The following is a 57,671-nucleotide window of genomic DNA, read 5'->3' on the forward strand; positions in this document are numbered from 1 at the left end:
TTGTTGATGGATTGAAAGAAGCAAGTGCATTGGGTCAATCACAGTTGCGTTTTACTGGTGAAGATTATGGTTCACCAAGCACTGTTGATGATCTATATGAAGAATCGTACCAAGATGAAGCTATATCAGCATTAGAGGATCGTGCAGAAGACGCACTCGGAGGATACGGAAGTAATGTTACGGACAGCATTAAAGCCAATATACCAAGTGTAGATGATGTCGACTTTGGTTTCTAATGGCAAGATGGCAAAAAGGTAACTATACACCTAAAAATCCTGATAAGTACATCGGAGATCCCTCTAAAATCGTGTACAGATCAAGTTGGGAACGATCCTTTTGTGAGTTCTTGGACAACAATATAAACGTTTTAGAATGGGCTTCTGAGGAAGTTGCAATACCTTATTTAAAGCCAACTGATAATCGAGTGCACAAATATTACCCTGATTTTTATATTAAGTATCGAAACAAAGATGGTGATATTGTTCAAGAAATAGTTGAGATCAAGCCAAAGAATCAAACATACCATACTGTACGGCAATCTCGTGCAAGAAATCCTAAAACCCGATTGGTAGAGAATCTTACAGCCGCAATAAATAAGGCGAAATGGTTGGCTGCATCACAGTGGTGTCAACAGCGTGGTATTGTATTCAGAATTTTGACAGAACAGGATTTGTTTAAATGAGATTAGATGAAATTTTCAATAGATCATTTGCAACATGGGAATGGGGAGAATCTTCACTATTTGATGCAGTGGCTCGATTTGAAATTGATTCAGATAAAATTGAAGTTGGATTTAATATAAGTTATGGAGATGAGGTTGCTGCTTATGGATTTCAAGTACCAGCCTCTACACGATTTGCTGAATTTGCATTTAGTCGCAACAAGAAACAGAAATTAACTGGTACTGGAAATGCAATTCCAATATTATCAACTGTAGCACAAATTTGTAAAGAGTTTGTTCAAGAGCACAATCTACAAGGAATTGTATTTTTAGCTTCTATAAACGAGCCAAGTCGAGTTAAATTATATAATAGAATATGTAAAAAATTAGATCCACACTTTCAACAAGAATTAGATGGTCATCATGTTTTTTATTTAGCACTCGTATAAGATTAGTGAGAATATAATGGCAAATACAACAAAAACAATAATTCAACATCAAGTAACACATCCAGTGGTGTCAACAGCGTGGTATTACATTTAGGATTTTAACAGAACAGGATTTATTCAAGTGAAATTATTTGAAATATTTGATAAACCTGAAGTAATAGATATTGACCATCGTCCTATGTCTGGTGGTGAACAAATTTTTATTACAATGTCTAATCATGATATAATTATGGTCGGATTTCATGCTCTAGATTATCAACGAATGGAAAATGCTTTCGATATTGAATTAGATCCAAATGCTAATATTGTAGAAGTAAATTTTTCTCGAAATGGTGAAACAAGACTATCTGGTGAAGGAAATGCTTTCTCAATTTTTGGAGTTATATTAGACCAAATCCAAAAATATATAAGACAACATAATGTAACACATTTATTCTTTACTTCTGATTTTAAGGAAGTTTCACGAGTAAAATTATATAGACGAATGTTGGCTCGGTTAGATCCAAATTTTCTTGAACAACATATTTCTCGAGAAATTTACTTTTTGGCGAGTATACAATGAGATAACTATGGCAAAAACAACAAAAACAACAACGCATCAACAAGTAACACATCCAGTTGAAGATGTCTTCGATATTGAACCAGGAACTACTCTTGTAGAACTAGAACAACGTTCAACAGAACTTGTTCCACACGAAACTTACGATGAAAAAGATCGTGAACTAGAAGACCAGTTTCAAGAAGTTTATGATGCAGCTTTTGATGCATTTGAATCACAGAGTCAAGAAGCAGAATTAGTTGAAGGTAAGTATAAAGCCCGTAATATGGAAGTAGCTGCCAATTTACTTAATACTGCTTTAAATGCTGCAAAAGAAAAAGCAACAATGAAACAACACAAAGATAAGCTCCAAAGAATGTCTCCAAAAGATATGCCTGGTGGGGCTAGAACAGTTAACAATAATATCATTGTTGACCGTAATGATTTATTAAAACAAATTCTATCTCAAGATCCTGACGAAAAAGATATTACTCCGAAAGAATGAAACTAATTGAACTTTTCGAAGCAGTGCAACCTCGTGTTAGTCGTGGTGATAAAGCACAACAGAATGTAGATGCCTATCTTCAAGATTATTTCGGAGATAGGTATAAATCTCGTGCTATTGCTGAAAAGTTTAAGAAACATGGTGACATTGTTGCAACCTTAGATGGTGAAGAAATTCAGATTGAAGTAAAAAGACGGAAAAATGTTACATCACCAATTAAAATGTATGAAAAGATGATAGGTCGAGATCAACCAGATCAAACGTTAGATGCAGTTGCTAGAAGTTATGGTTATGTTGACTTCACCGATATGGTTGAAGGACTAAGACAAGAGAATCCCAGAATAGGATTTCCTGGCGATAAAGGTACACCCAAGTCAGGTAGCATTTATGTTTCGATTACAGAACGACCTGTACTATCTAAAATTCGACAATATATTTTAAAATCTTTACGAGAAGGTGGAGATCATTATTTTGCTATCTATAATGCAGATGATAAGTCTACTTCTATCTTTCATACTGGTCTAGGATCTAATCCAATGGGTGCACCGAGACTTCCCAACATTCGACAAATAGTATTAGACACATATGGTGGTGGATATAAAAATAAAATGAGAGCTGGTTTGAAAATTACCTTTAATAGGTAACCCTCTAATTTATAATACTAAATATCCATTATGGCAAGTCGAAAGAATAATCCAGGGATCAAGGGAGCCGGTGAACAAACGGAATTTACTCCCGAACAAGTGCTTGAGCTTAAAAAGTGTGCTCAAGATCCTGTGCATTTCATTAAAACATATGCCCGTATTCAACACCCCATGCGAGGTTCTGTACCATTTGCTCTGTACCCCTATCAAGAAAGAATGGTAGAGAACTTCAAAAATAATCGTTTCAATGTTGTTCTAAGTGCTAGACAAACTGGTAAATCAACCGTCTCGGCAATTTATCTTTTATGGCATGCAATTTTTAATTTTGATCAAACGATTCTAATTGCTTCAAACAAAAACTCAAATGCTATGGAAATGATCCATAGAATACGTTATGCTTATGAAAATTTGCCTAATTGGTTAAAGCCTGGTGTTTTAGATGATGGATGGAACAAACATAATGTAGGCTTTGATAATGGATCACGTATTGTATCAACAGCAACGTCTGAAGATGCTGGTCGTGGTATGTCTATTTCATTACTATTTTTAGATGAATTTGCGTTTGTTAAACCTGGTATCCAAGAAGAATTTTGGACTTCTATTTCACCTACCTTATCTACTGGTGGTGGATGCATTATGTCTTCTACACCAAATGGAGATATTAATCTATTTGCACAAATATGGAGAAGTGCTGAAGTTGGTCTTGATGTTGGTGTTGGTGAAGGACATAAGTTTCCATTCTACCCAACACGAGTTCGTTGGGATGAGCCACCTGGACGTGACGAAGCATTTAAACAAGCACAGATTGCAACTCTTGGTAAATTGAAGTGGGACCAGGAATATGAATGTGAATTTTTATCTTCAGATGCATTGTTAATTGATTCTACGTTAACAGGAATGTTAGATACAAATCGTAAACCATTCTTACACTCACAAAATGATTTTCAATTTTTTGGCGAATTTAAAGAGAAAGAAATTTACTTAGTCGGTGTCGACCCCTCAACAGGCACAGGAATGGACTTTAGTGTTATTGAAGTATTTCACTTTCCATCAATGTTTCAAGTTGCTGAGTTCAGATCAAATACACTTTCATCACCTGAAGTCTATGCAAAGATGAAATGGATTATTCGACAAATGGAATTAAAAGGTTGCACAGTTTACTTTTCTGTTGAAAATAATGGTGTTGGTGAAGGTATTATTGCTTTGTATCAAAATGATGAAAATCCTTCTAACTCTGCAGAAATGGTTTCTGAAGAAGGGAAGAAACGTTTTGGGATGACAACAACTAAGAAGAAAAAGATGAGAGCAGCTTTGGATTTTCGTTTGTTAATTGAAAGAGGTGGAATACAATTAAACTCAGTTGTTCTTCTTAAAGAAATTAAAACCTTTGCACGTAAAAGAGATAGTTACGAAGCTCAGGTTGGAAGTACTGATGACTGTATAATGGCTTCATTAATATGTGTAAGATTGTTGGGTGAAATTGCTTCTTATGAACAGGAAGCATTTGACAAATTATATACTGTAGATGAAGATGAATATACAAATGAGGAATTCTTTGATGAGAATGATGAACCACTTCCAATGTTGATGGGTGATGTATTCGACCCAAATGATAATACCCCCGACTTTAGTGCATTTTCTTCATTACCTCCTCCAAACTCTCCTTTCAAATAAGTTGTAAATCCTTCAATTATCGTTGATAATATTTTTTCAAATTGGAGAATATTATGAATGTACGTAATGAATTTATTGCGTGGTATTTCAATGAGTTTAAAGAAACATGTAATTCCCGTGTTTATGGAAATGTATTGTTCTTGACACCAAAAGATAAAACCATGTTACAAACTGTGGAAGATTCCACATGGCATCGTGAAGCAAACGTATCCGTACATACGGATATGGTGGTGAGCCAATATATTTCTCGTGCAAAAGAGGAATGGAATCGTAATGATATTATTGGTGCATTAGTTTGTGCATTTCACGATGTAGGTAAACCTTATGCTGAAGAAGTTCTGCAACGTGCAGATGGTACGGAATATCGTCGATATGCTGCGCATGAATTAGTTAGTGCTCGGTTATTTGAACACTACATGATGTCAAATCCTTCACTGATGAAAAGATTTAATTTACAACCAACAGATTTATATGCTATTGGTTGGTTGATTGAAAATCATCTTCCTTATGGTTTAAAGAAAACTCATAAAAGAGAAGGATTGTATCGAACAACTGAATTTGTAGCTGACTTTCACATCTTTCGACGTATTCTTTATTCGGATTGTTGGGGTCGTATCTCTGATGATCATGAAACAAAGAAGGCGAATACTAATGCTTGGCTAACAGAATTGTGGCAAGAAGCATATAATAATATGTGGATTAAGCCTCGAGCAGAAGTTGATGGACCAGAGTTAGTAATGCTAATTGGTCCTTCGAACTGTGGTAAATCTACATGGTTAAAGAATAACTCATTGTTAGATGATCACCACTATTATTCTTGGGATGCTTTGCGTTTGGATTGGTATTCTTCCGATTACACAGAAGCGTTTAAGTTGTCTACGGCTGATAAAGAGTTTGGTGCAAAGACTCAAAAGGTCTTTATGAATATGATTCACACCAAAGAATCTATTGTTGTTGATAACACGAATCTATCAGCAAAGAGACGAGCTTTTTTCATTAATACTGCTCGTCAACATGGATATAAGGTTCGAGCTGAGTTATTTCCAATTTCACTATCTGAAATTGTGGGACGTGCATTAATGCGTACAGATCAGATCGTTCCCGAATTTGCTGTTAGAAGACAGTACTTGGCACTGAGTTTACCTGGCTTAGGTGAGGTAGATGATGTAAATGTTCACCCTTACTTTAATGAGGTTTAATATGAAACTTTCACGTGTAGAAAAAGTCTTTTTAGAGGCTGATACTGAAACGGAAATTGGCATGTTATTTGCACTCGTTGTAGCGTTTGGTATGCCCATCGCTATTGCAATCGCAATTCATGGTCCAATTTAATCAATAGGATAAATACTCTCCATGGACGGAGTATACCTAACAATCCCATTTCACTGGTTATTACAACCACTTGACGAAGATTCTGCTTTGCGAGATTTAGAGCAAAGTGCAATTCGTAACGTCCCAACTAAAAAACGTCAGTTTTCAACGGATGAAGTTCAAATTACTGGTATGAAGATTAGTCCATTTCAAGGGGCAGGAACAATGTTATTTCGTGGAACTGCTCGAAATGCAGGAAGAACTTACTCTCCTTTAATTCTTTTTAACGATGTAGTGTATGGTGAAGCTTCACCTTCAAATGTAACTTTTAAAGCAACTGATGGGAAAGATTACAATATTCAACCAATTGATCCTAATAAAAATACATGTCAAGTACGCTGCAACTGTTTAGACTTTTATTATCGTTTTGCTACTTGGAACTTTGATGATGGAAGTTTATATGGGAAGAAGCCTCAACCATACGTTAAAACAACAGAACGTCCTCCTGTAAATCCAGCCCAAGCCCCAGGATTATGCAAACATTTAATGAAGATGGGTGATCACTTACACCAATTAAAATTGCTTAGTGCTTAATTAGACCAGCTTTTGCAGGTTTTGTTGATGAAGATTGATTTTTGAATTGATCAAGAACACTACGCAACTTTTCTTCTTTTTCACGATCAATTTTTGAAGTAACTGAAACGTCATCAACTTCTTCTTTGACCATTGCAGGCTTTTCAGTTTTGACAATCTTCTCAGCTATCTTCTTCACATCTTCAGGCTTAGAATCCTTCTTCTTCATCTTTTGCATTGCTTCTTCTGCTAATTGACGAACAGATTTTTCCTGTGGACGTGTAGTTTTGCGATGTTCCTGAACTGGTCGTTGGACTGGTGGCGTAACCTCGGTACGAATTTCAGGCTTATTGTGCATAGTAACAAATGGATCTTTTGTAAAGTTTGCTGTACCAGTCATAGGGATGAAATGGTATCCTTCAGCAACAACTTCAATACGGTAAGGATAAGCTGTTCTTTCGATGTGTGTCAAGGGTGGAACTTTAACAGTAAACTTATTTTCACTTCCTTCTCGAACGCAATTAAAGCTATATCCAACATCATTGCATTGAATAATAAGTTGAACTCGTAGACCATCCAAGCTATCTAACCCCTGGATATCTAGAGTAAAATCAAAAATATCTTCTTTAATTGCTGAAAGTGAAATGACATCCATAACCTAATCCTAAACGTTCATTATGTATTTATGTTAATCTCGTTTCCGAAATCGTAGAATTTTTACAGAAGCCTTCGTAGCAATTCGTTTTAAATTGCGGACTTGCATGCTAATTCCAGATTTAACACGATTAACAAAATTTAATACCTTAATGATAATTTTTAACTTATCCTCTCGAACCGAATACTCTTTCTCTATTTCTTTTTCACCAAACTTCAAAGTAATCTTAACAACTTTCTTTTTAACAGGAACTTGATATGGTGTGTAGAAAGGTTCTTGTTTTGGTTGTAAATTAACTTGATCAACAGGTTTATAAAAATCTTGCACCTGTCCTGGCTGCAACGGTATAGATCCACCCGTACCAATTACTGGAACAGAAATATTAACTGGACCTAATGTAAACGTTGTTGCAGTAATGATCATTGCATCTGCAGGAAGGTCTACACCTAACCCGTTTGTAATTAGACCATTAAGTGGATCAGCCATCTAATATCCTTATAGAGGCACACGTTCAACGACTTCAGTAACGCTTGGTGTTCCAGTAGAATCACGCAATGAGAATACTTTCAGAGGTGTAGTACCATCATTATCGTAAATTGTTAATGTTTTTGCTGTTTTATCAATCTTCGTACGATTTTCGTCGTACTTCAAGAGTGTTTGAATTAAAATGATTGCTGATGTTACATCAATGCGTAATTGTTGTGTATCTGTATGCATATCATTAATATAACGACCCATTGAGCCTAAATCGAGATAATCAGTACCTACTGAAGTCCAAGTCTCATAAGCATTATCTTCTTGATAGGATTCATTTGCAGCAGTTTGGTATCTTTCAAATGCAGAAAGAGATGCCCCACCATCTGAGAGAAAAACATAATCTTTGGTGTAATCATAGGAAGCATAGTCATAACGGTACCAACCTCCGCCGATTTCTGTCATAGGAAGTCCATTCACAACAACAGTTGAAAGTGCTGGATTAACTGGGTCTAATTCTCGTATCGTCATTAAAGGTGATAGTCCAGTTTCAGGCACACCATTTTTTGTGAAAAAAGTTGTGATTTTCTTTGTTGCCATTAGTTAACTCCGCTAATCTAGTTTCTTTTATTTATACCTTCGCAACATCACCTGTGTCATAAATAAGTGATAAATAGCATAATTGGGTGGTGCATATGGAAAATTTCGATCTAATCAATGACTTGCAAAAACGTAGTCAGCAATCTGAACCAGAAAATTCTTCAAACATTGAATATCAAGATTACACTGTTAAAGTGCTTGGTGAAAATGTCTTAGTGTCAGTTCCAGTCCGTGAAAGTGAAAACTTTGAGCAAGTAATAGCCGAAACTCCTTTGATAACAAAAGTTAAACTAAAGACCATATTGCGTGAACACCGTGGATTTATTCAAGTAAATAAAAATAAACATAAGGGCAAGTAATCAATGTCAGTAATATTAACACGTGGAAAAGGTGGCAGTCCACTAACTGAATTGCATGCAACGGTTGGTCCAAGTGCCACTGTAAATGTAGATACAGTTCCGATTGGGATGTATCGTTCCTCAAAGTGGCTAATTACGGTTACTGATGAAACTCTCGATCTTGCAACTTCATACGAAGTTCTTGCAATGCACACACAATTGACTAATCCAACTCATAACAAATATGGAATAATTGGAGACATTGTTCTTCACAGTTTGGATGTTGTATTAATTGGTACGGATTTAATACTACAAGTTACTAATCCTCAGGCACACAATATACTAGTTGATGCCGTGAGAATCCCCACCTCTTCATAAATAAGATGTACGTACACAAGGAAAATTTAACTGTAGTTAAGGAGATATACAAATGGCTTTAGATCTAACACGTGTAGCACTTGGTTTGGACATTCAATCAGTCGACTTTTCGTCCAATGCCAATATTCTGCAAGGTGTAGGTGCACCTGGTGGAGATTCGGCTGAACAGGATGCGGCTCCAATAGGTTCCATTTACATGCGAACAGATGCAGAAACGGATAATCTGCAAGTCTATTGGAAATACCGAACTACTCAAAACAATTCAACTGACTGGCGTCAAGGTACTTCGAAACAGTATGTTGATGCATTAGTCCAAGGTTTGTCATGGCGTGAACCTGCATTAGTTTTAGACTCAACTGCTTATGCTGATATTACAGCTGCTGAAACAGCTGCTAATGTTGGTGATACGGTTGATGGTATAACTATTGCAGCTGGTGATCGACTATTATTCACTAATTTAACAACTGGTAATGATAATGTCTACATTGTTAGTGGTTCAACTGGGGCTTGGACATTTACAGAAGATGTTAACCTAGCTACTGATGGTGATGCCTTGATGATTGAACAAGGTACAGCACAGGAAGAACAGTGGGTATTTGATGGTACAAATTGGGTTAAGATTTCAGGATCTAATAACAACTTAGAATTAAGTTACATTCGTGATTTTATTGGTAAGACTGCTGCTGGGGCTGAAACACCTACATATTCTTCTACTGATATAATTACACCAAGCACAAGTTTAGAATCTGCAATTGGTCAGTTAGATGCTGCAATTGGTCCACTAACATTTACCGAACAGAATTTCGTTACAAATGGTAATGATGTTACTCTGAACTTAGATGCAATTGATATTCAATTAGGTAACAATACATTTACAAGTAGTTTTATTGTTGGTTCAGCTAACGATATTACACAAAACTTGGATAATTTAGATGTAGCAATTGGTAACAGAACTTATACAAATGATTTCTTTGTTACTGATGGTCAAACAATTACAGCTTCTATTGATGCATTAGATACACAATTTGGTGCCAATACGTTTACACAACAAAATGTTGTTACAAACGGTGATGATGTCACAACATCAATTGATAACCTAGATGTAGCAATTCGTGATATTGTTGGTCAATCAGAGGTTATTAAGACTACTAATGTTACAACACAAACAGCTGTTGATACACATCCAATTGCAAGTGTTGATGTTGCTAAGTGGATTGTATCTTGTGAAAACACTGGTGATTCAACTAATCGTTATAGTGCTGAAATTCATGCAATGCATGATGGTACAACAAATACTGACTTTAACAGATTCTCCGTACTACAATTAGGTGGAGCAATTCCTGGTCTAACATTTGATGTTGATGTGTCAGCTGGTAATATGCGTTTGTTGGTAACTTCTACAGCTGCAGTTGATGTTGTTGTAAAACGTTTAGCAGCATACTCAATTAACTAATAATAAAAATTAGAGAGACAATATGGCAGATATTAATAAGGCAACCCGTATAGACGGTGGGGTCAGTTTAGACGACAGTGTTGGTATTTTCCAAGGCTCTACTGATCCCTCGCTTGGTGAAGCTGCTCCAGTTGGTTCTCTCTACTTAAGAACAAATGGTCAAGTCTGGCAAAAAGCTGGTGTTGGTGATACTTCATGGACACAGTTAGCGGCTGGTGCTGGTGTTGTTAACATTTCTGATCTTGGAGATGTTTCTGTTACGTCTCCAGTTGATGGTCAATTATTAGTCTACAATAATGGTGCTGGTGAATGGCAAAATGTTGAAAATTATTATGCATCAAATGCAATAGTTACAAAAGAGCCAACTGGTATTCCTGATCGTGCTGAAACAACATTAACAATTAATGAAGGTACACGAACTGTTACCTTAACTCCTACAGGTGCAAGTTTTGATTGGTATATTTGGGGAACTAGATATACTAGTTCGATAGCCATATCTGGTACGTTTCCTAATACTCAAGGAATGCATTTCTTCTACTTAGATAGTGCAGGAGTTATGCAAATCCAAACAGGTGGTTTCTTACCTGCTTTATTATCTGATTATGCATATATTGCAAATGTGTATTGGGATGTTACAAATCAAGTTGCTGTAGTATTTGGTGAAGAACGCCATGGTATTACCATGGACTATGCAACACATAGTTATTTACATACAACTGTAGGTACACAATTTGCATCAGGTTTAGCCTTAGCAGATATGACAGTTGGTGGTACTGGTAATAGTGCTATTGATGCTCAATTTACCGTTAGCAATGGTCAAATTCGTGATGAAGATATTACAATTGATATCGTTCACGACGCTGGTGGTGCTAACCCTGCTACAACAAATTTTGAACAAATTTTAGCTCTACCTGCACAGTTGCCAGTGTTTTGGAGAACGGGGGCTAGTGGTGATTGGGTCAAACGAGATGCTGATACATATCCATTAATTTATAGTGGTGATGCTTCTGGTTTTGTTGATGGTACGAATGGATTACCTGCTTGGAATGAATGGACAGGTGTCACTTGGCAGTTAACAGCTATTCCAAATAATCATTACTTCTTAATGCACATCATTGCAACAAATGATGTTCGTCATCCTATAGTTGCTATTGTTGGTACAGTTGATTATCAGAATAAGCCACGAGGTCAAGAATCTGCGTCAACAGAATTAACAGGAATGAGTGGTTTACCATTCCAAGAATTTACACCAATTGCATCCGTATTATATGATGCAAAAACTGGTTATACAAATGTACCTAAAGCAGCTGTCCAAGCTGATGCAGATGGTAACAACTATGTTGATTGGAGAGATGTTGGTACAATTAGTTCAGTGTTTGCTGGTGGTGGTTTAACAGATCATGGTAACTTAGGTGGACTAACAGATGATGATCACACTCAATACGCACTAGCAGGAAGTGGATCAACTCGCACATTTGACCTTGATGATTTATTAAATGTTACTATTACAACACCAGCTGATACAGAAGTATTAACATACAGTGCTGGTACTTGGATTAATTCGACGATCCCACTACAAAATCTGTGGGAAACATTCAGTGCAGATACTGGTAGCACAGCTGCAAATATCGCAACCGATACATTAACAGTTAGTGGTGGTACGGGAATATCAACTAGTATTACTGGTGATGTATTAACAATTACAAACACAAGTCCAAATGTAGATCAAAACCTATTTGCTAATATTGCAGTTTCTGGTCAGAATACGGTTGTTGCTGATACAACAACTGATACTTTAACATTTATTGCTGGTACAAATATTACTATTACTACAGATGATGTTAATGATACGATTACTATTAATGCAACTACCGGTGGTTCACAAAACTTATTTGAAACAATTGCAGTTACTGATACAGATTCAGGATATACGTGGGCTGCAACGGGTAGTGCAATTGCAGATACTACTACAGATACCCTAACATTTGTTAGTGGTACAGGTATTGATATTGACGTTGATGCAACATTAGATGCAATTAGAATTACAGCAACTGGTGGAGCTGGGTCGCAAAACTTGTTTGAAACATTTGCAGTTACTGATACAGATTCAGGATATACTTGGGCTGCAACGGGTAGTGCAATTGCAGATACTACTACAGATACATTAACTTGGGTTAGTGGTGTTGGTATTGATATTGACGTTGATGCAACATTAGATGCGATTCGTGTTACAAATACAAGTCCAAATGTTGATCAGAATTTGTGGGAAACAATTGCAGCTGATACAGGTAGCACAGCTGCAAATACTACTACAGATACGTTAACAGTTACTGGTGGTAATTTAATTAGCACAAGTATCACAGGCGATACATTAACAATTGCATCAGCACCAAGCATTTTTATGCAGCACAATGGAGCTATAACACAAACGTTTAATACTACTCCAACAACATTATTGTTTGATACGAGTATTCGTGCTGATGCAGATTATTCTTATACATCAGGGGTGGTAACAATTAATACTACAGCTGATTATAAGATACAGTTTGAAGTTGCATATAATACAACTACTAATCCTGTAACCACTTGTCAAACAGCAATATATAGAAATGGTACAGCAATTACAGGTGCTTTAACATATAGTTATCACTCTTCATCAGCCGATGGATCTATAACTGCAGTTGGTACGTATATTATTAATTTAACTGCTACAGATACAATTGAAATTGTTGGTGTAAGAACAGCAGGTAATGGTTCACTAAATACCTTAGCAGAAAGTAGCCGATTAATAATTGAGAGAGTGTAAGGAATAGATAATGTCAGTCATTTATACAAGAACATATTCATCAGCGTGTCCAGGCGATCTTATTGATAATATCAATAATGATGTTGGAATTGTACCAACTCTTGAACAAATGGTTAATGTAGGTGGTGGTAATATTGATTTCTACTTTTCTGTTGCTTTATCTGGTGGCGAAGTTATAACTTTTGATAATATTTTATCAACATATACATGCCCAGTTATTACCTCAACTTCGACAGAGAGTGTTGTCGTTGATGATAGTGTTGCATCTGATCCTGCTGTACTATGGTCTTCAGATAAAGTTCAGACCGAAATTGGAAATATTGAACGTTGGTTTTCTGTTGTTGGGGACACAGGCAGTACCAGTGCAAATACAAATACTGATACTTTAACAATAGTTGGTGTGAATAATATTTCAACATCCATTACTGGTGATACAGTACTGATAGATGGAGCACATACTCACTCTTTAACTCAGTTATCTGATGTTACTGAAACTGGCCCTGTTGCGGATAATGAACTATTGGCATTTAATAATGGTACAAGTACTTGGATAAATCAAACAGCGGCAGAAGCAGGACTTGCAACAGTTACTGATTTAACAACACATACAGGCGATGCAACTATCCATTTTACTGAAAGTAGCATTGATCATCTAAATATTCAAAATATTGGTACGAACTCACATGCCCAGATTGATACCCATATTGCAGATGGCACAATTCATTTTACAAAATCTAGTATAAATCTTAATGATCTTGGTGATATAGTTATTACAACTCCAGCCGATGATGAAATTTTAGCCTACGACACAAGTAGTGGTAATTTTATTAATCAAACATTAGCAGAAGCTAATATAAACACAAATACCATTTCAGCAGCTTTTGTTCCAGGATATTCAACTTACACAACAATTCAAAATCACTTAGATTTTTTTCATTCTGCAGGTTCTGCAACGGGTGGTGATATTAGTGATAATGGAGATCAAACAATTACAGTTACAGCTGGCAATGGTTTTATCCGTACAGCAGATTCTGATTTAGCAGAAATCCAAGCTGTTGATTGGAGTTCTACTGTTCTCGGCAGTTTCACTAATAATGTGATTTATCATATAACTGTAACCTTAGTTGGTGGTGTTCCGACTGTTCAATCAAATACTGTTCGACCAGATGATAATACACACATTTATCTTGGTACAGTTTTACGTGAAAATACAGTTATCCATTATCATAATCCTGCACGCGCCGTAGTTGCCAATCATGCATTGCATATGATCCAACGTATGTCCGATACTAATCCATTCTCACGTGTTTCCGGTGGTATTGTTTCAGAAGCTGGAACAAGAAATTTAATGATTACTTCAGGTGTTTTTTGGGATGGATTAACAAAATTTACTACAAAAGCTTGGGACACTACAGGTACGGACACATTTGATTATTACTATCAGGATGGTGCAAGTGGATTTATAGAAACAGAAAGTTCACAGTTAGATAATACACAATATGATGATGGTAGTGGTACTTTAGCGAATGTCCCTGCATTAAATTATTTTAATAACTGGATTTATATAGAATCTGACGATCATATTTCGGTTGTTAGAGGACGTGCCACATTTGCGACCTTAGCAAATGCACAAGCGGAACAGCCATATAGTGATTTACCTCCACAATTGAATTTTCATGCTCGTTTAATAGCAAAAGTTATTATGCGTCAAGGAACGTCAAGTTTTATTGAAGTTGATAGTGCTTTTGTTACTGCCTTTACTGCAACTGGTGTCAGTGATCACTATAATTTGGCTCATATCGGTACAAACACACACACTCAAATCGATTCACATATAGCTGATACTTCTATTCATTTTAGTAATATTGATGGTTTAAGTGATGTTAATATAACAACACCATCTGATGGTCAGATCTTAGTCTATAATACTGGTACATGGGCAAATCAAACAATTAGTTTAGGGGATGAACTAGTTAAGGTTTCATCCAATGATACTACAGCTGGATATTTGAATGGAAAACTGGTAGCAGGTGCAGGTATTAATTTAGTCGAAAATAATGATGGTTCTAATGAAACATTAACGATTTCTTCATCAGCTGCTGATCCAATTGTGTTTACTACATTTAATGCTGATACAGGTACTACAACAGCTAATATTCCAAGTGATACATTAACTATTAATGGTGCAACAGAAGGTATTTCTACAAGTATTACTGGTGATACATTAACTATTAGTCCCTCAAATGATTTAGCCGCTATTGAAGGATTGGTGGGCACCGGATTAGCAGTTAGAACTGCAGCTGATACATGGACAAATCGAACTATTACTGGTACGATAGATCAAATTACTGTTACTGATGGTGATGGTGTTGCTGGTAATCCAATATTAGCTTTAGCAAGTAATCCAGTATTGCCTGGCACCGAAGGGGTAACACTTAATGCAGGTACAACAGCACAACGCGCTGTTTCACCAACGGTAGGTGAAACTCGATTTAACACAGATGTGGGTCGTTTGGAAACATGGGATGGCACTCAATGGTTAGTATATGGTTCTGACTCAGGTTCCAGTGTAGCACAGCTTAAGTCTTCACAATTGGCTCAATTATCGGGAACAACAGTTATTCCCTATGATGATACTCCTCCGTTAATCACAGAAGGAACACAATTCTTTTCCGATACTATGACAGTAGGTTCCCCAACGGCTCGAGTAGTTTTGTGGTTCTCCTCCACCTGTACAGTATCTAGTGCAAACCGTATTATGACTATCTCTTTATGGAGAGACACAACATTAATTGGTGTGTTTGCTTTAGGTGCACCAAGTTCAAACTCACCGGTTATTGCAACAAGTATTATTACTGATACTCCAGGCGCGGCTGGAACATATACATACTCGGCACGAGTAGGCGTATCAGCGTCTGCAACTTGGTATATGGGTGGTTGGACATCAAATGCTGGATATAGTGGTGCAGCAGTTACACAGAATCAATATGTATTATTGAGGTTAGAATAATGGCTAAAAATTATATCGATATTTTAGGTGAGTATTTTCCTGGAGTAGAAGCTTACTGTTCAGGTGATCCTACAGTGTATGCAAACGTAGTCTGGGTATCAACACCGATAGCTCAGGTAGACTTAGATGCTGCAGTTTTGGCTGATTGTAAAACAGATCGTATTCTATTGTTTGCTACATATGCTCAAGATGAAATTGTAGATGGTTTCTTATCATCTGCATTAGGTTATCCACATATGTACGATTCTGAACCAGAAGATCAATTAAATCTAATTGGTGCAGCAACAACACAAGCTGATATGGATTATTCTTGTCGTGCATCTTCAGCAGGATACCAGATTATTGATGTTGGTGGGGCTGTAGTTGGAACAGACGCAACAGGATTTGTTAATGATCCAACAGTATATAATGTTGAAGTTGTAATTGATGGTGTTAGTGAATATTTTAGTATTGCAGGGCAAGATGCACAAGACTATGATACACTTATTGCAGCAATAAATGCAGACTTTTTAAATAAAGCTACTATATCAATCGTTTCAGGTAATCTAAAACTTGTTAGTGATTCTTACGGGGCAACATCAACAATTAGTATTATTGATGCTAATTGTTTTAATTCCCTAAGTACGTATGTTGCTTTAAATACCGCTGTGGATGGTATTGACCCTTCAACGGTTTTAAAAGAATATAAACTACATACACATACACAATTACTGCAAGTATTGAATGATGGGAAAGACGTTAAGCTAGATATCTTACAAAAGTTTAATGTTAAAAAAGCACAAATACTATCAGCTGTAGATGAAGCAGCTGTTCTTGCAATCACTTGGTAATATGTTATTAGTCGAAGAATTAACAACTTCATATGATTCAAAACTTGTGAAGAAAATAATATATAGTCAGGTTATGGAACATTATTTAAGTTCTCATGAATCTGTTGCATTAACTGATATGCTTACAAGTTTAAAAACTGACATTGTTGCATTAAAAAATCACAAACGCAATGAAAAAATTAAAGAAGTTAAAGAACGAAAATATAAAGGTAAAGGAATTACAAGTTGAAGCTACCATTTCGCCAAGGTATTGTTCGTTGCCAAACAGATTTATCGAACAATCCTAGTTTTCTTCAAAAAGTTAGTACGGGTGTTAATTTATTAACAACTAATGGACCACTTGTGCTTTCATTTACGCATGGTGGCACAGAATACTCACATACAGAAAATTCAATTATTTCTAATGCTTGGACTGCAATTTTTCAACCATCTGTAACTTACATATTGTACATAGACTTAGACGTATTAACAGGTGAAAGAACGTTTGGATTCACTTCTAAGCCTTTTACGACAGGTCCAACTGCTCCTACAAGCCCTGAGAACGATCAACATTGGTTTGATAGTATTAACTTTAAAATGAAAGTTTGGAATCAAAGTGTTAGTAGTTGGGTTGAAAAAATTCGCATATTTGTAGCAAGAGTAGTTAATAGTACAATTGAATATACATATCCAATCGGTAACTCTCAAGTTGGTATTTCAAGAAATGCTGGAACGTTATCAACATACTTTCCTTCTGGTCGTATTCTTTATGCAGACGGTGGTGCAGCAGTTCGAAAAGTAAGTGGAGAATTTTTTACTTCTGAAGATAAATTTTATGTTGGCGGATCACGAATTGATGCAATCAGACTTGAATCAAATGTTATCGAAGCAATTGCAGACCAAAATATTTCAGCTTTTAGTATTGTTCGATTTAACAATTTAGGTAAGATAGTATTAGCTAATTATGCAGATATTGGTAATACAATTGTGGCAATTGTTACTGGTGATGTTTTAGTTGGGCAAGCTGAATCTGTTATTATTCAAGGTGCTGTAACAAACCCACTCTGGAAAAATGCAGGTTGGTCTATTAATGATAAACTGTGGGTTAAAGATAATGGTGAAATTGTTAACCAAGATCCAAACGAATCTGACTTTGTAAATTATCCTGTTAAACAAGTACCAATTGCAAGAGTTTTACGCGATGATACAATCATCTTTGAACAAGGTTTGGGTGGTGTTGGCAAAACTGGACCTGCAGGAAGTGGTAGTGGAACAAACGCATCCGTAAATCCTGCTACAGATACTGAATTTGGTACGGTGAAATTATTAACACCAACAGCATCAAAAATTGTTGTTAGTACAGATGATCCTCGGTTAGCGGGTGGGCCTTATGCTTCTCAAATACATACACACACTGCAGAAGATGTTTCGGTTACACCTGTTGGAGATATTACAGCCCCTGATTTGCAGGCTGCACTAGGTCAAATATCTTCATTAAAATTATCAAAAGCTGGTGATACCATGACTGGTCCACTTGTATTAAGTGGCAATCCTACAGGAGATTTACATGCTGCTTCTAAAGGATATGTAGATGCATTAGTCAATGGTTTGGTGTGGCAAGATCCTATTCAATATGTTAACTTAATTGCAGATAATATTTTAACAGCCCCAGCATTTCCAAATTACTCAGACATCTATGTTATTCCATCAGGTGCAACAGGAACTTGGTCTTCAATTGGTGCAGGTCATTTAACACAATGGGATGGAAATAGTTGGCAAGATTTAGGTCTATTGTCAAGCTTGTCAGCAGGAACACGTTTTGGTGTATCAATGGAATCATCTGCAATTCCTGGTGGATCTTTTGTAGGTCAAAGTAATTCAATTGCAGTATTGGATAATCCCACATTAGGTACATGGTCATTCATTGTACCAACAACTAATACAGCTGTATTAGTTAATAATCTTACTTCTTTGCATGCTTGGCATCAGTATGTTTATACGGGTACAGCATGGGTAGAATTTGCAGGCCCATCTTCAGTATTGCCTGGAAATAATTTAACCCAGAATGGTAATGTACTTGACGTTAAAAATTATGGTGCTGGTGGTACAGTTGATGCTAGATATTTGCAGGGATTACAGCCTGTTGATTTTCTTCTAAAAACTGGTGGTACTTTAACAGGTGCTTTAACTCTTTCAGGTGCACCAACAGTCGACTTGCATGCTGCTACCAAAAAGTATGTTGATGATACATTAGCTGGGGCTGGTGGTGGAGGTGTTACAGATCCACTACATCTAAACGACAACAATGTAACAACACCAACTTATTCATTCACTAGTTCAACAGGGACTGGTATGTATATTTCTGCACCAAATACATTAGGTTTTGCAGTCGCAGGAAATCAAATTTTAAGTGTTAGTGCTGTTACTGGATTAATTGTAAATCCAGGTAGTGGCTACAGTATTACATTAGAAGGTAACGCAACACAAGCTGATATTGTTTTTGAAAATCTTGGCTTTATGCGTTCGGTAGGTAATTTATATCTTGCTAGTGGCAACTTACAATCAATTAATTTTGGTATTGGTGATACTTCTACAACAGGCTTTAATAGTAAGTTATCTATTACAAGTACAAATACTATTGTATATAATACCTTTACTGCTGCTGGTCAATCACTAGCTGGTGGTGGTACAGCATTACTACCAGGTTTTGGTTTTGATGGTGATAATGATACAGGTATTTTTTCTGATGTAGCTGGTGAAGTTGCAGTAACAAGTAATGGTACGGAAATTGCAAGAGTCTCGAGTAGTGGTGTAGATGTTAGTACTGGATCCGTAACTGCAAGTAACTTTACACGTAATACAACTGACCTAAATGTTGCAGGATACAAACATACACAATCAGCTGCAAGTTCTGCTTGGGCTATTGCCCACAATCTTAATACTGAATTTGTTAACGTATCTGTCTACATTGATAGTGGTGGTAGCATTTATGAACAACTTATTCCTACATCAGTTATTATCAATGATGCCAACAATTTAACGATCAATTTTTCTACCACAAGAATAGGTCGAGCAGTCATAGTTGGTGTACTATAACTGTTGCTTTTCTTAACGTTTTATCGTATATTTTCTTGATAAATCTAAATAAGCTCATATAAAAATAATAAAAAGGAGCTTGCATGTTTACGTTGGAATATATTCGATCATATCCTTATATTGTTGTGGATAGGATCAAGCAATTTGGACATCAAGAACTAAATGAACTTCAAGATGTAATTTATCGGCGTAGTGGTAAAGATATTACTATTGTCCGTAATGCAATTAATGATCGGTTAAATCGGTTAAAAGAGCTGCAAGAAAATGCAGATATTTACCGAATTCATAAATCTCATTCGATTGATGAAGTACAGTCTATACGAAATGAATATCATAATAAACGAAACTGTCCAGTTCATTTAGTCGCTGATGAAAAATTACGTGAACTAAATACCATTCAGAAACATGAAGAGCGAGTTACAAAAGTAACTAATCGCATTCATGCATTAGCAGATAGGCTTGAAAGACTATCTTCAAAAGAACGAACAAAACAATTGGTCGAATATCATGGTCGTAGCATTGGTAATGACTTATATGATTTTCCTGTATTATGGACTGGTTTGGAAAGTGCTACAAGTTTAGAACAACGTAAATTGAATCCATCGTATAAACCTGTTGCTGATCATTGTTGGCCTAGACTATGGGCTGGTACAATGATTGTTGAAGCTTTATATGAACCTCTGTATAATGCTGTTTTGTTAGCAGGAATGATTCGAAAATTTTCGGAAGTTAATTTTGTAACAAAAGAAGAAAATGAAAGGTTAGTTACTTTTCAAAAGCCCGAAAATTTTTGTGAACACTATACTTGGCAAATTTCTTATAACCATGCTGAGATTTATACTCAAATGGGTGATAGAAATTTATCTATATGGGATACCACTGAACAATACCGTATAGTGTGGGATAGTGTAATTATTGGGCTCCAAAAGGAACTCAATCATAAATAAAAATGTAGCAAGAAAACCTTGACTACATCTTTGAAGCGAAGTAAAGTCCAAGACTGGAAAATATAATAACACTCTCAGAAGAGAAGGAGAATAAAAATGAAAAATAAAATGTCTGTCGATCAATTACGTAATGCTTGGAAAAAGCCAGAACGTGGACAGGGCCTACCTAATAACTACTACCCTTTTTGGAATATGGAAGCAGGCGAAACTGCAATAGTTCGTTTTCTACCTGATGCTGTTGAAAATCCTTTGGGTTTTATGGTTGAAAAAGTCATGCATAATTTAGATATTAATGGTGAACGTAAGTCCGTACCATGTATGTCTATGTTTGGTGAAAAGTGCCCAATTTGTGCCGTATCACAAGAATTTTATTCAAAGGATGATAAAGTAAATGGTAAGAAGTACTGGAAGAAGAAACAGTATATTGCCCAAGCTCTTATCGTCAAAGATCCTCTACCTGTCAAAGACGGTGAAGAGTCACATGAAGGTAAAGTTCGATTTATCACTATTAACTACAGTCTTTTCAAAATCATTAAAGATGCCTTTGAAAGTGGGGAGTTAGATGAGATTCCTTATGCTTATGAAGGTGGTACAGACTTTGTTATCAAAAAAGATATGCAAGGTGATTACCCAAGTTATATTTTAAGTAAGTTTGCTCGTAAGTCATCTGATATTGATGATTCTTGGGAACTTACAGACTTGAGTACTTTGTTACCAAAAAATCCAGGTGCTGAAAAAGTTGAACTAATGTTAGAAGCTGCAATGAGTGGTGGTACTTACGTAGAACCTTCAGCAGAAAAAACTTCTAGTGTTGCTTCTACAGTCGAAGCTGCAATTGCAGCAACAAAAGACGAAACACCAACGAAAGCTGTTGCAGAAAGCACAGATGATGTTGATGAAGATGTAGATGAGTTATTGGCACAAATCCGTAACCGTCGTGCTAGTAAAGAAAGCTAAGATAAGAGGTATCGATAATGGACTTTTTAAAAGAGTTTGAAAAGACAGTCGATCGTATGGAGGGGGTTGGCAGTTCTGCACAGCCCCCTCGTTATTGGTATACAACAGGTAACTACGTCTTAAATAAAATTATTTCGGGTAGTTTCTTTAAAGGTATACCACAAGGTCGAATCTTGGATTTTGCAGGTCCATCTGGTGTAGGTAAAAGTTTCATGGTTGGTAATGTAATCAAAAATGCCCAAGATGCAGGTGCTTATATTTTACTACTTGATTCAGAAAATGCATTAGATGATGAATTTATGGGTGCAATTGGATGTGATGTTAAGAATGATTACAATTATAAATCAGTCTCAACTATCGAACATGTGATTAAAATTGTATCAGCTTTTATCAAAGGCTATGAAAAAGAATATGGTGTTATGAGTGTTAACAATCCTGATGCACCACAAATTCTAGTTGCTATTGATAGTTTAGATATGTTGTCAACTTCATCAGAAGATGAAAATTTCAACAAAGGTGTACAAAAAGGCGATCAAGGTCAACGTGCTAAGCAATTAAAAGCAATGTTGCGTAACTTTGTCAATGCAATTAAACACCACAATATAGCTATGATTGTAACTTCACAAGTTTATCAAGCAACCGCCGACCAGTTACTTGCTGGTGAAGGTCAGTGGATTGTTGGTAATTCGATTAAGTTTGCTTTATCACAAATTGTTATGTTAACGAAATTAAAACTTCGTGATGAAAACAACAAAAAAGATATCAAAGGTATTCGGATGAAGTGTGAAGGTTACAAAACAAGATTCACAAAACCTTTCCAAAATGTAACGGTGCATGTTCCATATGAATCAGGAATGGATCCATTTTCTGGGCTATTGGACACGTTGAAAGGAATGGGAATAGTGGAAAATCGTGGTGCTTGGTACTACGTAGTTGGAACTGATATCAAATTTCAACAAAAGAACTTTGCAGAATTTGCAATGGATTTACTACAACGAGCTGAAGGTCAAAAGGACTTATTCTTGGAGGTTGATGAGAAAGACATCATCATTGACACGGAAACAGAAACTAAGGATGAAACAGCAAACCGTCGTAAATCAAAAGCTGCAAAAAACAAAGAGTAGGCCTTGTGCCTACTCTTCCCTTTCTGTATAATTAACTCTATCAAACTGGAGAAATTATATGCGAAATACTCAACAATTAATGCAAGAAAATCTGTTAGTTAAACACTATGCAGGATCTATTGCATATGGAACAAATCTGCCCACCTCTGATGTTGACTTTAGAGGTATTTTCTGTGCAGATCCAATTAATATTCGCACCCCATTTTTTAATGTAGGTGAGGTTACTGATACATCTGAAGAGGATACGAAGATATATGAACTTCGTAAGTTTGTTCAGTTATGTACCGATTGTAACCCAAACATTATTGAAACTTTATGGGTTGATGATGCAGATATTACTTTTCGTACACCTGCTTATGATCTATTGCGTGAGTATAGAGCAACGATGTTATCCTCGAAAATTGCATTTACAACAAGTGGATATGCATTAGCGCAGTTAAAACGCATTAAAGGTCATAATAAGTGGATTAATAATCCACAACCTGAACAACCACCAAGACAAACAGATTTTGTTAAATTAGTTCATAATTTTACATCTGAGAAAATTTTCAAATTAAATTTACTAGATTATTGGAATGGGTATCGATTGGTTCCTTATGATGGCAATTTACTTGGATTATATAAAGTTGACGGATATCAAACTTGTGATAAAAATTTTACGTTAAACACTACATATGATCCTGAAGAAGAATTTTTTACCAAGAAAAACTGGTTTTGGACAACTCGTCGCCAACCCTTGTTTATTGTGAAGTTTTGCAAAGAAGAATACAATGTTGCCAAAGAGAAACATAAACAATACTGGACTTGGAAAAAGAATCGAAATGAAACTCGTAGTGAATTAGAAGAACAATTTGGTTATGATACGAAGCATGCTATGCATTTAGTGCGACTTTTACGTATGGGTGTTGAAGCCTTACGTGATGGTGTTATCCTTGTTAAAAGACCAGATGCTCAAGAACTACTAAATATCCGTAATGGTGCTTGGACTTATGAAGAAGTAGTCCAATATGCTGAAGAGATGGATAGGGAAGTTCGAGAAGTATGGTACAAGAAGTCAGATCTACAAAAGAAACCCAACTTAAAACAAGTTGCTGGATTGCTGATGGATGTACAAGATTTGGTTTGGAAAGGGGCTAACGATGGCAAAAATCGCTAAGCTAATAGCACAACGAGAGCAGGAATATATTGAAGCAACAGATTTAATTTTTATGGCATTAGATCACGTCCTGGAAGGTATTATTGAATATGTAGGTCAATCTCCAGAAGATTTTTCTTGGGATGGTGTTAGTATAAGTCGTGATTTAGTTATTATTAATGCTAGAACAGCTATCATGGATGATGTTGCAACAGTCTTAAATAAAAAGACTGGAGAAGTAATGGAAATGCCGACAGTTAATGCAAATGGTGAACGATTGCAAAGATCATTAACTATTGGCATTCCAATTGAAATAGCGGAAGATGGAACAGCTAAAGATATAATAGAATTTTTACGAGAAATGGATGCTGAAAATCACAATGAAGAGTTGATCGAGGAACAGGAAACTATTTCAAAAGATCAGGATAAATCAGAACTACCTGAATATGAAGATTGGGAAAATAAAAAATACGTGTATAACGAAAGGACTATTCATTGAATCCATACCAACTAATTACAGAATCATTACTAAACTTACCTCAAATTCTTGACCACTATGAAGAAATTCTTGTTGATTGGGCTGAGAATTTGAAAATTGAAGGTAAGACTTTAGAATTGGCTAATCGTGAACAACCTGGTTGGCTTGCTTATTATGATGAATGTAGAATTCAACTTAAATCCGTAGTAAAATATATTGAGGATCAAGTCGAGAAAGTTCGGGGTGAAGAATGGGTTCGTTATACCGAGAAGTATAGTCGCGAACTATCTTACAAAGATAAAGATAGATATGTTTGTAAAGAAACAACATACTTATCAAAAAGAGAAATTTTGCACGAAGCCACAGAATTATATGATCGATTTGATGGTATAGTTCGTGCATTTGAAGCACGTGGATATGCGTTAAAAAATATAACTGAAGCGAGAATACATCAATTATCTGATGTTGTACTTTAATGAATACACCTATTGATAAATTAATTACCGAGTATGAAGAGGAAGATTATGACTTTGATAATCTCCCTAAACTAATCAACAATGCTTATCGTTATGTTGATACAATGGAAGATTCACAGGTTCGTTGTTTTCTATACAAACTAGCCCAAAAATTAGAGGAACGTTTATCGATGGCAGATATGCTTGATCCTAAACTACCTCCATTAGATATGAAATTAGAAATACCAAATACTGCATCAAAAAATAATAATGACAAAGAAATGCACAATAAGAATCCTAGACGAAGTTAATTGCGTCATTGCAAATTTACATCCAGACCATGCTGATTATTTTTATGAAGTGTATGGCAAATTTGCACCAAACTATTTTTTCAATCCCAAATATAAACTAGGATCTTGGGATGGCAAGATCCGTTATTTTCACAAAACTGGTAAAACTTTTATTCGGTTATTAGATCAGATTGTGCCAATGCTTCTTAAGTTAGGCTATGCACCAAAGATTGAAGATCATCGAACTGTAGGCTTATTTGATCCTGATCCCATCACTGATAAGTATTTTGAACACATCCCTGATCCAGAAACAGGTGAGCCAATCTCTCTTAGACCATATCAACAAGAAGCTGTTAACGCTGCAATAGAAAGTGCAGGTGGTATTATTTTGGCTGGAACTGGTGCAGGTAAAACCATTATGAATGCAGCATTAGTTGATAGTTATGGTAAACGTGGTCTAAAAACAATTACAATTGTTCCCAGTTCAGACTTGGTAGAACAAACAAAAATCGAATTTTTATATTGGGGATTGGATACAGGTGAATACAGTGGTGATGTTAAAGACCTAGACCACCTACATGTAGTCTCAACATGGCAAGCTATTCAAAATAATAAATTAATTATGAAAGAGTTTAATCTTGTTGTTGTAGATGAATGTCATGGTGTTAAAGGAAATGTACTTACAGATATCCTAAATGAACATGGTAGCCACATTGCATATCGGTTTGGACTAACAGGTACGTTACCGAAAGAAGAGGCTGACGCGATGTCAGTGCAAGTATCTTTGGGAACACCTGTATATGAAATACCAGCTCATGAATTAATTAAACAGGGTTGGTTAGCTCGTTTAGAAATTGATATAAAACAGCTAGAAGAAGATTTTCAGAAAGAATATCAAGAATACCTAGAACAAGTTAATCCTCTTGATAAACCTTTAACTTATACAAAATTTAAAGAAGCTTATTTACCAGAATACACAGCTGAAAAACGCTACCTACAAAATAATGAACAACGTATGTTGTGGATTAAAAAATGTATTGAAACAAAACGTGATGAACAAAAAGGTAATGTATTCTGTCTAGTTGATGGTGTTAACTTTGGCAAGAAGTTAGCAAAGATGATTCCTGGTGCTATTTTTGTTCATGGTAAAGATAAAAAGAAAGCTCGCCGTGAAGTGTATGACTTATTTAAAGAACATGACAATTTGGTTGTTATTGCTACAATTCATATTGCTAGTACGGGTCTTAATATCAAACGTATTTTCAATTTGATTTTTATTGATGTAGGTAAATCTTTTATTCGAATCATTCAAACTATTGGCCGTGGACTACGTAAAGCACCAGATAAAGATTCAGTTTTGGTAACAGATATTTGTTCAGATCTAAAATATAGCAAGAAACATTTACGTGAACGCTCAAAGTTTTATACCGAAGCCCAATATCCACACAAAAAGACTGTTGTCAAATATGCGAACCTTGTATTATAATTAGACCATAATAATTATAAAATAGGATAACACATGTTAATTTTTGATGAAAAGAACGAAGCAATTATCTTAGATAGTATCTTTGTTCCAACAATTTCAAGTGATTTTTGGATATTAGATTTAGAACAGTTGGACTATACACTTGCTCCTATTCATGTTTTAGAAGAAGTAACTTGCCCAACAGTACGATTATCAATTCGTGGATTTGAATTCAATATGCCTGCAAACTGGAATGTTTTAGTTTATGATTCCATAGATACAATGGAATTAGATGTAGTTGAAGCATCTGATTTGGCTGGAAGGGATTTTACAGCCCTAGTTTATGGACCTGACGCATCATTAGTGGTACCTGGACATATTAGAGTAATGGATTTAATTATAAACGGAAAAAACGTTTACCCTGCATTAAATAAACATCAAATGCTTTGTCATCCCATTTCTCCTGATTTGTGGATCACAATTGCCCCGTCAGATTCTTACAATAAATACCTTAAAGGCCGAGTAATCGGTGATATAATTTAGGAGAATCAGAATGTTAATTTATAATCCACAGGAAAAAATCAGTGCTCATTTCAAGATGTACGAGATTGCAAAGTCCAGTACAGCATCTCGTTTAATGATTGATAATACCCCAACAACTCCTGTTCTTGAATCTGCAAAGCTATTAGCCGAACATATTTTAGAACCTATTCGAGTTCATTTTGGTGTTAGTTTTAGCCCCAACAGTTGGTATCGTGGTGAAGAGTTAGAAAAAACAATTACACGTAAAAGTTTTGAAGCTTGGTGCACACGTAAAGGTATGTTGGTAAATGATGAATCGTGGCAAGAATATTTCTCTCGTAAAAGCCACCCACTCGGTGAAGCAGCTGACATTGAAATTCCTGGTTTACCAAATGATGAATTGTTTGTTTGGATTCAATCTAATATTCCTGAGTTTGATCAATTAATTAGGGAATTTCCAAAACCAGGTGATCCATATTCAGGCTGGGTTCACGTATCATACCGTGAAGGTAATAATCGCAACCAAGTATTTCAAATAGGATAATATAATGATACAGGTAGATAGTGAAACAATTACATCATCTGATGGAACTGTTAATGTAACGATGAATGTTGATTATGGTTTTATTACATTGAAAGAATTTAAAGCTTTCATGGAAGGATTTATGGCTGCAAAGAAAGGCCAAGTTTTAACAGAAGATGATATTCAAATCATTACATCAAAAATGAACTTAGTTCAAGCAGAAACTATTACAGTTCCATCTGGACCAACACCATATACTCCGTATAGTCCACCAATTAGTCCAAGCAATCCAGTGTATCCAAATTATCCTTGGTCGCCAACAATCTATTGTGATGGATCACAGGTAAATCCTGACGATACTGTGTTTATTTGTTAATATGAAAGATTTATTTGAAGACAATATTTGGTCTGGATGGAGTATTAAATTTCCAGACCTACCAGAAGAAAAAGCTCAACAATATTTGTATGGAAATTGGGAGGTTGTCTATACTCCACAACCTTCGTATAGTAAAGAAGCTCACGATCAGATGAATGAACTTAGTGAGCAACTAAAAAGGAAGAAAAATGGCTAGAAAAAAGAAAATTGCAAAACCAGTCATTGAAGATATGACATTAACAGAATTTCGTGCTAAACTTGAAGGTATTGAAATGTTTCAAGGTGATGACTGGTGTCCAGATGCTGAACAATGGTCACTTATTCGTGAAATGATTAATCATATTGTTGAAGAAGAATATGAGGTACAGCGAGTTTCACCTTATGAATCTCAATTAGCACCACAACAACTTGGACCAATTCAGTTTCAGCAACCACAAATGCAACAACCACAAATGCAACAACATAGTGCATTACAGTTACCACAAGTTCAAACATACGACTTGCCACAACAAAGTGCAATGCCAGTAGCCCCTGGATTTGATCCAAATCTGGTTCCGGCAGGTGATATAGATATTTCTCAAGCACGCCCGTTTAATGCACCAGTAGCTCCACCACAACACATAGACACATCCGATGGAAATTACGAATCAGGCTTCGTATAAAACAGAACTTCAAGACCGTATACTTTGGTTTGATGGTCAATCAACTGTCAAACCAGAACAATTAGAAAGTTTTATTAAACGTGGAATCACGGAAGGATTATGTGTTACACATTTGACTGATGAGATAAAACAATATAATAGATTGGTTTCTCCACAAGAACGCATAAGTATTAAAGAAGATGTCGATCCATTTGATTATTCTTGGAATATTCCAATAAAATTCAAGGAATTAGATGTCCTCGAGTATGTACTAAATAAGTTATGTGATGAGTATGATGAACTTAAATATTCTGAAAAAGAGTTCGATAAACGATTGCAAAGAACCGCAGATGAAATGCGTTTATATGCAAAAATGGGCTTAGAAGATGTCTTAAGGGTACTCATTTTCATCATAAATACATTTCAAGCTAATAATATAGTGTGGGGAGTAGGTCGAGGTAGTAGTGTGGCTTCATTTGTTTTATATTTGATTGGAGTCCACGATGTTGATAGTATTAAATATAATTTAGATATCAATGACTTTCTCCGTTAATAGGAGTTTTAATGGCTAATAATAAGAGACGAAGTGCTAAAGGTGAAATTGTCGATTTTGATTTAATGAAAATTAAACAAATTATGGGCGATAAACCTAAAACTGTTAAAGTCGAAGCTCGTGAAGAGTTTATCGAACGAAAGATGCGTCGTCGACTTCGTAAGGCTCAAGCAACTGATATATCCAATAAAGTGGAATCAGATCAAGTTGCAAAAGTTGAAGAGGAAGTCGTCCCAGTTGAAAAAGAAGTTGCTCGTCCAAAAAGACAACTAAAGAAGAAAGAAGATAAGGAATAAAATATATGTTAACTCCTGTCCGTAACGGCATTTTGTTTGCCTTTTATGATGAAACCACGAAAAAAGGATTTTTAGATACCTCTGAAGGTGGAATTATCTTGGGACGGGAATCAGTTGATCAAATGATGAACAAAGCTCGTTGGGGTAAAGTTTTAGCAATTGGACCAGATGTAAAAGAAGAAATTTCTGTTGGTGATGCTATACTAATTGCTCCTTTAAAATGGACTACTGGATTTGATCATGATGGAGTCAGAATCTGGAAAACAGATGACGAACAGATTTTAGCATTAAAGGATTAATGTATGTTTTTTATCGCAATTCTTGCGCTAGTTACACTAGCGATCGCAGGCTGTGCAGCTGCATTTTCTGTGTATGGTCTAGCATCTTTATTTACAGGTGCATTTCTTTCAGTTACGATTATGGGTGCTTCATTAGAAGCAGGTAAATTAGTAGCTGCATCTTTTTTATATCGGTACTGGAAAGACTTAAGTGTGCTAATGCGAACCTATCTTTTTGCTGCGATTATCATCTTAATGGGTATTACCTCAATGGGTATCTTTGGCTTTTTGAGTGCTGGTTACCAAGAAGATACTTTACCACTCAAAGAAATGGAATCACAAATTTCATTATTCGATGAACAAATTAAATCTGTTAAAGAATTAAAACAAGAACGTCTAGACCAATTGAATCGCTTAGATGCACAAATAGATGCAATTCCTGGTAACCATTCTACAAATCGTCGGAAAATGAGAAAAGCTCAGGTTGCTGAACGTACACAGATTGATACAGATTTAAAATTATATGCTGAAGAGATTCAAAAACTATTAGCAGAACAGCACAAAGTAAAGTCTAAGATCATTGTACAACGTGTACATACTGGTCCAGTAGTCTATATTGCTAAAGTGTTTGGAGCTGAAATAGACGATGCTACAAAGTATATAATCTTTGCTTTAATTGGGGTATTTGATCCATTAGCTGTTGTACTGACAATTGGGTTAAATATGGCAATTTTAAAACGAAAACAAGCGATTGCAATTCACGAAGGATTAAGTGAACTAGAAGAATTGAAACAGAAAACATCCGAGTTTCATGAACATTTTAATAATGAAATTTTGAAGTATCAAGAATTAGAAGAACATTTAAAATACTTAAACGAACAAACAACTCTAAGTCCTGAAGAAGCAGCTGAGAAAAAACGTATTGAATTGCTACTAGCAAAATCTACAAGTCGTGATCAAATTATGAAGCAAGTTCGAGCCCAGAATGTTGTAAAATAATTTTTTTGAAGTATAATCTTCTTTCATAATACGTAGAGGATTATCATGATAAAAACACATTGGTATGAAAAATATCGCCCAAAAACATTAGATGACTATATCTTTCAAGACAAAAAGCATGAACTTGCTTTCTTGCAGATGGTTGCTGATGGTAGTATTCCACATCTATTATTCTCAGGTGTCCAAGGGTCTGGTAAGACAACACTTGCTCGACTATTAATTTCTGAACTTGGCGTTGATCCAACTGATGTATTAACAATTAATGGTTCAGATGAAAATAATGTTGATACTGTTCGAGACAAAATTAAAAACTTTGTTACCACATTTGCAATGAGTGGATACAAGATTATTAACATTGATGAGTTTGATTATTTTTCTTTAAACGGTCAAGCAATCTTACGTACATTAATGGAAGATTATGAAAATAATGCTCGATTTATATTAACGTGTAATTATATTAATCGAATTATGGAACCAATTCGATCTCGTTGTCAACGTTATGTGTTCAAGTCACCAGATAAAGATGATGTTGCAGAATATGCAGCTAAAATTCTCGTATCTGAAAAAATTAAGTTTACATTACCACAATTAGATACGTTTATTGCAATTGGTTATCCAGATATACGTGCAATTGTTAACTTATTAGAACAACATTCAATTACTGGTCAACTACAAACTCCAACGGTTACAAGTGATGGTGGAGATTATAAGTTTGATTTACTAGAGATGATGCAGACTGATACTTGGGTCGATATTCGTAAGATGGTTTGTCAAAATGTTGTTGGTGATGAATGGGAAAGCGTTTATAGGTTTCTTTACGATAATCTTGAAAAGAGTCCAAAATTTTCTCATCCAAAGAAATGGGAAGAAGGTATACTTGTCATAGCTGAACACCTATATAAACATAGCCTCGTTGCAGATCCGGAAATTAATGCGGCTGCAATGTTTATTAAAATGGAGCAAATATAATGAATAGTGCAGATGAAATTTTAGCTATAATACGTGCCAAAATACAAGCACCTACAGATGCAGAAATCAAAGAAGAATCAAAATTTGATGAAGACCAAGTAGAGATGCAGACTGTTGAAGAATTATTAAATTTAATCCGACAACGCCAAAATGCAGGTGTGGAAATTGGTGCAATGCGTTCGTATGATCGAACTATCCGTGAAGTTCAAGTCTTTAATGGTGAAACTTGGATAACACAAAAAACTGATGAACAACTTCGCATCGAAGAATTAGATCGAGAACTTACATTATTGCGTAAGGAAAATGATTATCTCCAATCTCAAGTAGATCGTTTAACAAACCCAAAACCAAATACAACACCTAATCCATGCAGTGAAGTGATACTACCAGCACATCCACCTTCAGGTCGTGGATCAAGAGTTGAAGTATTGCCAGGTGGTCAAAATCTGGGTGAACGAGGAGATATGGATTATTTCTTTCAACAACTTGGTCGTGGATTGCGTATGCCAAACGATGATATTCAATTCTTATCAAAACAATTTATGCTAAAACGTTATGGTCTTTTAGAACAATCTGAAGAAGAAAAACAAATTGATGCTTTCGAACGAGGACGTATCGATGGCTAAGCGGAAGAAGCCTGATTTCGAGACACCTGCCGAAATGGAAGAACGGCAGATGCTTGAAAAGATTGCCAATCATGCTAATCGAAGTGAAAAAACTTCTTGGAATCGAAAGAAGAAAAACATGGAACGTTTAATTATCGAAGAACTTTCGCCTATCGAAGAGCAGATCTTAGATCTACAAGCTCAGAAGGGTCCAATCATTGATGAAATTAATATGTATCGAAAAGCAATGGTAGACACTTGTATTCATCCTTTTGAAATGTTACTATCAAAAGAGGCAGGATATGTTGAATGTAAATTTTGTGGAAAGAAATTAAAAGTTAATGGCTGAATATAAATTAAATATCTTTCGTGTACTTGGACACATTAACAAGAAAGATCGTCAATTTTATCAAACGTTAACGGAGCAAGAACAAAAGGCTTTTGCTCCGTTAACAGTTCAACGTTGGTTATCTGGAATTGATGATCCAGCACAAATCATTTTTCTTAATGAACTTGTTAATCCTTACGTTTTTAGTTTACAGAAACATAAAAATTTATTGTATAAATTAATGACTATTTGTACTGATGGTCATCAAGTTCGGTATTCATATCCAAAAAATAAATCTGCTAAAGGTTCAAACCTATTAACGGTTATTCAAGTTGTTAAAGATTATTTCAACTATAGTACAAAAGATGCGTTCATCACTCTCCCGTTGTTGTCTGATGAAGATATTCTCACTTATGCTTCTGAGCTAGGAAGACAAAATGATGAGATTATCAAGATAAAACGGGAGCTTAAGACTCGATGAATCAAACAACCATCGGTGACCATTTCGAATGTAAGTATTGTCATCGTACCTATAAACGTGAAGATGCATATTTACGACATCGTTGTAAACGAATGGTCCGTGAAGAAGAGATGCAAACTGTTTTGGGACACTCTGCATGGTTGTTTTATGGTTCGTGGATGAGAGCTCAGAGACGATTAGTCCCAAAAATTCAAACATTTCTTACATCAAATTTTTATACTTCTTTTATGAAATTTGCTCAATTTGTTAAAGATGTTCAAATTACTGAACCAGACATCTTTATTAAAATGATGGTAGATCGTGATATTTCACCAACGATGTGGACAAATAATATTGCTTATGCATATTATTTGGAATATATTGAACGTAAACTTTCACCAATGGATCAAATGAAAATATCATTAAAAGTGTTGTTAAAATTGGCTGATGGGCTTGATTGTGATATTAGTGAAGTATTTGAACAACTTATGCCCAACGAAATTATCCAATTAATACGTGATAGAAAGCTAACTCCTTGGTTATTGTTGAATAGTCATTCATTTGGGGTATTCTTTCGTAAATTATCGCCACCACAACGGAAGATTATAGAGGCTCTAATTCGACCTGAATATTGGTCTCACAAATTCACTAAAGATCCGATTTTAGCGAAGAAAATGAAAGCATTTGTGCAAAATTTGAATATTTGAGGGTTAGGTTGTCGGACATAAATACTCGTTAGAACGTATAAGGAGTATTGGGTCCAATGGCAAGTTATTCAATTGTTGCTGTAACTACAAACAGTTTCACGATTTCAGGTGATTTATCACCATGTACACCACCATGTGTTGACATTCCAGACGTACTGTATGTCGGACGAAAATTCACAATTACAGGCTCGACAGGTAATGATGGCACATTTATTGTGCAATCTACTACGTTTACAAATCCAAACACGGAAGTTGTTATCAGTGGTTCTGGTCTCGATTTAACTGTTGATGGATTATTAACACCACTACCACCTAACCCTTATGACATTAATTTATATGATGGAACATCTCTATTAACAATTGATCCAGGCGGTCTAAACACTACTAGCACACATCTTTCCTTACCAGGTGCAGGACGTTTAGACTATGGTGAATATATGTTGGAAAACATTGTTCATCTTATGGAAAATTTTGCTAGTATAACTGAACCATCAGTATCTGAAGCAGTAGTTGGTGAATTGTGGTATGATAAAGCCAATCAAGAATTAAAAGTATTCGATGCTGGGGTTTGGGCTGTTGCTAATACTGCATCTTATGCAGGCACGTTTGTGCTATCTGCTGGTGATACAATGGATGGTGCTTTAACAATTAATGCACCTATCGATGAACCATTAATATTATCACGTTTTGGGGCTAGTGGTGCTCATCTTGCAACAATTAAACGTGATACACATGCTGGTTATAGCTTTGGTCTTGATGTTTCTTCAAACTTTACAATTGAAAATAATACATTAGCTACGACAGCTTTGCTTATTAATGAATCTACAAATAATCTAAGTAGTCGCGGTCGAATATTTGCAGAACCTGGTTCAACGGGTTCGCCTACAGATGGCAAAGCAACAATTGTTGCAGATACTAATGATGCAGCTGAAAACGTCATTCAAATTAAAACACCATTAACTGGGTCTGGTGCATTTTCTTTTGCTCAGGGCGTTACAGCACGACGAGCATACTTGGGTTTTGATGGTAGTACAGATAAGTTATCATTAAATATTGTTGGTACGCCTGGTTTAAAAAGTATAACAATGACTGATGCTGGGTATCTTGGCTTAGATGGTCAAGCAAGCCCAACTGCCCCTTTACAATTGGGCTCATACTTATTTCTTGGAGAAGGTGGTGGAGATGCTGCTACTGCATCTGATATACGGTTTGGTGCCCAAGGTGTAATTGCATCAGATAGTCATCTTCATATTAATGTTGGAGCAAGTGGTGCTTCATCTTTGTATATTCGTTCAGGTTCTGATAATTCCTCCGCAACTAAATTAGCTGAATTTAGCTCGACAGGTAAAGTTGGTATAGGTAGTTCTGCTATATTAACATATGATCTTAATGTTCGTGGTAGTAGTATAGCAACTACAATTGGCTTGCAAACCGATGCAAATCCAGACGGTGGATATATTAGCTTTAATGATACGTATGGTTTAATATTGGCTAATGATAGTACAATTTCAAAGAATTTAGTAATTGGAACACAAGCTGGTCAATCAATAAAAGTTGATGGTGCAACCGGAAATGTTGCACTAGGAAGCAGCAATGCTGTGCTAGGTTTAACACCTCAATCAGCGTTACATATGCATTCTATATCAACCGTAAATTCATTTCGTATGACCAACTCTGCAACTGGCAGTTCAAGTACAGATGGATTAGTTCTTACATTAAATTCACAAAATGCAATATTCCAAAATTATGAAAGTGGCTACATGGGCTTTTATATTGGTAGTACAGGAACATCTCAAAAATTACATATTAGTTCAACAGGTGTTCAAATACAAAATAGTCCATTAGATCTTAATAGTTTAGAGATTACAAATGTAGGTGCACCAACAGTTGGTACTAGTGGTATGAGTCGTGATTATGCTGATTCTCGTTACTTACAATTGACTGGTGGAACTTTATCAAATAATTTAACAATTGGTACAACAGCAACAAATACAGCAGATTATTATGCAAGAGTCTTAGCTGGTGATAGCCATGCTGCTGGTCTTGAAGCATATGGTAATAGTCAAGGTGATGGCTACCTATATGTTGGTCAATCATCAACATATGGTGGTGGTATGATTTATCATGGTGATGCAACTTCTCCTGCTAGATGGAGCAGTATGCCCATAGATAATGTTGCATTATATCGTCGTAATAATAATGTCGATACACCTGTGTTACGATATGGTTATAGTAGTGATAACATCTATACAACTGGTAACGTATATGTTGGTGAAGCATTGACAGATTCACAAGTCTATGTAAAACGTAGTGGAGCAAATAAACCACTTGTTACATATGATGATTTAGCTCCAGTTACTCGACCTTATGCCATTAATTCATTAGTTTATAATGGGCAATCACCAGTTGGACCAAATAGTTATACTGGTGGCTTTCATGCACATCCAGCAGGATTTGTATGGTATGCTCAATATTATGATACTGGTGCATCACAAGCAAAAATTGTTAAATTAAATAATGGTGGTATTCCAGGCGATGTTACAACAGCTGTCGAAACAGCTGAAGTTTTAAATACAAATTCTGCAAGTGCTTCATACTACGGTTTGCATTTAAGTCCAAATAGTCAGCATCTTTATACCATAAAACTAAACACTGGTACTATTGAACATTTTACTATGTCATCTCCAGGAATCTTAACATCAGCTACATTTACAAGTTCATTAAATATCTCATTCAGTCTTACAGGTACTAATTGGGTATATGATCTTGCATTTACCGATGATGGTCTAAATTTTGTATATGTAGAAAACTTAAATCACGTATTACATCATTATACCCTAACAACTGCATGGGACTTAACTACAGCAACTCAATCTTCAACGGTTGATTTAGATACCTATATTAAGTTTGGTTATTATGAGAATCTTAACTCTGTACATGTCCGAGATCCTGGTCGCATATATATCATGTCTTCTCAAGGTCATGTTTATAGAGTTTCTTCATATTCTAACTTATCACTAACATATGCATCATTCCCTTATGCAGGCGGAACCATTACGGATACAGAACATCCAGGTCTAAGTACAGGTACAAATGTTTTCCGAAGTATAGATTTCTCTGATGATGGAACAACTATGTATGCCCAAAATGGTAATGGTATTTCACAATTCTACAGTAAACAAACAATACTTCCTTAAGGATTAGGTATGGCTTATATTATTCATTTTACAAATTCTCTTTCAGGTGACGCAAACGCAAAAGATCCAATTGTAGTAGAAGACTACAAATTGGATGGTCCAGTTGGTCCAAATGATGCAACAGCAACAACAAATCCTGATTTGACACCTGGTAATAATCCATTGCTTGGTCATCCAAGCACGTCGATTCTTTTGTATGGACGTGGCTCACCCAACTATGGTGAACGTATTCAAGAAAATTTGATTCATTTAATGGAACATTTTTATAGTGATGAGCCTCCTGTATTTGCAACGGCTGGTGAAGTGTGGTTTGATTATGGTGACAATCAAGTTCGCTTACGTGCTTTCGATGGTACTGATTGGTTTGATGTTACTAGAATATATGCTGATTCGGTTCCACCAATTGCTGGAGATGCTAATCGTCCAATTATGTCAGGCCAATTATGGTATGATACAAATCCAGGTGATGAGTTAGAATTTAATGAAGCCCAATTGAAAGTTTGGGATGGTGTTCAATGGATTTCAATCGCTGCTAACTATGTTAAGAAGACAGGTGATACAATGTCGGGTGATCTTAACATGGGTGTTCATCGTATCACTAATATGGATGATCCAATTAATCTTTTAGATGGAACCAATAAACAATATACTGATACGAAAGCCGAAGCTGAGGCAGCTGCTGTTCAAGCTAATTTAGACACTCACTCTTCAGACGCAACTGTTCACTTAACAGCAAACCAGAACGCAATTTTAGATACACTTGATACATTCGCACCATTATTAGATGGTACAGATATTGCAGCATTATATGATTGGGATGAATTCAATGCTGGTTTATCCATCAATGATGTAACTAGTGCAAAAGTAGATAAAGCTGGTGACACAATGTCTGGTAATTTGATTATGGGATTGAATCAAGTTAAAGATGTATCAAATCCAACTGATCCTCAAGATGTTGTAACTAAAAATTATGGTGACACAAATTACCTTTCTTCTACTTCAAGCACATTAAGTGGAAACTTAGACGCAAATAGTTTTAATATTGTTAATCTTGCTGATCCTACTAATCCATTTGATGCAATGAATTTACAATATGCTGATGCAAATTATGTTGCATTGACTGGTAGTGTAATGAGTGGTAATTTAGATATGAATACTACTCATGCAGTAATTGGTTTGGCTGATCCCGTAAATGTTCGTGATGCAGTTAATTTACAGTTTCTTAATGCACAGCTTGGATCACTAACTGCAAATAATATTGGTTTCACACCTACAGCAACATTATTATCAACAGATGTTCAGGCTGCAATTGTTGAAGCACATGATACATTGTTGCCACACCAAGATACTATTGATCCAGTCGTAACAGACGATTCAACTGGTGGATATTTTATTGGATCACATTGGGTTAATACTACATCTAATGAAAGTTTTATCTGTGTAGATGATTCAGTAGGAGCAGCTGTTTGGGTTAGTACAACAGCAACAACAGCAACGACGGCTGCTTCAGTTGCATTTACTCCTGCAGGAAATATTGCAGCAACTAATGTTCAAGCTGCTCTTCAAGAATTAGATACCGAAAAAGCAGCTACTAGTCATGTCCATTTAGCAAGTGCAATTACGGTTACTCCTGCAGGAAATATTGCATCAACTGATGTTCAAGCTGCTCTCGAAGAGTTGGATGCAGAAAAAGAACCAGCTTTTTCTAAAAATACTGGATTTAACTTAAATCTTGGCACAACAGCTGGTACAGTATCTGAAGGTGATCATAATCATGATGCTGATTATGTTAATATAACTGGTGACACCATGTCGGGTGTTTTAAATATGGGTAGCAATAAGATTACTAGCCTTGCAACACCAACCGATTATAGCACAGATGCTGCTACTGCATCACATGCAGCTGATATGGCTTATGAATTTCAGTATGGTCAAATAGGCTCTGCATTTAATTCGACATTTCAAGATAGCACAGCAGCTGCAAGTAGTGGTTTTGGTTCCGTAGTTAAAACTTCTACTTGTGGAACAATTATTGCTGTTCAAATGTCTACAGATGTAAAAATCTATCATGTATCTGGACCAACATCAATGACAGGAAGTGTCGTAGCTGTTGCAACAATGTCTAATCGATATCTATTAGATATGTCTGAAACTGGTAATGTTATAGTATGTGGTGATGTAAGTCCAGGTTCGGCTGGTACAACTGTTTACACTACTTACTTCGATCCTGAGACTGATACTCTTGGTACGGAATATAGTATTGCTATTGCATATAGAAAAGTAAGAATATCTGGTAATGGTCGTGTTTTAGTTGTTGGGGATGGATATTATACAACAAATGTTGGTCGCGTCCGATGGTACAATAGAGCTGATATTACATCTGGTTGGACTTATGTTACTCAATCAGTTGGTGCAGCAAATCAATATCATGGAATGGGTATTGCAGTTGATTATGTTGGACATACTGCTGTAGGATCAACATGGGCAGGATTAGTACAAGCTGGTGAAGTTGAATATTATCGCTATACTGGTACTACTTGGACTCTTAGTCAAACAATTCATGCTTATAATTACTCACCATCTACAAATGATTGGTTTGGATTTAATATTGCTCTATCAGGAGATGGAAGTACAATGGTTGTTAGTCGAGGAGTTACAACATCTGCAGGTCTAGAAATTTTAGAACAACCTCCTCGTGATGGCACAATTGCTACATACGATGAATGGGAACATAGAGTACCAACAATCTACTATGGATCAACTAATACAGATTATAGCTATCATACATTAGACATTGATTATTATGGTACAATGATTCTTGCTGGAAATCCAGTAAATGGTACAGCTAATTTAATATTAAAGAACGCAAATGCATGGCGTTATATACAAGATGCAGCTGTAAAATCTGACGGATCGAGTGGTGCACCAGGTAGTGGTGTTGCTATCGCATCTATTGCTCGTCATCTCTTTATTGGTGATTCATCGTATGATTCGCCAAGTGCTAATATTGGACATGTCCAAAATATACAATTGCGTTCAAGATTATATACATATTAAGGAATTAAAATGGCAGTAACTACTTTACCTAAAATCTATGATGCAGATAAAATTATAAATTTGGCTGGTGGTACACCAAATGACTATACAATTGATACAATCAATAATGCTATTACCTGTCCAAGTGCTACACAAGATGATCTTGAAATGGCTATTCATATAGTTGCTTTAGGTAATCAATATAAAAGTGAAATCGATAATTTTGCTGGTGAACTTCGTAGTAAATATATTTCAACAATTCCTGGTCAAGCAGAGGTTTATCAAGAAAAATATGATCAAGCAGTTGATCATGCTGCTAATGCTTACCCTGCTGATCTAACAGACTATCCATTAATTCAAGCTGAAGTTGATGCTACAAGCTTAACTGCACAACAAGCTACGGATGCGATACTGGCAGCACGAACAAATTGGCTAACCTCTATGGCTGCAATTGAAACTGAACGTCGTAAAGGTAAAGTAAATATTGATGCTGCAACGGATCTTGCAAGTATTGAATCAGCATTCAATGTTGCTCTTGCTGCACTACAAGCTCTATAATATCCAGTTATGGATATTGATATAGACGTACCAACAACTTTCGACCCTCTAGAGATTTTTGAACACATTACTCGTGCTTCAATGGTAGAAAAAGGTGAATTAAAGAAACATACAGTTGGTACATATTTTCAAAATATTCCTAAAGATCGTGTCACAGAATTATCAGCAATTCCTTATAAAGAAGCAGAAGAATTAGGCTATTTTAAAATTGATTTTTTACATCTATCAATATTAGATATCTTTGAAAGTAAAGCAGAAATTAGATCTTTATTACAAAAAGAGCCTGATTGGAAGATGCTTGAGATACCAAGTATTGTAACAAAACTATTTCAACTACACGAACATTATGAATTATTACAACAAATAAAACCTACTAATGTTGAAGAATTAGCTGATTGTATTGCGATTATTCGACCATCAAAACGTTTTCTTGTAGACAAATATTTGAAGGATCCAGTTGCAACTAGAAAAGTGTTATACCAAAAGGCAAATGGTCATTATTACAAAAAGCCACATGCAGTGGCTTATGCTTTAGTTATTGTACTACAATTACATTTAATTAAGGGTGGAGTTCTTTAACGTAGTTTTACTACTTTGTTTTGAACATCAACTCCTGCAGGAATTTCTTTACGACGTCGACGTTTTGTACTTTTTACTTCATTCATTGCAAACTTGTTCATAGACCCTATAACTCTCGAAATAAAGTCCAAAGTAAACTTGCGATATATGGGTGCAACCTGATTTGCGAGACCACGCTTGGAAAACTCAAAGGATAATGGATAACGCATTTCTTCTTTTGTGTACCATTCATTTGCAATATAGATTACAAGCTCTTCATTTACCTGTGTAGGTGCACAATAGTCGAGAACATAAGCACGTACATGCTTATTATCTACATTATCGACAATTGTTAAGAAATGTTCAGTCCGATATTGAAGAAGGGTAATAAAAGGATATCCTTCATAATCTTCAGGATGGGGCTCAATAATTAGGGGAACATTTTTTGCTCTTTTGCGTGTTGCCATGTTAACTCCAAGTTCTTATTACGTTTATTTACTCGAGCAAACAACTAAGGTTGCATAAATATATTAAAATAATTCGAAATTTCTCACCAATATGAGACAGTAAGAGGATATATCATGGCTAGTTTTCTAGATTTTTACAAAAAATTTGACCTTGAAGACCATAAGAAGACGGTCGAAGAAGGAAAATTACCTAATGTTTTTGGTAAGAAATTTCCAAACATGGTAACTCCAGAGGATGAAGAAGATTATGAAAATGACGATGATATGTCCATGGATGACGACGAATACGACGATGAATATGATGATTCTGAGTATGATGATGACGGAATGGATATGGACGATGATTATTCCGATTATGATGATTATGGTGATGAAGACGATTTAGAAGATGAGGATGATGGTTGTGATGATGAATATGATGATGAATATTCTGATGATTATGACGATGAATACTCTGACGAAGATGACATGGAAGATGATGACGAATATTCCGATGATGAAGATGACATGGAAGATGAATATTCTGATGAAGATGACATGAGTGATGAAGATGAAATGGGCGACGATGAATATTCTGATGACGAAGATATGGAAAATGAATATTCGGATGACGAAGATATGGATGGGATGGATGAAGAAGATCCAAACCGTCAAGGTATGATCCGTGCTATTCCAGGTGCCCATCTTATTTACAAACGACAAAATGAAGATGGTTCCTACGATGAAATGTGGATGTATAAAATGGACACAGGTATCAAAGATGAACTTACAATCCGTCGTAAAATTTTAGCAGGTACAGATATTCCAGAAGGGGAGATGGAATCTGAAGATCAATCTCAACATTATGAAATTTGGACTGCTGGTTCAGCTCAAATACTTAAAATCACTGGGCTACCTGAATAAAAACTCTCTAAATAGAACCAAAAGGAGAATGCTATGGGCATTGATGTAAATGGTTCAGTAACTCCCATTACCGGAAAAGATGTTCCTGATGTACGTTCGTATGAATGGGAAAATCTAACATTAACAGAACTATATGAACAATTGTCTGCACTACAAAGTAGACGTATGATGTTAATAGATATGCATAAATCAGATCTAGTCCCAACGATTGATCATGGTATTATGTATCTAGAACATTATATTAAATCTCGTGCAAAAGATGAAGAGACCTTCCTATGAATGACAAAGAAATTGAAGCCGAAGAAGAAACAAATCGTGAAGTTCCATCGAAAGATGAAATGATGAAAGCTGCAGTAACCTTAGAATTAAAAGAGTTAATGGGTCGTTCAACAATGCTTCAGTCTCAAATGAAAACTGCAAAGACTAAAACGAAAGAAAAATATTTCCGTAGAAAATTGCAGAAAAATAATCAAGAAGCTATGAAAATGCTTGTTGCTTTAAATAGTATGAACAAAAAATGAAACCATTAATCTATCAACGAGGGGAATTACAACGAAGAGGAACACGAATTCGTTATGATTGGCCTAACGCTATTTTTCAAGCTGCTGTTGATGGAGATGACTTCGTTGATGTACGATTAATTACTTTGCGTAATTTCTATAAGGATCAAGTTTATAACCTTGCCTTCGATCGTAAAGAAATAACAACTGATCAGTACGGGTATTTTTATCTACGACCTGTATACGATGAAGCAAAACGAATTATGGATAATGAAGAAGTTTTTGTTCAACAATTTGTTGAAGTTAATGACGATGGCATAATTGTTTGTGTGGAATCAGAAGAAAATGATATAGCCGAAGAAGTACTGGAAATCTTAGCTCAAATTGGGTTAACGCCAGGACGAACATACTTCGGTAAGAAGAGAAGCTATAAATCAACAGAGTTAATATTAGATGAGAATAAAAATCGACCCCAACCATATTCAGTTTCTGCGAAATCTTCATAAGACAGGCTATACTGATGCTGTAATTGCTGGTGGGGCAATTCGCGATCCATTTTTTGGTAATAAACCACGGGATGTTGATATTTTCGTAAACCGTGAAGTTTGTACCAACCCTTACTTAAGTTCAAAAAGACATCTCCATGCAAGTATTTTAAAAGAATTATCTCCCAATATTGCTGAATGTGATTTGATGACAAGAGGTCATTATTACGACAATGAAATTTGGGAAGTATGGGATATTCTTGTAAGAGGTGCAGAATTAAAAGTTCCCCCAACAAATATAGCAAACTTCCGTTATCGTAAAGTGTTAAAGAAACACGAATGGAATAAATTTCAGCTCATTACAATCGATCGCCCAGCTATTGAATATGTTGAAGAATATTTTGATGTTGGTCTCTGTCAGTGTTGGCATGATGGAATCAAAGCTCATTATACAGATAACTTTATGAGAGATTATTTCAATAAGACTTTAACAGTTTGTGGCAAAATTGAACCGAAAAATCTTGAGCGAATATGGTCACATCATATCCCCAAATTGCGTGCTAAATTTCCAGGGTATCAAGTAGTAATTCGAGATCCTGAATTAGCCGAACATGCTAAAAAATTAGGACTAAAATAAGTTGTAACTATAAGCATTCTCTATTATAATATTCGTCCAGAATTTATAAAAATAAAAAGGAGACAACATGCTAGTTGCAATTTCTGGTAGTCAAGGTTCAGGTAAATCTACAGTTCTTCAACAGCTCGAAAAAGCTGGGTATGAAACTATTCAACGTAAAACATCAAGATCAGTATTAGATGATTGGGGATTAACACTTTCTGAAGTGTATGCTGATATGGATTTAGCACAAAAATTTCAACACGCACTTGTTGAACGAAAAAATGAAGATGAACAACAGGCCCGTGTTTCAGATCAAATAGTATTTACTGAACGCACATTTGCAGATCTATTCACTTATGGATTAGTTGTTCTTGGACATAATAATGCTTATTCGGATTTTATCGATGATTACCAAATTCGATGTATGCAATTTCAACAAACTTATGATTTAGTGTTTTACTTAAATAGTGGTCATTTTGCTGTTGAACACGATGGGGTTCGTGGCTCAAATCCACATTATAGTAAGATGGTTGATCTTGTGATGCGTGAATATACAGAACGTATGACACATCCTAGTCGATTAAACATGATTAACGTCTCCGATAAATCAGAACGAGCATTAATGATTATAAATCAATCTCGTGCATTATTAAGGAGATAGAAGTGAAAGCATCCAAAGAAGATGTTAAATTGGTAGTCCGTCAGATAATTGAATACTATTTTACTGGTACAAATGATAGTCATATGCGTGCAAAGATTAGCAAGCATGTAGGGGAAGCTTTAGACAAACTAGTATATTATAATCTTATCCATTCCTATGAAGTTGTTTGTGATTCTCACAACAACACAACCGAAATGATTAAGAATAGTATTATACAAGTAAATGTTGGTTATGAAGATTTAGAAGGTGACTTCATTAATGTTAAATGTAAGGTTCAAGTAATATGATGACTTTATTTGCTGCAATTCAAGCAAAAATTGCTTCAATATATAGACGCATTATTGATTCAGAAATTGAAATTGCTAGATTAGAACAACGTATTACACAGCTCGAAAATGGTAGTCAAAATCAACAAATGTGTGTACTAGAATATGAGATACACCAACAGTATGTTAGTCTATACCAACCAGTTACAATTTATTCAAATTTTAACCAGGTTCTTGATTGTGTTGTTTTTGATACCTCAAATAATAATCGAATTCAACCACAGAACATTCGGTATTCAGGTAGTTCTATAACAATGGACTTTGGTAATGCTCAAGGATATGTTGAGGTAATTGTCGTTGGTCGGTAAAATGTTAGCACAAATAATTATAAGGAGAAAAAATAATGAGTGGTTGCAGTAAAGATTGTGAACACCAATCACCAACCGGTGATTATAACTATACAGATTATTCTGAAAAAATGGATGATTTAGTCTTTTACTATGACAAAGATTTTTATCCTTTGGATGCAGAATTACCTGATCCTCAAGTCAAACCAGTAATTCCTGGTAAAAAAGTTCCGTTAAAGAAAGTAGGTATTGCACCTGTAGATTTGCCAATCGTTGTTAAAAGACGAGATGGTGGTGAACAAGTATTACAAGCTCAAGCATCTCTGTACTGTTCATTAGATGATCCAAATGCAAAGGGTTTAAATTTAAGTCGTCTGTATATCTTAATGCACAACACAATTAAAGATCATCTAACACTAGATGGTATTAAAGGTGCATTAGAAGAAATGGCTTTTAAACAGGGTAGTAATAGTGCATACTGTAAACTACGTTTTAAATATCCTTGGACACAGAAAGCTCTTCGAACTCGCGAAGAACTGAGTGCTGAAGATTTAGATAAAGGTAATTATCAGCAATTAGAAGATGGTTCAAAGTTAAGTCTTCGTAAGATGGAAGGTCATATTGCTTATAATGTGACACTTGAAGGTCGCTATTTTAGAAATTCTGATCAACCATTCAAATTTTATCTCACAACTGAATATGTTTATAGTTCAACATGTCCATGTAGTTTTGAATTAGCACACAATGCAACTGAACGTCGTCAGGCTGCAGCAAACGCACACTCTCAACGATCTGTAATGACAACAACTATTCAATTTGATCCTGATAATGTTGTTTGGATTGAAGATCTAGTTGAATTACATCGTAAAATGATTCCTACAGAAGTACAGGTTGTCGTTAAACGTAGAGATGAACAAGCATTTGCTGAATTGAATGGTTCAAATTTATTGTTTAGTGAAGATGCTGTTCGATTGGTTTATGCTGGATTAGAAGATTGGGTTAATGAAGACATTATCTATGACTTTAGTATTTCAACATCACATGAAGAATCACTTCATCCATGGAATGCAATTGCAGTAACATGGTATAATAGAGATGTTGAAAAAGATTCAAATGAGTAAAAGATTAACAGCTGATTGGACAACAAATAGTGAAGAAGCGTTTGGTCTAACGGGTGCTATCGGTGACAAAGGTGAACAATTTGTTGTTGATTATCTTCGTCAGCAAAAATATCAAGTCATCCACTACCCCGATAATCGTGAAAAACAAATAAGAGGGATTGATGGTGAAATTATTATTCGACCCAACGAAACATTCACCTTTGATGTTAAAGCAAATATTAAAGTGTGGGCACCCCATACATTCTATGTTGAACCTTATGGTTGGTTAACAAAACAACCCGATCTGATTCTTCACTGCAACGTTGAACTTGGTATTGTTGTTGGTTATGATAGATTAGCTATGTTGGAATATTGTCAGCAACATAAACACAATTTTTGGGTTGCTCGTAATGGTTCAACGTTATTAACTATTCATGATTATACAAACTATGAATTTATTTCAAAACTTTAGGAGAACGTAATGTTTGAATTTTTAGCTGGACTTTTCTTAATTGGAAGTCTTGGTTTTTGGGTTGTAACGCTCACACTTTTTTGTGTAATAATTGCATTAACAGAAAACGAGCGTGATTGGTCAGCAGCAATTTTGATCGCAATGTTTATTGGGTGTGTCGAATATTTTCCAGAGAAAGGATTTTTTGATGGTATGACCTTTATATCATTATTTGAAATGGTTGGGTTATATGCTGCAATCGGGTTAGGCTGGTCATTTGGAAAATGGTATTTCTTTGTTCAGAATAAGTATGAAGGGTTCATTGAACATCGTGATAAATGGTTGAACCGGCATAATGACAATGCAAAACGTGTTCAACGTGAAGTTGATAATCATCCTGAAGATTTTGAAAATGTTAAAATTCCACAAATCATTACTGATGTGAATGATCTATCCGAAGATCAAAGAGAGCAATTGAAAGAATACTTGTATGATAGAGGTTTTATCTCTTATAGAGCCGATACAATTATACCCTCTGTAAAAGATAACAAAGCTCGTATGACCCGTTGGATTATTTGGTGGCCCTTCTCCACATTTTGGACACTATTAAACGACCCAATTCGCAAACTTGCAAATCGTATGGTTGATATGTTCGGTGGCGTCTATAATGGTATTGCAAAACGTGTATTTCACAATGTTGAATTATAACCGTTGACAATTTGCAGATTTCTCGTATAGTAATCCTAAATTCAGTTTTAAATACAATTATTGGAGAAGTGAAAAATGACAGCCCAAAAAATCCTTACAGTTAATACCGTAACTGGTAAAGCTACAATCTACAGTTCTTTGCGCAAGACAAGTCGTGCTTTAAGTGGACATGGTTCTGATTCAAAACGTAGCACAATTACACGTCGTTGCTTGCAAGGTGGTGGTATTGTTGGGGATGTGTATGTAACCTACTCAAACCTTGACCATTTGTCACGTAAGAAAATCTAAAAATCTTACGCAATACAGTGTGTTAAAAAGGTGATCTTTGATCACCTTTTTTTGTGCGTGAATAATAAATATAAGGATAAGATATCAAGGAGATTTTTCATGCCACCATTAATTATTTGTGCCCCATATTATGTGGTTGCAAGTAGTAGCAGTTCTACCAGTGCATATTCGGATGAGGTGTTAGCTGATAGTCCATTATTATACTACCGTTTTGATGAAACTTCGGGTACAACCGTAACAGATAGTTCTGGAAATAGCAATGATGGTACATATTACAATAGTGTTACTCTTAATGAACCATCACTTTTAGCTAGTGATAATGTAAGCAAAGCTATTTCATTAACAGCTGGAACAGATTATATTGGTTTTCCTACTGGGTTAGTAACTGGTCAAACATCATGGACCATCGAACTTTGGGCTAATGCACCCAATAAAGCCTCAGGGGAAGGTTTTTCAGTTTTTATGGGAACTAATACTGGTAGTGCTGCAGCTTTTATTGATTTTAAAAATAATAATATCACTTTTGGTGGGTATAGTAACGACTTAGGCTATGCTTACACTTATAATAATACAACCGTTCATGTTGTATACACCTATGATGGTACAACTCGCCGTGGTTATATCAACGGAGTACAAGTTGCTTCTGACACTCCAACACTTACTCTTGGATCTGCATATGGTATTATAGGTTATCATCCATACTATGGTCCAGGTAGCGCAAGTGGTGATTATGTTGGTACCCTAGATGAGGTTGCAATTTATAATACAGCATTATCTGCGACTCGAATTCAAGCCCACTATAATGCGGGTATTGATGTTAGTAGTCAAACCACTCTATTAATTCATTCTAACACCACCAACGGTAGTACAACCTATACAGATTCGTCATTCAGCAATCATGTACTAACAGCAAACGGTAGTGCACAACATAGTACAGCACAATCGAAGTTTGGTTCATCTGCAATGTCTTTCAATGGTGTAAACGGTACGTATGTTTCTGCACCTGACCACGCAGATTGGGATTTAGGTAGTGCTTGGACTATTGATGGATGGATTTATCCTAATTCAATACACTCTACAAAATATGCGAAATTTCTTAGTACTCGTGTAGGTGCATCTGGCAGTGGTTGGGAAATCTTTTTTACAAATAGTACTGGTGTATTTGGAATGCAAGATTTTAATGCTGGAGGTGCAGGTTATATTGAAAGTGGTGCATCTTTTAGTACCTCAACTTGGCAACATTTTGCTATAACATACGATGGAACTAATATTCGCTTCTTTATTGATGGCACATTACAACATACTGCTGCCGCTTCAGCAACATTTGCTTCGGCAGGTGTGCTAACAATTGGTGATTCTGACGATTATGATGAGCCATTAGATGGTTATCTTGATGAAATTCGCTTTGTTAAAGGAACAGCAGTGTGGACAACAAATTTTACCCCACCAACTTCTGCTTATACCGATCCTAGTCCAACTGAATTGTATACATTATTAATTCATTCTGACACAGTAAATGGTGCAAGTGGATTCGTAGATAGTTCACTAGGAGCTAATGCTGTTATTGCTAATGGTAATGCACAACATAGTACAGCAGCAAGCAAATTTGGTAGTTCATCAATTTTATTTGATGGTACTGACGATTACTTATCAATGCCAATTAGTTCAGCTTTTAATTTTAATGCTAACCCATTCACAATTGATTGTTGGTTTAATTTGAACTCTACTGCTAATAATCAAGCAATTTTTGCGGGTAATTCTGATTTTCGATTTGGTATTATCTATAGCTATGGGGGCACCAGCAAATTAGGAATGTGGCTAAGTTCGAATGGTAGTACATGGAATGTTGCTAATGCGACAGCAGGTACAAATACAACATGGTCTACAGGTACGTGGTATCACTTAGCTCTTACTTGGGATGGTTCTACATATCGTGTATTCTTAAATGGAACCTTAGATATGTCAGTCTCAAGCGCAACAGGATTGTATTCTTCATCGGGCATGTATATTGGTACATGGGGTAATGGATTAAATGATTTTAATGGTTATATTGATGAATTCCGTGTTGTTAACGGTACAGCCGTTTGGACAAGTAATTTTACACCTCCAACAGTATCATACACAGATCCTGATTTATCTGGTAATTACCAATTGTTAATCCATTCTGACACAACAAATGGTGATACGTCAATTATTGATAGTGCTGCTTCTCACACGATTACAGCAGTTAATGGAGCAGCCCACAGTACAACAACAAGTGAATTCGGTGCAACATCCATAGAAATTATCAAAGCAAGCTCACAAGAGTTTCATACAGCAACATCAGCTGATTTCAATCTTGGTGCTGGATTGTATACCTTTGATTTCTGGATCAATTGGAAAACCGTAGGGGCTAATGAACGAGTTTTTGTTAGTGAAAGCGCTAGTGGACATTATGGGGTATATCTTAATGGTAGTCTTAAACTTGAACTTGGCCACTTCGGATCAGGTGCAGTTACTGGTACAACGACTATGACTACTGGTGCATGGCACCATATTGCAGTAACGTATGATGGAAGTAAAACACGCTTATTCTTTGATGGAAGTGAAGAAATTTCAACATCAGGAAATTATTTTCCAAATGCAAACGCTCTGATACGATTTGGTTATTCTTCCACTTACGGTGGATATGGTAATTGGTACATGGATGAAATTCGTTATATTAAAGGAAATTGTATTTGGGCAAGTGATTTTACACCACCAACAGCAATATATTAATGTTGATATTTTGAAGTGAATATAGGATAAATAGTTTTATCATTGTATGAAGATGATTGAGTAATTTTTGCGGACGAGGGTTCGACTCCCTCCATCTCCACCAAACCCATTCTCTATGGGGATGTACTGGATTCGACGGGGAAATAAAAGAGAATTGGACAATGCATCAGTTGAAGATGTAAAAACAAAAACTAAAGTAAACGCAAACGATGCAGTTTATGCACTTGCAGCCTAATCTTCGGATTAGTGCTTAAAAGTGTCTGAATCAGATTCGGAGTTTTTGAGGGGTTTCGCTTGTCAACAGGAAAAATCCCTTATATAATTCCTTCTTATGAATACATTCGAAATTACATTAACAGACATTGCACATAAACACTTAACAGCAATTTATGCTCACAATAACATCTATGGGTTTATCGTTTCTGTCACCAATAAGGGATGTGGTGGGTTTGGATATCTTTTGTCCATGCTGGATGACGGTAATAGAAATGATAATCTAATTATTAATCGTGATTATGGGTTTGAATTAGCAACTGATCCAATTAGCATCCAATTTGTTAATGGAGTAGAAATTGATTTACATGATGATGGTTTTAGTAAACATCTGATTTTCAACAATCCAAACGCCTCCAATACGTGTGGGTGTGGAGAATCATTTTCTGTTGACAATTAAGAACCTTTGTGAGATAATAACGCATTATTTCATAAAAGTGAGGATTCCTAATGCTCCAACATGCAATTGATGTCTTAAATGACCAACATATTCCTACACATTCATATTTGTCTGCGATCCAACATATCAAATCTTATATTGATAAATCAGAAACAGAATATCGGGATATGATTAAAACAATGGTTGGATTTGATCTTGATTCCAAATTGGATTTCAATCATGTCAAATACACTTATCTGTATTTGGTTCAAGAAATCATTCGATTTCATTTGGAACAAAAACCAACTTCCTTAAAAAATATTCTTGAGTATGCACAAATGCGTGCAACCAAATACATCTCTAATAACACTTGGGTTTTTGCTGAATCTGAAGCAACTCCTAAATTGGATGCAAGAGGTGTTCCAAAACGGAAAAAAGGTGCAAAGCAGGAGGCAGCATTTAACATTTACTGTAATAATTTGAATAAGACCAAAGCTGAAATTGTTCAGCTTTTCATGGAAACTTTAGATATGTCTAAAGCTGGTGCTACAACTTATTACCACAACATGAAGAAAAAGTATGAAACATCTAATTAGTATATTATTGATTATGTTTTGTGTGGGTTGTTCAACGACTCACACATCTCTAAAAACTGTCCAAAAAGTAGAACCAGTACAGATTTCTGCTTTCGATTATGGACAAATTTTGAACAAAGCTCTTACTCACAAGCAGTTAACAGAGAAAGATGCTCATATAGTTGAATCAGTTAGTGCACGAATATACCGTAGATGGTATGCTTCGTTTCATTTATATGAAAAGTGCTTTGGATATGATAAGAAAAGCGACTATAATAAACGGATATTAATGACATCATTGATGTATAAAGCTGGGATGGAATATCTATTAAGAGTTGGAGACACAAAACCAGTTATAATGAAGCTTCATCATGAACAGCCCGAATATGTAATTGGGTATGGAATGGTGATGGCAAAATTTTATTGTCAGGGGAAATAATGCAAATAAAAACAGAGGTTTATTGTACACTACAAATTGAAGGAACACATAGTTGGCCTGGATGCCCTTTCGATGAGGTTGGATATCTACGTAAACCTCATCGTCATATTTTTCACATCAAAGCACACAAAATTGTAGCTCACGATGATCGTGATACTGAATTTATAATGCTACAACATGAAATTAAAAATTTTTTCCAGCAAAACTACTATCGAGATCACAAGTCATTATGTGTATTTGGAGCAATGTCATGTGAAATGATTGCAATGGAACTTATTCATCATTTTGAATTATGTAAGTGTGAAGTTAGTGAAGATGGAGAAAATGGAGCTATAGTCACAATACATGATGAATCACAATATAAACAAATTCAGGAGCCCGAATGAAAAATCCACAATTCTGTATTATCACACCAACACATTACTGTGAACAATTTGCTTCACAATCTTCAATGCATTTAATATTAGCACATCTTGTTGAAACAGATGACAAATATGCTAATTTCTATGCAGGAAGAAACGAGTTTAAGATTATGGACAATGGTGCATTTGAATTAGGTGAGAGTTATGATCCTGATAAGTTGATTGAGTTAGGTCACAAATGTAAAGCTGATGCAATTGTGTTACCAGATTATCCTTTTCAACAATCGAGTAAAACAATTCAAGCAGCCGAACGGTTAGCAACATTTGTTAAAGATGCTGGATTTAAAACTATGTTTGTTCCCCAATCTGAAACTCAGGATTTGGAGGATTATATTAATGCTTATGTTTGGGGAGCTCAAAACGATTTAATTGATATCATGGGAATGTCAATTCTTGGTATGCCAAATGCAATTCCACACGTACATATCGCTTATGCGAGAGTTGTAATGACACAAATTCTTTTGGATAGAGGATTGTTTAATTTTGACAAGTATCATCATTATCTTGGTTTGAATTCAGGACCTGCCTTGGAAATTCCAACACTAATTAATATGGGTGTATTAGATTCATGTGATTCTTCTGCTCCTGTTTGGGCAGGAATTTGTAATCATAGATATACAAGAAATGCTGATAGTTATCAATCAGTTAGAAAGATCAAAAAACATGTTGATTTTCAATATCCGTTGACTTCTGACCCCAACACATTAGATGATATACAATATAATATTGATTTAACATTGGAGCTTTTCAATAAATGAGTGATTTGGAGCAACAGATTTGGCAACAAGCATTTCATGTATCGCATGAAGGAATCATTGTAGCTGATGAAACAGGAACAATCCGTTTTGTCAATCAAGCTTCTACAACGATCTTCAAGTATACAAAAGCTGAAATGGTTGGAGCAAAAGTTGAAATGTTGCTTCCAGAACGTTTTAAAAAACTCCACAGTGAACATCGAAAGATGTATCAGAAAAAACCACAAACACGTTTAATGCGTGCAAATAACTATGGTTCTGAATTTTCTGCTGAGGACAAAAATGGAGATGAATTATTCTTAGAAATTAATTTATCTCCATTTAAAACTGACACAGAAACTTTAACAATTGCTGTTATTCGTAATGTTACTGAACGTCATACAACACAAACGCAATTGGAACAATTTGGTCACATTCTTGATCAATCATTTGATGAAATTTATATCTTAGATGGTGAAACATTGCTGTTCCAACAAGCAAACAAAGGTGCATTATCAAATCTTGGTTATACATTGGAAGAACTCCAATCAAAAACACCAGTTGATTTAATGCCTGATTACACTGAAGAAGGTTTTCGTCTATCCTTAGTAGGATTAGATAATGGACGAAAAACATTGTGTGTATTTCAAGCACATCACGAACGAAAAGATGGAACAACTTATCCAGTTGAAGTACGTCTTCAAAAAAGTGGTGAATTTTTGATTGCTGTTGTAATGGATATAACAGAACGGAAAAATGCTGAAAATGCATTAAAGGAACAAGAGAATTATCTTCGTGCTATTTTTGAAGCAACTCCTGAATGTGTAAGTATTGTTGGAGAAGATGGAATTTTGTTTGATATAAATCAAACAGGACTTGATATGTTTGGTGTTCAGGATAAAGAACAATTTATTGGAACTGATTTTGCACAATTTGCAATTCCAGACCATCATACTCAACTACGCAATACCTTCAATAATGCATTATTTCACCGTACAACAAGTACGAATGAATATGAAATAATTCACATTGATGGTCGAAGATTGTACATGTCTACAAGAGTGGTTCCACTTCTTGATTCAGACAATAATGCAGTTGCAACGTTAGCAATCACTAGAGATATTACTGACAGAAAACAGCAAGAAGACCGAATTCGCCATTTAGCATTTCATGATCCATTAACTGGTTTATACAATCGTTTATCGTTTGATGAACACTTAAAACGAATGGTTGCTCACGAACAACGATATGGTGCTAAGTTTGGATTGTATGTTATTGACTTAGATGATTTTGGTAATATTAATAATACTTTAGGTCATCAGGTTGGTGATAAGTTGTTACAACAACTATCGGCAAGATTGTCAGCATTTTTTAAACGTGATACAGATTTTGTAGCACGTTATGGTGGTGATGAGTTTGTTGTAGTAGTAAGTGATACTGATTCTCCAAGTGAAAAATTAATCCAACACTTAATGGAACCTTATTACATTGATGATCACATTTTAAATGTGACAGGTAGTGTAGGTCTTGCATTAAGTGATAAACAGTCTGACGAAGAAATTCTACGAAGAGCAGATATTGCAATGTACAATGCAAAGAATGCAGGAAAAAATCAATTCGTAATCTGGAGTTCAGACTTGACATCTGATATAGATTAATATAAACTCCTCCTTATAATAAGAGGAGTTTATAATGTTTATCAATCCCAAAATCGCCATCCAAGAAGGATGGATCACAGGACTTACCGAAAATTCTCATTTTGTCCAACCCAACGCTATTGACTTCACTTTAGATCGAATGTTTGAAATTCCACATCATGGTTCGGCTATCATTAGTGATCTTGGTGAAGTATCTAATCCACATACTGGTGAAGTATTGAAGAAAGGTGTCAAAGTTATGTTAGATGGTCGTGAATATGAATCTGAATATGACACTCAATATAAAGATCATTTCTTTTGTATTCCTGGTCATTCATCAGTCGATGGAATGAGTGATTTCTATGTTGAACTTCCAGAAGGAGTCGCATGTTTACCGATGGTTGCACGATCTACACTAAACAGAAATGGTATGTTTATCACATCAGGTTTGTATGATAGTGGCTTTAAAGGACATATTGGTTTTGCTATTCATAATGTACGCAATGATCCATCATATATTGGTGTAGGTACGAGAGTTGGTCAAATTGTATTTGTTAAATCTGATTCAGCTGGTATGTATGCTGGTGGATGGAATCATGATGCAGGTACACATTATTCGGAGCAATAAAATGACAGAAGAACAAAAACCAAGAGGATATTTTACAAACGTTTTAGCTTTTGACTGTGAAACATCAGGAGTTGCTATTGGACAATTAGATCCAACACACAATCCAGAAACTGGTGAGACTTATCAAATGGTCTCAGCTGGTTTTATTGTTGCAGATGTTGCAACGTTACAACCAATTGATCAGTTGTATGTAGAAATTAAGTGGAATGGTGAAAGCACATGGAACGATGGTGCTGAAAAAATTCATGGTCTATCCAAAGCACATTTAGAAGTAAATGGATTAACAGAAGAAGAAGCTGTTTCAGAAATTGGGACTTTCTTAATGAATCATTTTGGTCCTGACAATTGTATTCATATGTTAGGTCACAATGTTGCAACTTTTGATCGTTATTTCCTTTTTCGGTTATTTGAAAAGTTTGGAATTGAGTTACAGTTTGGAAATCGTCATATTGATACGTACAGCTTAGGAGTTACATTGTTAGGAGCATATAATTCTGATCAATTGTTTGATGAGCTAGGATTAGGAACTCGTGATGCACATAATGCATTAGAGGACACTCAACTTACACTTGAAGCTGCAAAAAGAATGCAACGAATCTTTCGCAGTGTTTTGTAGTTGACATTGATACTTCAATAGGGTAAAATATGCTTAATTGGAGGTACGTATGTTATACGCTGTAGATGTAAATTTCCTTCTTAACCAGAAGGTTACTCGAACTCAACGATTCGTAATAATTGCTGAATCAAAAGAACATGCCAAATCTGAAGCAGAAATGGTTGCAAAAGCTGTTTGTGCAAATGGATGTGATGAGGTTGAAACTGTTGAAGTAGGAATTACTGCTGATGAGTATTTAATTGTTGAAAGATCAGATTCTGGTTTCCACTTAATAACTCATCCTGATTTTTATAAAACAAAAGAATTATTGGAACAAATTTCTGAAGTGTATGAATCAGCTCCTGATGTATTTGCATCACATACAGCTAAGATGTATGGTATTTTAAAAGAAGATACAGTTGCTGTTGAACAACACTTTATCACTGGTAAACATCCACAAGTTGCTTTACCATCTCGACCACTCTTGAGGAAGTAATATGGGCTGGTATATTCTTTTTATAGCAATGGTACTTACTACTATTCACCGTTTAATTCAAACACCAATTGGTGACGATTGGTTTTTCCCAGTTATAATTGGTTTGATGGTTTTACCAGTCATCATTCTAGACGAATTAGAAAAACGAAAAAGGAGACAGAATGTCAATTGTAACACACATGGACAGAGGGTTCGCAAGTTACGCAAACCCAACGTATGAAGATTTGAATGAATCTTGTAGACATATTTCAGATTTCATTCATTACAACACAAATCAAATTGGAAAGATTGAAACTATTGTTGGATTAACTAGAGGAGGTTTAATGCCTGCTGTAATTCTTTCACATATGTTAAATATTCCAATGGTTGCAGTTCAATATTCATCGAAAGATGGACATGGTGATAATAAGAATCACCAAAACGTTCTTCCTGATTTGGATGGAAAATCAATTTTATTAGTGGATGATATTTGTGATTCAGGTAGAACATTAAGAGAAGTACATGATGCTT

The 57,671-nt window shown here is 35.5% G+C and carries 71 protein-coding genes (2 of these 71 cut by a window edge); 67 read left to right on the plus strand and 4 right to left on the minus strand.

Features of this window, described 5'->3' with window-relative positions; translation table 11 throughout:
• The 10 genes from AC220I_RS00230 to AC220I_RS00275 all read left to right on the plus strand — a co-directional run.
• Window positions 1–236: the 3' end of a hypothetical protein gene (locus tag AC220I_RS00230; RefSeq protein ID WP_486721825.1), read on the plus strand. The gene continues 1,057 nt to the left of window position 1, outside the view; 236 of the gene's 1,293 nt are visible here — the last part of the coding sequence; the start codon falls outside the window, past its left edge; the stop codon is at window positions 234–236.
• On the plus strand, window positions 236–682 hold the full coding sequence (locus tag AC220I_RS00235; protein ID WP_486721826.1) for a TnsA endonuclease N-terminal domain-containing protein: 447 nt from the start codon (window positions 236–238) through the stop codon (window positions 680–682). The genes AC220I_RS00230 and AC220I_RS00235 overlap by 1 nt, the downstream gene beginning before the upstream one ends.
• Window positions 679–1,110, plus strand: coding sequence for a hypothetical protein (locus AC220I_RS00240; protein ID WP_486721827.1), 432 nt, complete (start codon window positions 679–681; stop codon window positions 1,108–1,110). The genes AC220I_RS00235 and AC220I_RS00240 overlap by 4 nt, the downstream gene beginning before the upstream one ends.
• A 121-nt stretch (window positions 1,111–1,231) precedes the next feature.
• Entirely contained in the window at window positions 1,232–1,672 is a 441-nt protein-coding gene (locus AC220I_RS00245; RefSeq protein WP_486721828.1) for a hypothetical protein, read from the plus strand.
• A 7-nt stretch (window positions 1,673–1,679) separates the two neighbouring features.
• Window positions 1,680–2,153: a hypothetical protein gene (locus AC220I_RS00250; protein ID WP_486721829.1), complete on the plus strand. Its 474-nt coding sequence runs from the start codon at window positions 1,680–1,682 to the stop codon at window positions 2,151–2,153.
• Window positions 2,154–2,176: 23 nt separating this feature from the next.
• Window positions 2,177–2,797 (plus strand): hypothetical protein, encoded by a 621-nt coding sequence (locus AC220I_RS00255; RefSeq protein WP_486721830.1) that lies wholly within the window; start codon window positions 2,177–2,179, stop codon window positions 2,795–2,797.
• Window positions 2,798–2,827: 30 nt separating this feature from the next.
• Window positions 2,828–4,471: a terminase large subunit domain-containing protein gene (locus AC220I_RS00260; protein ID WP_486721831.1), complete on the plus strand. Its 1,644-nt coding sequence runs from the start codon at window positions 2,828–2,830 to the stop codon at window positions 4,469–4,471.
• A 53-nt stretch (window positions 4,472–4,524) separates the two neighbouring features.
• A complete protein-coding gene (locus tag AC220I_RS00265; protein WP_486721832.1) occupies window positions 4,525–5,670 on the plus strand; it encodes an AAA family ATPase in 1,146 nt (381 codons plus the stop codon).
• Window position 5,671: 1 nt separating this feature from the next.
• A complete protein-coding gene (locus AC220I_RS00270; RefSeq protein WP_486721833.1) occupies window positions 5,672–5,803 on the plus strand; it encodes a hypothetical protein in 132 nt (43 codons plus the stop codon).
• 21 nt (window positions 5,804–5,824) lie between these two features.
• Window positions 5,825–6,376: a hypothetical protein gene (locus AC220I_RS00275; RefSeq protein ID WP_486721834.1), complete on the plus strand. Its 552-nt coding sequence runs from the start codon at window positions 5,825–5,827 to the stop codon at window positions 6,374–6,376.
• Here AC220I_RS00275 and AC220I_RS00280 read toward each other — a convergent pair.
• From AC220I_RS00280 to AC220I_RS00290, 3 genes are read right to left on the minus strand one after another with little or no spacing between them, the layout of a single operon-like run.
• The gene (locus AC220I_RS00280) at window positions 6,366–7,010 is read right to left on the minus strand and encodes a hypothetical protein (protein WP_486721835.1); all 645 of its coding nucleotides are present in this window, start codon (window positions 7,008–7,010) and stop codon (window positions 6,366–6,368) included. The genes AC220I_RS00275 and AC220I_RS00280 overlap by 11 nt on opposite strands.
• Window positions 7,011–7,043: 33 nt before the next feature.
• Window positions 7,044–7,496, minus strand: a complete 453-nt coding sequence (locus tag AC220I_RS00285) for a hypothetical protein (protein ID WP_486721836.1) — start codon at window positions 7,494–7,496, stop codon at window positions 7,044–7,046.
• Between the two features lie 9 nt (window positions 7,497–7,505).
• On the minus strand, window positions 7,506–8,084 hold the full coding sequence (locus AC220I_RS00290) for a hypothetical protein (protein WP_486721837.1): 579 nt from the start codon (window positions 8,082–8,084) through the stop codon (window positions 7,506–7,508).
• Between the two features lie 95 nt (window positions 8,085–8,179).
• Here AC220I_RS00290 and AC220I_RS00295 point away from each other — a divergent pair, with 95 nt between their 5' ends.
• The 34 genes from AC220I_RS00295 (at window position 8,180) to AC220I_RS00460 (ending at window position 41,452) form a co-directional block, all read left to right on the plus strand.
• Complete coding sequence (locus AC220I_RS00295; RefSeq protein WP_486721838.1) at window positions 8,180–8,443, plus strand: hypothetical protein; 264 nt, start codon at window positions 8,180–8,182, stop codon at window positions 8,441–8,443.
• A 3-nt stretch (window positions 8,444–8,446) separates the two neighbouring features.
• A complete protein-coding gene (locus AC220I_RS00300; RefSeq protein ID WP_486721839.1) occupies window positions 8,447–8,800 on the plus strand; it encodes a hypothetical protein in 354 nt (117 codons plus the stop codon).
• A gap of 52 nt (window positions 8,801–8,852) precedes the next feature.
• Complete coding sequence (locus AC220I_RS00305; RefSeq protein WP_486721840.1) at window positions 8,853–10,253, plus strand: hypothetical protein; 1,401 nt, start codon at window positions 8,853–8,855, stop codon at window positions 10,251–10,253.
• A 22-nt stretch (window positions 10,254–10,275) separates the two neighbouring features.
• Complete coding sequence (locus AC220I_RS00310; RefSeq protein ID WP_486721841.1) at window positions 10,276–13,059, plus strand: autotransporter outer membrane beta-barrel domain-containing protein; 2,784 nt, start codon at window positions 10,276–10,278, stop codon at window positions 13,057–13,059.
• Window positions 13,060–13,069: 10 nt separating this feature from the next.
• On the plus strand, window positions 13,070–16,069 hold the full coding sequence (locus AC220I_RS00315) for a beta strand repeat-containing protein (RefSeq protein ID WP_486721842.1): 3,000 nt from the start codon (window positions 13,070–13,072) through the stop codon (window positions 16,067–16,069).
• Complete coding sequence (locus AC220I_RS00320) at window positions 16,069–16,899, plus strand: hypothetical protein (protein ID WP_486721843.1); 831 nt, start codon at window positions 16,069–16,071, stop codon at window positions 16,897–16,899. The genes AC220I_RS00315 and AC220I_RS00320 overlap by 1 nt, the downstream gene beginning before the upstream one ends.
• Before the next feature lies 1 nt (window position 16,900).
• Complete coding sequence (locus tag AC220I_RS00325; protein ID WP_486721844.1) at window positions 16,901–17,128, plus strand: hypothetical protein; 228 nt, start codon at window positions 16,901–16,903, stop codon at window positions 17,126–17,128.
• Window positions 17,125–19,974, plus strand: coding sequence for a hypothetical protein (locus AC220I_RS00330; RefSeq protein ID WP_486721845.1), 2,850 nt, complete (start codon window positions 17,125–17,127; stop codon window positions 19,972–19,974). The genes AC220I_RS00325 and AC220I_RS00330 overlap by 4 nt, the downstream gene beginning before the upstream one ends.
• Before the next feature lie 83 nt (window positions 19,975–20,057).
• Window positions 20,058–20,921 carry a hypothetical protein gene (locus AC220I_RS00335; RefSeq protein ID WP_486721846.1) on the plus strand — a complete coding sequence of 288 codons (864 nt, stop codon included), beginning with the start codon at window positions 20,058–20,060 and terminating at the stop codon, window positions 20,919–20,921.
• A 96-nt stretch (window positions 20,922–21,017) separates the two neighbouring features.
• Window positions 21,018–21,878 (plus strand): hypothetical protein, encoded by an 861-nt coding sequence (locus tag AC220I_RS00340; RefSeq protein WP_486721847.1) that lies wholly within the window; start codon window positions 21,018–21,020, stop codon window positions 21,876–21,878.
• Window positions 21,879–21,895: 17 nt separating this feature from the next.
• On the plus strand, window positions 21,896–23,002 hold the full coding sequence (locus tag AC220I_RS00345) for a P-loop NTPase family protein (protein ID WP_486721848.1): 1,107 nt from the start codon (window positions 21,896–21,898) through the stop codon (window positions 23,000–23,002).
• Between the two features lie 58 nt (window positions 23,003–23,060).
• Window positions 23,061–24,158, plus strand: coding sequence for a DNA polymerase beta superfamily protein (locus AC220I_RS00350; RefSeq protein ID WP_486721849.1), 1,098 nt, complete (start codon window positions 23,061–23,063; stop codon window positions 24,156–24,158).
• Window positions 24,142–24,636, plus strand: a complete 495-nt coding sequence (locus AC220I_RS00355) for a hypothetical protein (protein WP_486721850.1) — start codon at window positions 24,142–24,144, stop codon at window positions 24,634–24,636. Before AC220I_RS00350 ends, AC220I_RS00355 begins: the two co-directional genes overlap by 17 nt.
• Window positions 24,633–25,091, plus strand: coding sequence for a hypothetical protein (locus AC220I_RS00360; RefSeq protein WP_486721851.1), 459 nt, complete (start codon window positions 24,633–24,635; stop codon window positions 25,089–25,091). Before AC220I_RS00355 ends, AC220I_RS00360 begins: the two co-directional genes overlap by 4 nt.
• Window positions 25,091–25,381, plus strand: coding sequence for a hypothetical protein (locus tag AC220I_RS00365; protein ID WP_486721852.1), 291 nt, complete (start codon window positions 25,091–25,093; stop codon window positions 25,379–25,381). Before AC220I_RS00360 ends, AC220I_RS00365 begins: the two co-directional genes overlap by 1 nt.
• Entirely contained in the window at window positions 25,341–26,846 is a 1,506-nt protein-coding gene (locus AC220I_RS00370; protein ID WP_486721853.1) for a DEAD/DEAH box helicase family protein, read from the plus strand. Before AC220I_RS00365 ends, AC220I_RS00370 begins: the two co-directional genes overlap by 41 nt.
• A gap of 33 nt (window positions 26,847–26,879) precedes the next feature.
• Window positions 26,880–27,368 (plus strand): hypothetical protein, encoded by a 489-nt coding sequence (locus tag AC220I_RS00375; protein WP_486721854.1) that lies wholly within the window; start codon window positions 26,880–26,882, stop codon window positions 27,366–27,368.
• A 10-nt stretch (window positions 27,369–27,378) separates the two neighbouring features.
• Entirely contained in the window at window positions 27,379–27,891 is a 513-nt protein-coding gene (locus AC220I_RS00380) for a hypothetical protein (RefSeq protein ID WP_486721855.1), read from the plus strand.
• A 4-nt stretch (window positions 27,892–27,895) separates the two neighbouring features.
• Window positions 27,896–28,246, plus strand: coding sequence for a hypothetical protein (locus AC220I_RS00385; RefSeq protein WP_486721856.1), 351 nt, complete (start codon window positions 27,896–27,898; stop codon window positions 28,244–28,246).
• A 1-nt stretch (window position 28,247) separates the two neighbouring features.
• Window positions 28,248–28,442, plus strand: coding sequence for a hypothetical protein (locus tag AC220I_RS00390; RefSeq protein ID WP_486721857.1), 195 nt, complete (start codon window positions 28,248–28,250; stop codon window positions 28,440–28,442).
• Entirely contained in the window at window positions 28,435–28,908 is a 474-nt protein-coding gene (locus AC220I_RS00395) for a hypothetical protein (protein WP_486721858.1), read from the plus strand. Before AC220I_RS00390 ends, AC220I_RS00395 begins: the two co-directional genes overlap by 8 nt.
• Window positions 28,880–29,440, plus strand: a complete 561-nt coding sequence (locus tag AC220I_RS00400; RefSeq protein ID WP_486721859.1) for a hypothetical protein — start codon at window positions 28,880–28,882, stop codon at window positions 29,438–29,440. Before AC220I_RS00395 ends, AC220I_RS00400 begins: the two co-directional genes overlap by 29 nt.
• Before the next feature lie 11 nt (window positions 29,441–29,451).
• Window positions 29,452–29,736 (plus strand): hypothetical protein, encoded by a 285-nt coding sequence (locus tag AC220I_RS00405; RefSeq protein WP_486721860.1) that lies wholly within the window; start codon window positions 29,452–29,454, stop codon window positions 29,734–29,736.
• 5 nt (window positions 29,737–29,741) lie between these two features.
• Window positions 29,742–30,035, plus strand: a complete 294-nt coding sequence (locus AC220I_RS00410; RefSeq protein ID WP_486721861.1) for a hypothetical protein — start codon at window positions 29,742–29,744, stop codon at window positions 30,033–30,035.
• Window positions 30,036–30,038: 3 nt separating this feature from the next.
• Window positions 30,039–31,013, plus strand: a complete 975-nt coding sequence (locus AC220I_RS00415) for a hypothetical protein (RefSeq protein WP_486721862.1) — start codon at window positions 30,039–30,041, stop codon at window positions 31,011–31,013.
• A gap of 45 nt (window positions 31,014–31,058) precedes the next feature.
• Complete coding sequence (locus AC220I_RS00420) at window positions 31,059–31,982, plus strand: AAA family ATPase (RefSeq protein ID WP_486721863.1); 924 nt, start codon at window positions 31,059–31,061, stop codon at window positions 31,980–31,982.
• Complete coding sequence (locus AC220I_RS00425; protein ID WP_486721864.1) at window positions 31,982–32,608, plus strand: portal protein; 627 nt, start codon at window positions 31,982–31,984, stop codon at window positions 32,606–32,608. The genes AC220I_RS00420 and AC220I_RS00425 overlap by 1 nt, the downstream gene beginning before the upstream one ends.
• Complete coding sequence (locus AC220I_RS00430) at window positions 32,601–32,936, plus strand: hypothetical protein (protein WP_486721865.1); 336 nt, start codon at window positions 32,601–32,603, stop codon at window positions 32,934–32,936. Before AC220I_RS00425 ends, AC220I_RS00430 begins: the two co-directional genes overlap by 8 nt.
• Entirely contained in the window at window positions 32,929–33,396 is a 468-nt protein-coding gene (locus AC220I_RS00435; RefSeq protein ID WP_486721866.1) for a hypothetical protein, read from the plus strand. Before AC220I_RS00430 ends, AC220I_RS00435 begins: the two co-directional genes overlap by 8 nt.
• A 92-nt stretch (window positions 33,397–33,488) precedes the next feature.
• Window positions 33,489–34,082: a hypothetical protein gene (locus AC220I_RS00440; protein ID WP_486721867.1), complete on the plus strand. Its 594-nt coding sequence runs from the start codon at window positions 33,489–33,491 to the stop codon at window positions 34,080–34,082.
• A 56-nt stretch (window positions 34,083–34,138) separates the two neighbouring features.
• Window positions 34,139–37,279: a hypothetical protein gene (locus AC220I_RS00445; RefSeq protein ID WP_486721868.1), complete on the plus strand. Its 3,141-nt coding sequence runs from the start codon at window positions 34,139–34,141 to the stop codon at window positions 37,277–37,279.
• A gap of 9 nt (window positions 37,280–37,288) precedes the next feature.
• Entirely contained in the window at window positions 37,289–40,336 is a 3,048-nt protein-coding gene (locus tag AC220I_RS00450; RefSeq protein ID WP_486721869.1) for a hypothetical protein, read from the plus strand.
• 9 nt (window positions 40,337–40,345) lie between these two features.
• On the plus strand, window positions 40,346–40,873 hold the full coding sequence (locus AC220I_RS00455) for a hypothetical protein (RefSeq protein WP_486721870.1): 528 nt from the start codon (window positions 40,346–40,348) through the stop codon (window positions 40,871–40,873).
• 9 nt (window positions 40,874–40,882) lie between these two features.
• Window positions 40,883–41,452 carry a hypothetical protein gene (locus AC220I_RS00460; protein WP_486721871.1) on the plus strand — a complete coding sequence of 190 codons (570 nt, stop codon included), beginning with the start codon at window positions 40,883–40,885 and terminating at the stop codon, window positions 41,450–41,452.
• Here AC220I_RS00460 and AC220I_RS00465 read toward each other — a convergent pair.
• Window positions 41,449–41,898, minus strand: a complete 450-nt coding sequence (locus tag AC220I_RS00465) for a hypothetical protein (RefSeq protein ID WP_486721872.1) — start codon at window positions 41,896–41,898, stop codon at window positions 41,449–41,451. The two genes, AC220I_RS00460 and AC220I_RS00465, sit on opposite strands and share 4 nt — an antisense overlap.
• A 114-nt stretch (window positions 41,899–42,012) precedes the next feature.
• Between AC220I_RS00465 and AC220I_RS00470 the strand changes: the two genes are divergently transcribed.
• From AC220I_RS00470 to AC220I_RS00580, 23 genes are all read left to right on the plus strand, one after another.
• Window positions 42,013–42,801, plus strand: coding sequence for a hypothetical protein (locus AC220I_RS00470; RefSeq protein ID WP_486721873.1), 789 nt, complete (start codon window positions 42,013–42,015; stop codon window positions 42,799–42,801).
• Window positions 42,802–42,834: 33 nt separating this feature from the next.
• Complete coding sequence (locus tag AC220I_RS00475) at window positions 42,835–43,080, plus strand: hypothetical protein (RefSeq protein WP_486721874.1); 246 nt, start codon at window positions 42,835–42,837, stop codon at window positions 43,078–43,080.
• Window positions 43,077–43,322, plus strand: a complete 246-nt coding sequence (locus AC220I_RS00480) for a hypothetical protein (protein WP_486721875.1) — start codon at window positions 43,077–43,079, stop codon at window positions 43,320–43,322. The genes AC220I_RS00475 and AC220I_RS00480 overlap by 4 nt, the downstream gene beginning before the upstream one ends.
• On the plus strand, window positions 43,319–43,807 hold the full coding sequence (locus tag AC220I_RS00485) for a hypothetical protein (RefSeq protein WP_486721876.1): 489 nt from the start codon (window positions 43,319–43,321) through the stop codon (window positions 43,805–43,807). Before AC220I_RS00480 ends, AC220I_RS00485 begins: the two co-directional genes overlap by 4 nt.
• A complete protein-coding gene (locus AC220I_RS00490) occupies window positions 43,755–44,423 on the plus strand; it encodes a Gabija anti-defense Gad2 family protein (RefSeq protein WP_486721877.1) in 669 nt (222 codons plus the stop codon). Before AC220I_RS00485 ends, AC220I_RS00490 begins: the two co-directional genes overlap by 53 nt.
• Before the next feature lie 67 nt (window positions 44,424–44,490).
• Window positions 44,491–45,066: an AAA family ATPase gene (locus tag AC220I_RS00495; protein ID WP_486721878.1), complete on the plus strand. Its 576-nt coding sequence runs from the start codon at window positions 44,491–44,493 to the stop codon at window positions 45,064–45,066.
• A gap of 2 nt (window positions 45,067–45,068) precedes the next feature.
• A complete protein-coding gene (locus AC220I_RS00500) occupies window positions 45,069–45,353 on the plus strand; it encodes a hypothetical protein (protein ID WP_486721879.1) in 285 nt (94 codons plus the stop codon).
• Window positions 45,350–45,700 (plus strand): hypothetical protein, encoded by a 351-nt coding sequence (locus tag AC220I_RS00505; RefSeq protein ID WP_486721880.1) that lies wholly within the window; start codon window positions 45,350–45,352, stop codon window positions 45,698–45,700. The genes AC220I_RS00500 and AC220I_RS00505 overlap by 4 nt, the downstream gene beginning before the upstream one ends.
• A gap of 35 nt (window positions 45,701–45,735) precedes the next feature.
• Window positions 45,736–46,800, plus strand: coding sequence for a GTP cyclohydrolase, FolE2/MptA family (locus AC220I_RS00510; RefSeq protein ID WP_486721881.1), 1,065 nt, complete (start codon window positions 45,736–45,738; stop codon window positions 46,798–46,800).
• Window positions 46,793–47,251: a hypothetical protein gene (locus AC220I_RS00515; RefSeq protein ID WP_486721882.1), complete on the plus strand. Its 459-nt coding sequence runs from the start codon at window positions 46,793–46,795 to the stop codon at window positions 47,249–47,251. Before AC220I_RS00510 ends, AC220I_RS00515 begins: the two co-directional genes overlap by 8 nt.
• A 9-nt stretch (window positions 47,252–47,260) precedes the next feature.
• Entirely contained in the window at window positions 47,261–47,938 is a 678-nt protein-coding gene (locus tag AC220I_RS00520; RefSeq protein WP_486721883.1) for a hypothetical protein, read from the plus strand.
• A gap of 75 nt (window positions 47,939–48,013) precedes the next feature.
• The gene (locus AC220I_RS00525) at window positions 48,014–48,226 is read left to right on the plus strand and encodes a hypothetical protein (protein ID WP_486721884.1); all 213 of its coding nucleotides are present in this window, start codon (window positions 48,014–48,016) and stop codon (window positions 48,224–48,226) included.
• A gap of 99 nt (window positions 48,227–48,325) precedes the next feature.
• Window positions 48,326–50,983, plus strand: a complete 2,658-nt coding sequence (locus AC220I_RS00530) for a LamG domain-containing protein (RefSeq protein ID WP_486721885.1) — start codon at window positions 48,326–48,328, stop codon at window positions 50,981–50,983.
• A 331-nt stretch (window positions 50,984–51,314) separates the two neighbouring features.
• A complete protein-coding gene (locus tag AC220I_RS00535) occupies window positions 51,315–51,656 on the plus strand; it encodes a HesB/IscA family protein (RefSeq protein WP_486721886.1) in 342 nt (113 codons plus the stop codon).
• Window positions 51,657–51,706: 50 nt separating this feature from the next.
• On the plus strand, window positions 51,707–52,231 hold the full coding sequence (locus AC220I_RS00540; protein WP_486721887.1) for a hypothetical protein: 525 nt from the start codon (window positions 51,707–51,709) through the stop codon (window positions 52,229–52,231).
• Entirely contained in the window at window positions 52,215–52,649 is a 435-nt protein-coding gene (locus AC220I_RS00545; RefSeq protein WP_486721888.1) for a hypothetical protein, read from the plus strand. Before AC220I_RS00540 ends, AC220I_RS00545 begins: the two co-directional genes overlap by 17 nt.
• On the plus strand, window positions 52,649–53,035 hold the full coding sequence (locus AC220I_RS00550; protein WP_486721889.1) for a hypothetical protein: 387 nt from the start codon (window positions 52,649–52,651) through the stop codon (window positions 53,033–53,035). Before AC220I_RS00545 ends, AC220I_RS00550 begins: the two co-directional genes overlap by 1 nt.
• Window positions 53,032–53,829 (plus strand): hypothetical protein, encoded by a 798-nt coding sequence (locus AC220I_RS00555; protein ID WP_486721890.1) that lies wholly within the window; start codon window positions 53,032–53,034, stop codon window positions 53,827–53,829. The genes AC220I_RS00550 and AC220I_RS00555 overlap by 4 nt, the downstream gene beginning before the upstream one ends.
• Window positions 53,826–55,463, plus strand: coding sequence for a sensor domain-containing protein (locus tag AC220I_RS00560; RefSeq protein ID WP_486721891.1), 1,638 nt, complete (start codon window positions 53,826–53,828; stop codon window positions 55,461–55,463). Before AC220I_RS00555 ends, AC220I_RS00560 begins: the two co-directional genes overlap by 4 nt.
• 34 nt (window positions 55,464–55,497) lie before the next feature.
• Window positions 55,498–56,070, plus strand: a complete 573-nt coding sequence (locus AC220I_RS00565) for a dCTP deaminase domain-containing protein (RefSeq protein ID WP_486721892.1) — start codon at window positions 55,498–55,500, stop codon at window positions 56,068–56,070.
• A gap of 1 nt (window position 56,071) precedes the next feature.
• Window positions 56,072–56,686, plus strand: coding sequence for a 3'-5' exonuclease (locus tag AC220I_RS00570; protein WP_486721893.1), 615 nt, complete (start codon window positions 56,072–56,074; stop codon window positions 56,684–56,686).
• 49 nt (window positions 56,687–56,735) lie between these two features.
• On the plus strand, window positions 56,736–57,161 hold the full coding sequence (locus tag AC220I_RS00575) for a hypothetical protein (RefSeq protein WP_486721894.1): 426 nt from the start codon (window positions 56,736–56,738) through the stop codon (window positions 57,159–57,161).
• Window positions 57,162–57,322: 161 nt separating this feature from the next.
• Window positions 57,323–57,671, plus strand: partial view of a phosphoribosyltransferase gene (locus AC220I_RS00580; protein ID WP_486721895.1) — the 5' portion only. Its footprint extends 140 nt past the window's final position; only the first 349 of its 489 coding nucleotides appear in the window; it begins with the start codon at window positions 57,323–57,325; the stop codon falls past the right edge of the window.

The sequence above is a fragment of the Fusibacter sp. genome, assembly GCF_057447755.1.

Bases quoted from the DNA above. Each gene is read 5' to 3' on its own strand.
- AC220I_RS00235 (WP_486721826.1), top strand. From the start codon at position 236: ATGGCAAGATGGCAAAAAGGTAACTATACACCTAAAAATCCTGATAAG.
- AC220I_RS00240 (WP_486721827.1), top strand. From the start codon at position 679: ATGAGATTAGATGAAATTTTCAATAGATCATTTGCAACATGGGAATGG.
- AC220I_RS00250 (WP_486721829.1), top strand. From the start codon at position 1,680: ATGGCAAAAACAACAAAAACAACAACGCATCAACAAGTAACACATCCA.
- AC220I_RS00260 (WP_486721831.1), top strand. From the start codon at position 2,828: ATGGCAAGTCGAAAGAATAATCCAGGGATCAAGGGAGCCGGTGAACAA.
- AC220I_RS00265 (WP_486721832.1), top strand. From the start codon at position 4,525: ATGAATGTACGTAATGAATTTATTGCGTGGTATTTCAATGAGTTTAAA.
- AC220I_RS00270 (WP_486721833.1), top strand. From the start codon at position 5,672: ATGAAACTTTCACGTGTAGAAAAAGTCTTTTTAGAGGCTGATACTGAA.
- AC220I_RS00275 (WP_486721834.1), top strand. From the start codon at position 5,825: ATGGACGGAGTATACCTAACAATCCCATTTCACTGGTTATTACAACCA.
- AC220I_RS00280 (WP_486721835.1), bottom strand. From the start codon at position 7,010: ATGGATGTCATTTCACTTTCAGCAATTAAAGAAGATATTTTTGATTTT.
- AC220I_RS00285 (WP_486721836.1), bottom strand. From the start codon at position 7,496: ATGGCTGATCCACTTAATGGTCTAATTACAAACGGGTTAGGTGTAGAC.
- AC220I_RS00290 (WP_486721837.1), bottom strand. From the start codon at position 8,084: ATGGCAACAAAGAAAATCACAACTTTTTTCACAAAAAATGGTGTGCCT.
- AC220I_RS00295 (WP_486721838.1), top strand. From the start codon at position 8,180: ATGGAAAATTTCGATCTAATCAATGACTTGCAAAAACGTAGTCAGCAA.
- AC220I_RS00300 (WP_486721839.1), top strand. From the start codon at position 8,447: ATGTCAGTAATATTAACACGTGGAAAAGGTGGCAGTCCACTAACTGAA.
- AC220I_RS00305 (WP_486721840.1), top strand. From the start codon at position 8,853: ATGGCTTTAGATCTAACACGTGTAGCACTTGGTTTGGACATTCAATCA.
- AC220I_RS00310 (WP_486721841.1), top strand. From the start codon at position 10,276: ATGGCAGATATTAATAAGGCAACCCGTATAGACGGTGGGGTCAGTTTA.
- AC220I_RS00315 (WP_486721842.1), top strand. From the start codon at position 13,070: ATGTCAGTCATTTATACAAGAACATATTCATCAGCGTGTCCAGGCGAT.
- AC220I_RS00320 (WP_486721843.1), top strand. From the start codon at position 16,069: ATGGCTAAAAATTATATCGATATTTTAGGTGAGTATTTTCCTGGAGTA.
- AC220I_RS00325 (WP_486721844.1), top strand. From the start codon at position 16,901: ATGTTATTAGTCGAAGAATTAACAACTTCATATGATTCAAAACTTGTG.
- AC220I_RS00335 (WP_486721846.1), top strand. From the start codon at position 20,058: ATGTTTACGTTGGAATATATTCGATCATATCCTTATATTGTTGTGGAT.
- AC220I_RS00340 (WP_486721847.1), top strand. From the start codon at position 21,018: ATGAAAAATAAAATGTCTGTCGATCAATTACGTAATGCTTGGAAAAAG.
- AC220I_RS00345 (WP_486721848.1), top strand. From the start codon at position 21,896: ATGGACTTTTTAAAAGAGTTTGAAAAGACAGTCGATCGTATGGAGGGG.
- AC220I_RS00350 (WP_486721849.1), top strand. From the start codon at position 23,061: ATGCGAAATACTCAACAATTAATGCAAGAAAATCTGTTAGTTAAACAC.
- AC220I_RS00355 (WP_486721850.1), top strand. From the start codon at position 24,142: ATGGCAAAAATCGCTAAGCTAATAGCACAACGAGAGCAGGAATATATT.
- AC220I_RS00365 (WP_486721852.1), top strand. From the start codon at position 25,091: ATGAATACACCTATTGATAAATTAATTACCGAGTATGAAGAGGAAGAT.
- AC220I_RS00370 (WP_486721853.1), top strand. From the start codon at position 25,341: ATGACAAAGAAATGCACAATAAGAATCCTAGACGAAGTTAATTGCGTC.
- AC220I_RS00375 (WP_486721854.1), top strand. From the start codon at position 26,880: ATGTTAATTTTTGATGAAAAGAACGAAGCAATTATCTTAGATAGTATC.
- AC220I_RS00380 (WP_486721855.1), top strand. From the start codon at position 27,379: ATGTTAATTTATAATCCACAGGAAAAAATCAGTGCTCATTTCAAGATG.
- AC220I_RS00385 (WP_486721856.1), top strand. From the start codon at position 27,896: ATGATACAGGTAGATAGTGAAACAATTACATCATCTGATGGAACTGTT.
- AC220I_RS00390 (WP_486721857.1), top strand. From the start codon at position 28,248: ATGAAAGATTTATTTGAAGACAATATTTGGTCTGGATGGAGTATTAAA.
- AC220I_RS00395 (WP_486721858.1), top strand. From the start codon at position 28,435: ATGGCTAGAAAAAAGAAAATTGCAAAACCAGTCATTGAAGATATGACA.
- AC220I_RS00400 (WP_486721859.1), top strand. From the start codon at position 28,880: ATGGAAATTACGAATCAGGCTTCGTATAAAACAGAACTTCAAGACCGT.
- AC220I_RS00405 (WP_486721860.1), top strand. From the start codon at position 29,452: ATGGCTAATAATAAGAGACGAAGTGCTAAAGGTGAAATTGTCGATTTT.
- AC220I_RS00410 (WP_486721861.1), top strand. From the start codon at position 29,742: ATGTTAACTCCTGTCCGTAACGGCATTTTGTTTGCCTTTTATGATGAA.
- AC220I_RS00415 (WP_486721862.1), top strand. From the start codon at position 30,039: ATGTTTTTTATCGCAATTCTTGCGCTAGTTACACTAGCGATCGCAGGC.
- AC220I_RS00420 (WP_486721863.1), top strand. From the start codon at position 31,059: ATGATAAAAACACATTGGTATGAAAAATATCGCCCAAAAACATTAGAT.
- AC220I_RS00425 (WP_486721864.1), top strand. From the start codon at position 31,982: ATGAATAGTGCAGATGAAATTTTAGCTATAATACGTGCCAAAATACAA.
- AC220I_RS00430 (WP_486721865.1), top strand. From the start codon at position 32,601: ATGGCTAAGCGGAAGAAGCCTGATTTCGAGACACCTGCCGAAATGGAA.
- AC220I_RS00435 (WP_486721866.1), top strand. From the start codon at position 32,929: ATGGCTGAATATAAATTAAATATCTTTCGTGTACTTGGACACATTAAC.
- AC220I_RS00440 (WP_486721867.1), top strand. From the start codon at position 33,489: ATGGTCCGTGAAGAAGAGATGCAAACTGTTTTGGGACACTCTGCATGG.
- AC220I_RS00445 (WP_486721868.1), top strand. From the start codon at position 34,139: ATGGCAAGTTATTCAATTGTTGCTGTAACTACAAACAGTTTCACGATT.
- AC220I_RS00450 (WP_486721869.1), top strand. From the start codon at position 37,289: ATGGCTTATATTATTCATTTTACAAATTCTCTTTCAGGTGACGCAAAC.
- AC220I_RS00455 (WP_486721870.1), top strand. From the start codon at position 40,346: ATGGCAGTAACTACTTTACCTAAAATCTATGATGCAGATAAAATTATA.
- AC220I_RS00460 (WP_486721871.1), top strand. From the start codon at position 40,883: ATGGATATTGATATAGACGTACCAACAACTTTCGACCCTCTAGAGATT.
- AC220I_RS00465 (WP_486721872.1), bottom strand. From the start codon at position 41,898: ATGGCAACACGCAAAAGAGCAAAAAATGTTCCCCTAATTATTGAGCCC.
- AC220I_RS00470 (WP_486721873.1), top strand. From the start codon at position 42,013: ATGGCTAGTTTTCTAGATTTTTACAAAAAATTTGACCTTGAAGACCAT.
- AC220I_RS00475 (WP_486721874.1), top strand. From the start codon at position 42,835: ATGGGCATTGATGTAAATGGTTCAGTAACTCCCATTACCGGAAAAGAT.
- AC220I_RS00480 (WP_486721875.1), top strand. From the start codon at position 43,077: ATGAATGACAAAGAAATTGAAGCCGAAGAAGAAACAAATCGTGAAGTT.
- AC220I_RS00485 (WP_486721876.1), top strand. From the start codon at position 43,319: ATGAAACCATTAATCTATCAACGAGGGGAATTACAACGAAGAGGAACA.
- AC220I_RS00490 (WP_486721877.1), top strand. From the start codon at position 43,755: ATGAGAATAAAAATCGACCCCAACCATATTCAGTTTCTGCGAAATCTT.
- AC220I_RS00495 (WP_486721878.1), top strand. From the start codon at position 44,491: ATGCTAGTTGCAATTTCTGGTAGTCAAGGTTCAGGTAAATCTACAGTT.
- AC220I_RS00505 (WP_486721880.1), top strand. From the start codon at position 45,350: ATGATGACTTTATTTGCTGCAATTCAAGCAAAAATTGCTTCAATATAT.
- AC220I_RS00510 (WP_486721881.1), top strand. From the start codon at position 45,736: ATGAGTGGTTGCAGTAAAGATTGTGAACACCAATCACCAACCGGTGAT.
- AC220I_RS00515 (WP_486721882.1), top strand. From the start codon at position 46,793: ATGAGTAAAAGATTAACAGCTGATTGGACAACAAATAGTGAAGAAGCG.
- AC220I_RS00520 (WP_486721883.1), top strand. From the start codon at position 47,261: ATGTTTGAATTTTTAGCTGGACTTTTCTTAATTGGAAGTCTTGGTTTT.
- AC220I_RS00525 (WP_486721884.1), top strand. From the start codon at position 48,014: ATGACAGCCCAAAAAATCCTTACAGTTAATACCGTAACTGGTAAAGCT.
- AC220I_RS00530 (WP_486721885.1), top strand. From the start codon at position 48,326: ATGCCACCATTAATTATTTGTGCCCCATATTATGTGGTTGCAAGTAGT.
- AC220I_RS00535 (WP_486721886.1), top strand. From the start codon at position 51,315: ATGAATACATTCGAAATTACATTAACAGACATTGCACATAAACACTTA.
- AC220I_RS00540 (WP_486721887.1), top strand. From the start codon at position 51,707: ATGCTCCAACATGCAATTGATGTCTTAAATGACCAACATATTCCTACA.
- AC220I_RS00545 (WP_486721888.1), top strand. From the start codon at position 52,215: ATGAAACATCTAATTAGTATATTATTGATTATGTTTTGTGTGGGTTGT.
- AC220I_RS00550 (WP_486721889.1), top strand. From the start codon at position 52,649: ATGCAAATAAAAACAGAGGTTTATTGTACACTACAAATTGAAGGAACA.
- AC220I_RS00555 (WP_486721890.1), top strand. From the start codon at position 53,032: ATGAAAAATCCACAATTCTGTATTATCACACCAACACATTACTGTGAA.
- AC220I_RS00560 (WP_486721891.1), top strand. From the start codon at position 53,826: ATGAGTGATTTGGAGCAACAGATTTGGCAACAAGCATTTCATGTATCG.
- AC220I_RS00565 (WP_486721892.1), top strand. From the start codon at position 55,498: ATGTTTATCAATCCCAAAATCGCCATCCAAGAAGGATGGATCACAGGA.
- AC220I_RS00570 (WP_486721893.1), top strand. From the start codon at position 56,072: ATGACAGAAGAACAAAAACCAAGAGGATATTTTACAAACGTTTTAGCT.
- AC220I_RS00575 (WP_486721894.1), top strand. From the start codon at position 56,736: ATGTTATACGCTGTAGATGTAAATTTCCTTCTTAACCAGAAGGTTACT.